Source organism: Vibrio sp. D431a (assembly GCF_030248655.1).
Classification (GTDB): Bacteria; Pseudomonadota; Gammaproteobacteria; order Enterobacterales; family Vibrionaceae; genus Vibrio; species Vibrio alginolyticus.
The window spans coordinates 115,343-171,334 of the sequence record NZ_JAHGAP010000010.1 but is presented as its reverse complement, the minus strand read 5'-3'; the positions used below and the strand labels follow the sequence as shown (position 1 = coordinate 171,334).

Annotated in this window: 53 protein-coding genes (1 of these 53 running past the window's edge); 26 read left to right on the top strand and 27 right to left on the bottom strand. The window is 45.4% G+C overall.

Features of this window, described 5'->3' with window-relative positions:
- Positions 1 to 70 precede the first annotated feature (70 nt).
- A complete protein-coding gene (locus KJB35_RS09180; RefSeq protein ID WP_005373024.1) occupies positions 71 to 541 on the bottom strand; it encodes a zinc ribbon-containing protein in 471 nt (156 codons plus the stop codon).
- 153 nt (positions 542 to 694) lie between these two features.
- On the opposite strand from KJB35_RS09180, the gene leuS reads away from it, so the two are divergent.
- The 12 genes from leuS (at position 695) to lipA (ending at position 13,228) form a co-directional block, all read left to right on the top strand.
- Positions 695 to 3,268: a leucine--tRNA ligase gene (gene leuS / locus KJB35_RS09175; RefSeq protein WP_104975937.1), complete on the top strand. Its 2,574-nt coding sequence runs from the start codon at positions 695 to 697 to the stop codon at positions 3,266 to 3,268.
- A gap of 152 nt (positions 3,269 to 3,420) precedes the next feature.
- On the top strand, positions 3,421 to 3,960 hold the full coding sequence (lptE, locus tag KJB35_RS09170) for an LPS assembly lipoprotein LptE (RefSeq protein ID WP_005384122.1): 540 nt from the start codon (positions 3,421 to 3,423) through the stop codon (positions 3,958 to 3,960).
- A gap of 5 nt (positions 3,961 to 3,965) precedes the next feature.
- Positions 3,966 to 4,985 carry a DNA polymerase III subunit delta gene (gene holA, locus KJB35_RS09165; protein WP_238843133.1) on the top strand — a complete coding sequence of 340 codons (1,020 nt, stop codon included), beginning with the start codon at positions 3,966 to 3,968 and terminating at the stop codon, positions 4,983 to 4,985.
- Between the two features lie 88 nt (positions 4,986 to 5,073).
- Entirely contained in the window at positions 5,074 to 5,391 is a 318-nt protein-coding gene (gene rsfS / locus KJB35_RS09160; protein ID WP_005373015.1) for a ribosome silencing factor, read from the top strand.
- A 4-nt stretch (positions 5,392 to 5,395) separates the two neighbouring features.
- Positions 5,396 to 5,866, top strand: a complete 471-nt coding sequence (rlmH, locus tag KJB35_RS09155) for a 23S rRNA (pseudouridine(1915)-N(3))-methyltransferase RlmH (protein WP_017821762.1) — start codon at positions 5,396 to 5,398, stop codon at positions 5,864 to 5,866.
- Positions 5,867 to 5,895: 29 nt separating this feature from the next.
- Entirely contained in the window at positions 5,896 to 7,812 is a 1,917-nt protein-coding gene (gene mrdA / locus KJB35_RS09150; protein WP_005384126.1) for a penicillin-binding protein 2, read from the top strand.
- Positions 7,812 to 8,933: a rod shape-determining protein RodA gene (gene rodA / locus KJB35_RS09145; RefSeq protein ID WP_005384128.1), complete on the top strand. Its 1,122-nt coding sequence runs from the start codon at positions 7,812 to 7,814 to the stop codon at positions 8,931 to 8,933. The genes mrdA and rodA overlap by 1 nt, the downstream gene beginning before the upstream one ends.
- A 2-nt stretch (positions 8,934 to 8,935) precedes the next feature.
- A complete protein-coding gene (locus KJB35_RS09140) occupies positions 8,936 to 9,739 on the top strand; it encodes a septal ring lytic transglycosylase RlpA family protein (protein ID WP_017635670.1) in 804 nt (267 codons plus the stop codon).
- A gap of 91 nt (positions 9,740 to 9,830) precedes the next feature.
- On the top strand, positions 9,831 to 11,009 hold the full coding sequence (locus tag KJB35_RS09135) for a serine hydrolase (protein ID WP_005384132.1): 1,179 nt from the start codon (positions 9,831 to 9,833) through the stop codon (positions 11,007 to 11,009).
- A gap of 139 nt (positions 11,010 to 11,148) precedes the next feature.
- The gene (ybeD, locus tag KJB35_RS09130) at positions 11,149 to 11,427 is read left to right on the top strand and encodes a DUF493 family protein YbeD (RefSeq protein ID WP_005384135.1); all 279 of its coding nucleotides are present in this window, start codon (positions 11,149 to 11,151) and stop codon (positions 11,425 to 11,427) included.
- 176 nt (positions 11,428 to 11,603) lie between these two features.
- Positions 11,604 to 12,266: a lipoyl(octanoyl) transferase LipB gene (gene lipB / locus KJB35_RS09125; RefSeq protein ID WP_053350277.1), complete on the top strand. Its 663-nt coding sequence runs from the start codon at positions 11,604 to 11,606 to the stop codon at positions 12,264 to 12,266.
- Positions 12,263 to 13,228 (top strand): lipoyl synthase, encoded by a 966-nt coding sequence (lipA, locus tag KJB35_RS09120; protein ID WP_005391329.1) that lies wholly within the window; start codon positions 12,263 to 12,265, stop codon positions 13,226 to 13,228. Before lipB ends, lipA begins: the two co-directional genes overlap by 4 nt.
- Before the next feature lie 446 nt (positions 13,229 to 13,674).
- On the opposite strand, the gene glyA is transcribed toward lipA, so the two are convergent.
- Positions 13,675 to 14,925 (bottom strand): serine hydroxymethyltransferase, encoded by a 1,251-nt coding sequence (gene glyA, locus KJB35_RS09115; RefSeq protein ID WP_005381985.1) that lies wholly within the window; start codon positions 14,923 to 14,925, stop codon positions 13,675 to 13,677.
- A 347-nt stretch (positions 14,926 to 15,272) separates the two neighbouring features.
- Between glyA and KJB35_RS09110 the strand changes: the two genes are divergently transcribed.
- The 3 genes from KJB35_RS09110 to KJB35_RS09100 all read left to right on the top strand — a co-directional run bounded on the left by KJB35_RS09110 (position 15,273) and on the right by KJB35_RS09100 (position 18,517).
- On the top strand, positions 15,273 to 15,875 hold the full coding sequence (locus tag KJB35_RS09110; protein ID WP_017635671.1) for a YitT family protein: 603 nt from the start codon (positions 15,273 to 15,275) through the stop codon (positions 15,873 to 15,875).
- Positions 15,876 to 15,965: 90 nt separating this feature from the next.
- Entirely contained in the window at positions 15,966 to 17,486 is a 1,521-nt protein-coding gene (locus KJB35_RS09105) for a winged helix-turn-helix domain-containing protein (protein WP_054700862.1), read from the top strand.
- 131 nt (positions 17,487 to 17,617) lie between these two features.
- Positions 17,618 to 18,517 carry a hypothetical protein gene (locus KJB35_RS09100; protein WP_005383600.1) on the top strand — a complete coding sequence of 300 codons (900 nt, stop codon included), beginning with the start codon at positions 17,618 to 17,620 and terminating at the stop codon, positions 18,515 to 18,517.
- 99 nt (positions 18,518 to 18,616) lie between these two features.
- On the opposite strand, the gene treC is transcribed toward KJB35_RS09100, so the two are convergent.
- The 4 genes from treC to gmhB all read right to left on the bottom strand — a co-directional run bounded on the left by treC (position 18,617) and on the right by gmhB (position 23,564).
- Entirely contained in the window at positions 18,617 to 20,302 is a 1,686-nt protein-coding gene (treC, locus tag KJB35_RS09095; RefSeq protein ID WP_238843132.1) for an alpha,alpha-phosphotrehalase, read from the bottom strand.
- An 87-nt stretch (positions 20,303 to 20,389) separates the two neighbouring features.
- Positions 20,390 to 21,814, bottom strand: a complete 1,425-nt coding sequence (gene treB / locus KJB35_RS09090) for a PTS trehalose transporter subunit IIBC (RefSeq protein WP_005383602.1) — start codon at positions 21,812 to 21,814, stop codon at positions 20,390 to 20,392.
- 176 nt (positions 21,815 to 21,990) lie between these two features.
- Entirely contained in the window at positions 21,991 to 22,938 is a 948-nt protein-coding gene (gene treR, locus KJB35_RS09085; RefSeq protein WP_238843130.1) for a trehalose operon repressor TreR, read from the bottom strand.
- 74 nt (positions 22,939 to 23,012) lie between these two features.
- The gene (gene gmhB / locus KJB35_RS09080; protein ID WP_005381961.1) at positions 23,013 to 23,564 is read right to left on the bottom strand and encodes a D-glycero-beta-D-manno-heptose 1,7-bisphosphate 7-phosphatase; all 552 of its coding nucleotides are present in this window, start codon (positions 23,562 to 23,564) and stop codon (positions 23,013 to 23,015) included.
- A 341-nt stretch (positions 23,565 to 23,905) separates the two neighbouring features.
- Here gmhB and metN point away from each other — a divergent pair, with 341 nt between their 5' ends.
- Genes metN through KJB35_RS09065 form a run of 3 tightly spaced genes read left to right on the top strand, consistent with a single transcriptional unit; the run spans position 23,906 to position 26,449 of the window.
- Positions 23,906 to 24,940 carry a methionine ABC transporter ATP-binding protein MetN gene (gene metN / locus KJB35_RS09075; protein WP_005381962.1) on the top strand — a complete coding sequence of 345 codons (1,035 nt, stop codon included), beginning with the start codon at positions 23,906 to 23,908 and terminating at the stop codon, positions 24,938 to 24,940.
- On the top strand, positions 24,930 to 25,607 hold the full coding sequence (locus tag KJB35_RS09070; protein WP_005383604.1) for a methionine ABC transporter permease: 678 nt from the start codon (positions 24,930 to 24,932) through the stop codon (positions 25,605 to 25,607). Before metN ends, KJB35_RS09070 begins: the two co-directional genes overlap by 11 nt.
- A gap of 32 nt (positions 25,608 to 25,639) precedes the next feature.
- On the top strand, positions 25,640 to 26,449 hold the full coding sequence (locus KJB35_RS09065; RefSeq protein WP_005381966.1) for a MetQ/NlpA family lipoprotein: 810 nt from the start codon (positions 25,640 to 25,642) through the stop codon (positions 26,447 to 26,449).
- 126 nt (positions 26,450 to 26,575) lie between these two features.
- Here the strand turns inward: KJB35_RS09065 and KJB35_RS09060 are convergent, their stop codons facing one another.
- Positions 26,576 to 27,352 carry a Zn-ribbon-containing protein gene (locus KJB35_RS09060; RefSeq protein WP_005383605.1) on the bottom strand — a complete coding sequence of 259 codons (777 nt, stop codon included), beginning with the start codon at positions 27,350 to 27,352 and terminating at the stop codon, positions 26,576 to 26,578.
- 2 nt (positions 27,353 to 27,354) lie between these two features.
- Positions 27,355 to 27,900: a SecY-interacting protein gene (gene syd, locus KJB35_RS09055; RefSeq protein ID WP_005381970.1), complete on the bottom strand. Its 546-nt coding sequence runs from the start codon at positions 27,898 to 27,900 to the stop codon at positions 27,355 to 27,357.
- 108 nt (positions 27,901 to 28,008) lie between these two features.
- Between syd and queF the strand changes: the two genes are divergently transcribed.
- The 5 genes from queF to xni all read left to right on the top strand — a co-directional run bounded on the left by queF (position 28,009) and on the right by xni (position 35,473).
- Complete coding sequence (gene queF / locus KJB35_RS09050) at positions 28,009 to 28,854, top strand: NADPH-dependent 7-cyano-7-deazaguanine reductase QueF (RefSeq protein ID WP_169628723.1); 846 nt, start codon at positions 28,009 to 28,011, stop codon at positions 28,852 to 28,854.
- Between the two features lie 164 nt (positions 28,855 to 29,018).
- Positions 29,019 to 31,301: a hypothetical protein gene (locus tag KJB35_RS09045; RefSeq protein WP_017635678.1), complete on the top strand. Its 2,283-nt coding sequence runs from the start codon at positions 29,019 to 29,021 to the stop codon at positions 31,299 to 31,301.
- A 98-nt stretch (positions 31,302 to 31,399) separates the two neighbouring features.
- Positions 31,400 to 32,965 carry a diguanylate cyclase gene (locus tag KJB35_RS09040; protein ID WP_213908013.1) on the top strand — a complete coding sequence of 522 codons (1,566 nt, stop codon included), beginning with the start codon at positions 31,400 to 31,402 and terminating at the stop codon, positions 32,963 to 32,965.
- Between the two features lie 291 nt (positions 32,966 to 33,256).
- Positions 33,257 to 34,633 (top strand): nucleotide 5'-monophosphate nucleosidase PpnN, encoded by a 1,377-nt coding sequence (gene ppnN / locus KJB35_RS09035; protein WP_238843129.1) that lies wholly within the window; start codon positions 33,257 to 33,259, stop codon positions 34,631 to 34,633.
- 57 nt (positions 34,634 to 34,690) lie between these two features.
- Positions 34,691 to 35,473, top strand: coding sequence for a flap endonuclease Xni (gene xni, locus KJB35_RS09030; protein ID WP_238843128.1), 783 nt, complete (start codon positions 34,691 to 34,693; stop codon positions 35,471 to 35,473).
- Positions 35,474 to 35,581: 108 nt separating this feature from the next.
- Here xni and rlmM read toward each other — a convergent pair whose 3' ends face one another.
- From rlmM to pomA, 7 genes are all read right to left on the bottom strand, one after another.
- Positions 35,582 to 36,673, bottom strand: coding sequence for a 23S rRNA (cytidine(2498)-2'-O)-methyltransferase RlmM (gene rlmM / locus KJB35_RS09025; protein ID WP_017820611.1), 1,092 nt, complete (start codon positions 36,671 to 36,673; stop codon positions 35,582 to 35,584).
- Entirely contained in the window at positions 36,670 to 37,068 is a 399-nt protein-coding gene (locus KJB35_RS09020; RefSeq protein ID WP_025768894.1) for a DUF423 domain-containing protein, read from the bottom strand. The genes rlmM and KJB35_RS09020 overlap by 4 nt, the downstream gene beginning before the upstream one ends.
- Positions 37,058 to 37,681, bottom strand: a complete 624-nt coding sequence (locus KJB35_RS09015; RefSeq protein WP_005383614.1) for an alpha/beta fold hydrolase — start codon at positions 37,679 to 37,681, stop codon at positions 37,058 to 37,060. The genes KJB35_RS09020 and KJB35_RS09015 overlap by 11 nt, the downstream gene beginning before the upstream one ends.
- Positions 37,662 to 38,582, bottom strand: a complete 921-nt coding sequence (locus tag KJB35_RS09010; RefSeq protein WP_005383616.1) for a transcriptional regulator GcvA — start codon at positions 38,580 to 38,582, stop codon at positions 37,662 to 37,664. The genes KJB35_RS09015 and KJB35_RS09010 overlap by 20 nt, the downstream gene beginning before the upstream one ends.
- Positions 38,583 to 39,092: 510 nt before the next feature.
- Positions 39,093 to 40,541, bottom strand: a complete 1,449-nt coding sequence (gene thiI, locus KJB35_RS09005) for a tRNA uracil 4-sulfurtransferase ThiI (RefSeq protein ID WP_005383617.1) — start codon at positions 40,539 to 40,541, stop codon at positions 39,093 to 39,095.
- Positions 40,542 to 40,752: 211 nt separating this feature from the next.
- Positions 40,753 to 41,700 carry a flagellar motor protein MotB gene (locus KJB35_RS09000; protein WP_042521210.1) on the bottom strand — a complete coding sequence of 316 codons (948 nt, stop codon included), beginning with the start codon at positions 41,698 to 41,700 and terminating at the stop codon, positions 40,753 to 40,755.
- 14 nt (positions 41,701 to 41,714) lie between these two features.
- Positions 41,715 to 42,476, bottom strand: coding sequence for a flagellar motor protein PomA (pomA, locus tag KJB35_RS08995; protein ID WP_005381564.1), 762 nt, complete (start codon positions 42,474 to 42,476; stop codon positions 41,715 to 41,717).
- Positions 42,477 to 42,739: 263 nt separating this feature from the next.
- On the opposite strand from pomA, the gene xseB reads away from it, so the two are divergent.
- From xseB to dxs, 3 genes are read left to right on the top strand one after another with little or no spacing between them, the layout of a single operon-like run.
- Positions 42,740 to 42,982, top strand: coding sequence for an exodeoxyribonuclease VII small subunit (xseB, locus tag KJB35_RS08990; protein ID WP_005381566.1), 243 nt, complete (start codon positions 42,740 to 42,742; stop codon positions 42,980 to 42,982).
- A 21-nt stretch (positions 42,983 to 43,003) separates the two neighbouring features.
- On the top strand, positions 43,004 to 43,888 hold the full coding sequence (gene ispA / locus KJB35_RS08985; protein WP_213908014.1) for a (2E,6E)-farnesyl diphosphate synthase: 885 nt from the start codon (positions 43,004 to 43,006) through the stop codon (positions 43,886 to 43,888).
- Between the two features lie 20 nt (positions 43,889 to 43,908).
- On the top strand, positions 43,909 to 45,774 hold the full coding sequence (gene dxs / locus KJB35_RS08980; protein WP_213908015.1) for a 1-deoxy-D-xylulose-5-phosphate synthase: 1,866 nt from the start codon (positions 43,909 to 43,911) through the stop codon (positions 45,772 to 45,774).
- Between the two features lie 46 nt (positions 45,775 to 45,820).
- On the opposite strand, the gene pgpA is transcribed toward dxs, so the two are convergent.
- The 12 genes from pgpA to frsA form a co-directional block, all read right to left on the bottom strand.
- On the bottom strand, positions 45,821 to 46,327 hold the full coding sequence (pgpA, locus tag KJB35_RS08975) for a phosphatidylglycerophosphatase A (RefSeq protein WP_005381569.1): 507 nt from the start codon (positions 46,325 to 46,327) through the stop codon (positions 45,821 to 45,823).
- A gap of 91 nt (positions 46,328 to 46,418) precedes the next feature.
- The gene (thiL, locus tag KJB35_RS08970) at positions 46,419 to 47,384 is read right to left on the bottom strand and encodes a thiamine-phosphate kinase (protein WP_005381570.1); all 966 of its coding nucleotides are present in this window, start codon (positions 47,382 to 47,384) and stop codon (positions 46,419 to 46,421) included.
- A gap of 78 nt (positions 47,385 to 47,462) precedes the next feature.
- Entirely contained in the window at positions 47,463 to 47,930 is a 468-nt protein-coding gene (gene nusB / locus KJB35_RS08965) for a transcription antitermination factor NusB (protein WP_005381571.1), read from the bottom strand.
- Positions 47,930 to 48,400 (bottom strand): 6,7-dimethyl-8-ribityllumazine synthase, encoded by a 471-nt coding sequence (ribE, locus tag KJB35_RS08960; RefSeq protein ID WP_005381572.1) that lies wholly within the window; start codon positions 48,398 to 48,400, stop codon positions 47,930 to 47,932. Before ribE ends, nusB begins: the two co-directional genes overlap by 1 nt.
- A gap of 169 nt (positions 48,401 to 48,569) precedes the next feature.
- Positions 48,570 to 49,679, bottom strand: coding sequence for a bifunctional 3,4-dihydroxy-2-butanone-4-phosphate synthase/GTP cyclohydrolase II (ribBA, locus tag KJB35_RS08955; RefSeq protein WP_005381573.1), 1,110 nt, complete (start codon positions 49,677 to 49,679; stop codon positions 48,570 to 48,572).
- 173 nt (positions 49,680 to 49,852) lie between these two features.
- The gene (locus tag KJB35_RS08950; protein ID WP_005381574.1) at positions 49,853 to 50,506 is read right to left on the bottom strand and encodes a riboflavin synthase; all 654 of its coding nucleotides are present in this window, start codon (positions 50,504 to 50,506) and stop codon (positions 49,853 to 49,855) included.
- An 8-nt stretch (positions 50,507 to 50,514) separates the two neighbouring features.
- Positions 50,515 to 51,642 (bottom strand): bifunctional diaminohydroxyphosphoribosylaminopyrimidine deaminase/5-amino-6-(5-phosphoribosylamino)uracil reductase RibD, encoded by a 1,128-nt coding sequence (gene ribD, locus KJB35_RS08945; protein WP_213908016.1) that lies wholly within the window; start codon positions 51,640 to 51,642, stop codon positions 50,515 to 50,517.
- Positions 51,643 to 51,649: 7 nt separating this feature from the next.
- Positions 51,650 to 52,099 (bottom strand): transcriptional regulator NrdR, encoded by a 450-nt coding sequence (gene nrdR, locus KJB35_RS08940; RefSeq protein ID WP_005381578.1) that lies wholly within the window; start codon positions 52,097 to 52,099, stop codon positions 51,650 to 51,652.
- A 206-nt stretch (positions 52,100 to 52,305) separates the two neighbouring features.
- On the bottom strand, positions 52,306 to 53,556 hold the full coding sequence (locus KJB35_RS08935) for a glutamate-5-semialdehyde dehydrogenase (protein WP_054579047.1): 1,251 nt from the start codon (positions 53,554 to 53,556) through the stop codon (positions 52,306 to 52,308).
- 17 nt (positions 53,557 to 53,573) lie between these two features.
- Entirely contained in the window at positions 53,574 to 54,713 is a 1,140-nt protein-coding gene (proB, locus tag KJB35_RS08930; protein WP_054579046.1) for a glutamate 5-kinase, read from the bottom strand.
- Between the two features lie 121 nt (positions 54,714 to 54,834).
- Entirely contained in the window at positions 54,835 to 55,224 is a 390-nt protein-coding gene (gene crl, locus KJB35_RS08925) for a sigma factor-binding protein Crl (RefSeq protein ID WP_005381584.1), read from the bottom strand.
- A gap of 115 nt (positions 55,225 to 55,339) precedes the next feature.
- Positions 55,340 to 55,992: the 3' portion of an esterase FrsA gene (gene frsA, locus KJB35_RS08920; RefSeq protein ID WP_213908017.1), read on the bottom strand. The gene runs 595 nt beyond the window's last position; only the last 653 of its 1,248 coding nucleotides appear in the window; its start codon lies off the right edge, out of view; the stop codon is at positions 55,340 to 55,342.

Sequence of the window (55,992 nt, the reverse complement as noted above, 5' to 3'; positions counted from 1 at the left end):
GGCTGAAAACAAAAAAGAGGCGACTAAGCCTCTTTTTTATTCATAGCATTATACTGTCGTTACGCGCCATTTATGGCTTTAATGACTGACGAGTAAAGCCTTTGTGACCACATTTAATACACGGAATGATTACAGTTGGGTGGTTATACGTTGTCTTGTGACCACACTCATCACAGACTAAAGTGCCTAAGCCTATCACCTCTCCTGCTTCATATAGCCCTTGATGCTCTAAGTCATCGAACAACTCAACCCACTCAACTTTAGTTCGGTCAGTAATCTCTAACAGCCCTTGCCATATCGAGTCCGCAATCGTTAAGTAAAACGGGCCGCTTTTGCTATCCTCGTAACTCTCTGAAAACTCTTTTAAGTCTGCTTTAAGGTACGCTTTGATTAAAGCCAATTCATCTTTGGTCAAGTCATTAGCAGCATCCACCACTTTGCCCGACGTCTCAATCGCTTTGTTAACTTCTTCCGGACTGTGCTTCAAGGTTTCAATCACATCCTCGAGCATTTCCTCATAACCTGTTTTACGTTTAGGCATAACTGACCTCCATCTTTCTCCTACCTGCGTCACTTAAGGGCGCATGGGTACAGATTGGCTATTGTTGTGATCCCTAGCTTTAGGTATTCTATGACGATCTATTTAAGTCTGTTCTAACCGAACTCACAAATTCCAAGATAACGGATACCATCGATGCAAGAACAATACAACCCACAAGATATTGAACAAAAAGTTCAAAAGCACTGGGATGACAACAAAACCTTTGTTGTAAGTGAAGACCCAAATAAAGAAAAATTCTACTGTCTGTCCATGTTCCCATACCCAAGTGGTCGACTGCACATGGGTCACGTGCGCAACTACACTATCGGTGATGTAGTATCTCGTTTCCAACGCCTACAAGGCAAAAACGTGATGCAACCAATCGGTTGGGACGCATTCGGTCTACCTGCAGAAAACGCAGCAGTAAAAAACAAAACTGCGCCAGCACCTTGGACTTACGAAAACATCGAATACATGAAGAACCAACTTAAGCTTCTAGGCTTTGGTTACGATTGGAACCGTGAATTCGCAACATGTACACCGGAGTACTACCGCTGGGAACAAGAGTTCTTCACTAAACTTTACGAGAAAGGTTTAGTTTACAAAAAGACTTCTTCTGTTAACTGGTGTCCTAACGACCAAACTGTTCTTGCAAACGAGCAGGTTGAAGACGGTTGTTGCTGGCGTTGTGATACGCCTGTAGAGCAAAAAGAAATCCCTCAATGGTTCATCAAAATCACTGAGTACGCTCAAGAGCTACTAGACGACCTAGATAAGCTTGAAGGTTGGCCTGAAATGGTAAAAACCATGCAGCGCAACTGGATTGGTCGTTCTGAAGGTGTTGAACTGAAGTTTGAAGTTAAGGGTCAACAAGACCTAGAAGTTTACACAACACGTCCAGATACGCTAATGGGTGTGACTTACGTGGGTATCGCAGCCGGCCACCCTCTTGCAGCTCTTGCAGCAGAGAACAATCCAGAGCTTGCAGCGTTTATCGACGAATGTAAGAACAACAAGGTTGCAGAAGCTGAGCTAGCGACAATGGAGAAGAAAGGTATGGCAACTGGCCTTACTGCTATTCATCCATTGAACGGCCGCGAAGTACCAGTATACGTAGCAAACTTCGTACTGATGGACTACGGTACAGGCGCGGTAATGGCTGTACCTGCACACGACCAACGTGACTACGAGTTCGCAACGAAGTACGGTCTAGACATCGTGCCAGTTATCAAGCCTGCTGATGGCAGCGAGCTAGACATCTCTGAAGCGGCATATACAGAGAAAGGTGTACTGTTCGATTCAGGTGAATTCGATGGCCTAGAATTCCAAGCGGCGTTCGATGCAATTGCAGCGAAGCTAGAAGCAGAGGGCAAAGGCACTAAGACTGTAAACTTCCGTCTACGCGACTGGGGTGTATCTCGTCAACGTTACTGGGGCGCACCAATCCCAATGGTAACGACTGAAGACGGTGAAGTTCACCCAGTACCTGCTGACCAACTACCAGTGATTCTTCCAGAAGACGTGGTAATGGACGGCGTCACTAGCCCAATCAAAGCAGACAAAGAGTGGGCGAAGACAACCTTTAACGGCGAACCTGCTCTACGTGAGACAGATACGTTCGATACGTTCATGGAATCTTCTTGGTACTACGCGCGTTACTGTTCACCACAAGCGGACGACATCCTAGACCCAGAAAAAGCAAACTACTGGCTACCAGTAGATCAATACATCGGTGGTATCGAGCACGCTTGTATGCACCTACTGTACTCACGCTTCTTCCACAAACTACTGCGCGATGCGGGTTACGTAACTTCTGACGAACCGTTCAAGCAACTACTGTGTCAAGGCATGGTACTGGCTGATGCGTTCTACTTCGAGAACGAGAAAGGCGGCAAAGAGTGGGTAGCTCCAACAGACGTAGCCGTTGAACGTGATGGTAAAGGCCGCATTACTTCTGCTAAAGACACTGAAGGTCGTGATGTAACGCACTCAGGCATGATCAAGATGTCTAAGTCTAAGAACAACGGTATCGACCCTCAAGAAATGGTAGACAAGTACGGCGCTGACACAGTACGTCTATTCATGATGTTCGCGTCTCCAGCGGACATGACACTTGAATGGCAAGAGTCTGGCGTAGAAGGTGCGAACCGCTTCCTAAAACGTGTTTGGAAACTAGTGAAAGAGCACACAGCGAAAGGTGCAGCAGAAGCAGTAGATACCTCAGCGCTTTCTGGTGATCAAAAAGCACTTCGCCGCGACGTTCACAAGACTATCGCGAAAGTGACGGACGATATCGCTCGTCGTCAAACATTCAACACCGCGATCGCAGCGATCATGGAGCTGATGAACAAACTAGCGAAAGCGCCTCAAGAATCTGCGCAAGATCGTGCAATCCTTGACGAAGCACTGAGAGCTATTGTTGTCATGCTTTACCCTATCACTCCGCATATCTCATACGAGCTATGGGCAGCACTAGGTGAAACAGACATTGATAACGCGGCATGGCCGACGTTTGACGAAAAAGCGCTAGTTGAAGACGAAAAAACTATCGTTGTTCAAGTTAACGGTAAGCTACGTGCGAAGCTAACAGTCCCAGCTGATATCTCTAAAGACGATATCGAACAGCTTGGTCTAAACGACGAAAACGTGGTTAAGTTCACTGATGGCCTGACTATTCGTAAAGTTATTTACGTTCCAGGTAAACTGCTGAACATCGTTGCAAACTAATCGCAGCTGTCAATTTGTCTCTGTTTAGCGAACTTATTTGTTAACCAAGAGTCATTAAACAGGGTAGTTTTCTACCCTGTTTATTTACCTCAAACCATTCACATGAGTGGTTTAAGGTAAATAACCCCTTCAATTTAGGATGAATACAATCAATGCGCTTTTTCTCTTTGATTAAACTACCAGTGGTATTGGTATTAGCGGGGCTTCTTTCTGCCTGTGGTTTTCACCTTCGCGGCGAGTATTCCGTACCGGAAGAGCTGCACACTATGTCTTTCTCCAGCTACGATGAATACAGTGAATTAACTCGCTATGTTCGCTCTCAACTCGAACTGAACAAAGTTGAACTTGTTCAACCATCATCGACGGTACCCAACCTTCATTTGACGGAAGCGACAATCGATGAGCGTACACTATCGCTTTATCAAAATAGCCGTGCAGCAGAAAAAGAGCTGACATACGTAGTAAAATACCGTGTGACAATTCCTGGCTATGGTTCTAAAAACTTTACGACAACAGTAAACCGCAACTACCTAGACAACCCGTTGACCGCACTTGCAAAATCTGTTGAGCGTGACGTAATTGAAGACGAGATGCGCTTGCAAGCTGCAAAACAGATGATGCGCCAGTTGGGCCGTATTCGTGCCGAATATGAAGCAGGACAAATCTCTGAGCCAGCGAACAAAAACTCTTAGTCACTATGCGAATTTATGCCGATAAGCTAACGGATCATTTAACTAAACAAGTTAAACAGGTTTACTTAATCTTTGGTAATGAGCCGTTACTGATTCAAGAAAGCCGCCAAGCAATCCAAAAGGCAGCGTTTCAGCAAGGTTTTGAGGAAAAACACCGTTTTGCGGTGGATGCTAGCATCGACTGGAACCAAGTTTACGACTGTTTCCAAGCGATGAGCCTGTTTTCAAACCGTCAATTGATTGAGCTTGAAATTCCTGAAAGTGGCGTAACAACCGCCGTCAGCAAAGAGCTGCAAACACTGTGTGATATGCTTCATGATGACATCATGCTCGTCATTGTTGGTAGCAAACTGACCAAAGCCCAAGAAAATGCGAAATGGTTCAAAGCATTAAGCTCAAAAGGCGATTGGGTAAGCTGCTTGTCGCCAGACCTTCAACGCCTACCTATGTTCATTCAGACACGTTGCCGCACGTTGGGAATAAAACCCGATCAGCAATCACTGCAAATGTTGGCTCAATGGCATGAAGGTAACCTATTTGCATTGACACAAAGCTTAGAGAAATTGGCCCTACTCTATCCGGATGGTGAGCTGACCATCATACGTTTAGAGGAAGCCCTAAGTCGCCATAATCACTTCACTACCTTTAACTGGATCGACGCCTTACTGGCAGGTAAAGCAAACCGTGCACAACGTATTCTTCGCCAACTTGAGGCGGAAGGGGTTGAGACCGTGATCTTGATTCGAAGTGTACAAAAAGAGTTGAGCCAACTTTTAAATATGCATCAAGACTTAACTCAAATGGGAATGAACCAGGTATTTGAGAAATATCGAGTTTGGCAAAACAAGCGTCCACTCTATAACGCAGCACTGACCCGCTTATCAGCGAGTCGTATTTGTGCATTGCTCTCCTTGTTGGCTCAAGCCGAGATAAAAGCCAAAACTCAGTATGACGAGTCTGTATGGCCAACTATTCATCAGTTGAGCTTAGAAACCTGCTCTCCTGATATTAAGCTGGCAATTTAAAAATCAAAGCGTGATATAGTGCGCGACCTGTTTTGCAAGCAAGAATGTAAAACACTTTAGAGATAAGAGACAAACCGAGGAAAACCGAGTGCTTCGCGAAGAACTGAAAGACTTTTTAGCTGATAAAGCCGACGACATGAAAGCGGAAGACATTATCGTCCTAAATGTGGAAGATAAATCAAGCGTGACAGATTACATGATCATCTGTACTGGTACATCCAAACGCCACGTTTCATCCATCGCTGACCATGTTGCAACAGAAGTGAAAAAAGCCGGTCTTGAGCCACTAGGAATGGAAGGTGAAAACGAAGGTGAATGGGTAGTCCTAGATATGGGCGACGCCATGCTTCACGTGATGCAAGAAGAGCACCGCGAACTCTACCAGCTAGAAAAACTCTGGGGTTAATCTTTTGAAAATTCAACTAATTGCTGTTGGCACAAAAATGCCAAAATGGGTTGAGGAAGGCTTTCAAGAATATCGTCGCCGTTTCCCGCATGATATGCCGTTGGAGTTGATTGAAATCTCTGCTGGTAAGCGTGGTAAGAATGCCGATATCGCTCGCATCCTGCAAAAAGAAGGAGAAGCGATGCTCGCGGCGGTACCAAAAGGCAACCGTATCGTCACGTTAGATATCCCAGGTAAAAAATGGGACACTCCTCAACTCGCTGAGCAGTTAGAAGCTTGGAAATTAGATGGCCGTGATGTATCAATATTAATCGGCGGTCCTGAAGGACTCGCTCCTGCATGCAAAGCTGCAGCAGACCAAAGCTGGTCATTGTCTGCCTTAACGCTACCCCACCCTCTAGTGCGTATCGTAATGGCAGAAAGCTTGTACCGAGCGTGGAGCATCACCGCTAACCACCCTTATCATCGCGAATAATCGTTGTTTAACTTTAGAGCCAAGCGTTAATGATTCGTAAACGACGCAGTCAAATCCGAGATTATCAAGCCGAAGCGCGTCTGTTTGCCAGCCGCGCTATTGTTGCTTTTATCGGCATTGTTGTCTTGATGGGAGCTCTGGTTGCCAACATGTACAACATTCAGGTGAACCAGTTTCAAGACTATCAAACCCGCTCGAACGATAACCGCATCAAAGTAGTGCCTATCGCGCCTAACCGAGGTCTAATTTATGACCGAAATGGCGTTTTACTGGCAGAGAACCGTCCCGTCTTTAACTTAGAACTGACCCCAGAAAAAATTAAAGACATTGATGCAACCATCCAAGAATTACAGACTATTCTGGAAATTACACCAGACCAGATTGAACGTTTCCACCACGAGCGTAAACGGACTCGTCGATTTAAATCGGTCCCACTGCTTACCCAACTGAACGAAAAACAAGTAGCGGTATTCTCCGTCAATCAGTACCGCTTTCCAGGTGTGGAAATAAGTGCGACCTTAAAGCGCTACTACCCTTTCAGCGAAGTCTTAACCCACGTGATTGGGTATGTTTCTCGAATCAATGATCGCGACATGCAGCGCCTGATCCGAGAAGAAAAAGACGCAAACTATCAAGCCACTCGCGACATTGGTAAGCTGGGTATTGAAAAATACTACGAAGACCTCTTACACGGTACAGCCGGATATCAAGAAGTCGAGGTAAACAGCCGCGGCCGAGTAATTCGTACCTTAAAGTACGTTCCACCTGTACCCGGAAAAGACATCGTTTTAAACCTTGATATCAACTTGCAGTTGTACGTACACCAATTATTGGACGGCCGCCGAGGCAGTGCTGTAGTAATCGATCCTAGAGACAACGGCGTACTGGCTATGGTTTCGAGCCCTAGCTACGATCCTAACTCGTTCGTGCACGGAATCTCAGGTAAAGACTATCGCGCCCTTTTGAACGATAAAAACCGTCCTTTGGTCAACCGCACTACACTTGGCATTTACCCTCCTGCGTCTACCATCAAACCATTTATGGCGGTAGCCGCGCTGCAAGAAGGTGTCGTCACACCTAACACCACACGAAATGACCCTGGTTATTGGCGCATACCAAACTCCAACACACGCCCGTTTCGTGACTGGTTGCGTTGGGGGCACGGGCGCGTCGATATCATTAAGTCGATCGAAGAGTCTGTTGATACCTTCTACTATCAAATCGCTTATGACATGGGTATTGACCGTATTTCGAATTGGATGATGATGTTCGGTTTTGGTGATTACACTGGCATTGATATCTACGAAGAAAGTAAGGCGAATATGCCGACTCGTGACTGGAAAATGTCTCGCCATAAAACCCCATGGTATAAAGGTGATACGATCCCTGTGGGTATCGGCCAAGGATATTGGACAGCAACACCAATGCAAATCGCCAAAGCAACCTCCGTATTAGTAAACGAGGGAGAAGTGATCGCACCTCACTTGCTCAAAGCGACGATAGAAAATGGTAACGACTTCGAAGAGCAGCAAACGACAGAATACGTGACTTACCCACCAATCAAGAATGTGCCTAAAAAGTACTGGGATATGGCGAAAGAAGGCATGCGTCGGGTAAACCATGGCACGCGCGGAACAGCTCGTCGCTCATTCTACAAAATGAATTATGAAACAGCGGGTAAATCAGGTACTGCACAGGTCTTCGGTCTGGGTGAAAACGAAGAGTACAACGCCGATGAGATCGCCGAGCACTTACGTGACCATGCGTTATTTACTGGCTTTGCACCATTTGATGATCCTAAAGTGGTCGTCACTGTAGTACTAGAAAATGCCGGTGGTGGTTCTAGTAACGGTGCCCCAGTAGTAAGGAAAATTTTTGACCGAGTCGTTCTTGGTCCAGAAGAAATTGAGCCTGAAAACAATGCGAAGAAAGAGGTAAAACAGTAATGAAGATGGATCCCTCTACAGGTAAAAATCGCGCCCTGTTTGAACGCTTCCATATCGACTTACCACTCCTACTTGGCATACTGGCCCTGATGGGGTTTGGCCTGGTGATCATGTACAGCGCCAGTGGCCAAAGTTTACTGATGATGGATCGCCAAGCCATGCGAATGGTGCTTTCACTCGTTGTGATGCTCGTCCTTGCACAGCTTTCTCCACGAACTTACGAAAGCTTGGCACCTTTGATGTTCGTTGGTGGCGTTATACTGCTTTTCGGCGTGCTGTTTTTCGGTGAAGCATCGAAAGGCGCGCAGCGTTGGCTTAACCTCGGTTTTGTGCGCTTTCAACCGTCAGAGCTATTGAAGCTCGCGGTGCCATTAATGGTAGCTCGCTATGTTGGTAGACAGCCCCTCCCACCAACGCTAAGAACACTCATTGTTGCACTGATTATGGTCTGCTTACCAACCATTCTCATTGCAAAACAGCCTGACTTAGGTACCTCAATCCTGATCGCGGCTTCCGGTATTTTTGTTATCTTCCTCGCAGGCATTAGCTGGAAAATAATTGCTGGTGCTGCGATTGCATTAGGTGGTTTCATTCCAATTCTGTGGTTTTTCTTGATGCGAGAGTATCAAAAAGTGCGAGTTCGTACTCTATTTAACCCGGAGTCTGATCCGCTAGGAGCGGGCTACCACATTATTCAGAGTAAAATTGCGATTGGCTCCGGCGGTATTTCCGGCAAAGGTTGGTTGCAAGGTACGCAGTCACAACTAGAATTTCTTCCTGAACGACACACTGACTTTATCTTTGCAGTAATTGCTGAAGAATGGGGTATGATTGGCTTCCTTTGCCTTTTAGCCATCTATCTATTTATTATTGGACGAGGTTTATATCTCGCCAGCCAAGCGCAAACCGCATTTGGACGAATGATGGCAGGCAGTATTGTACTCAGCTTCTTCGTGTATATTTTTGTAAATATTGGCATGGTAAGTGGCATCCTACCTGTAGTAGGTGTACCGTTGCCACTCATCAGTTATGGCGGCACATCAATGGTAACCTTGATGGCTGGTTTTGGTATTCTGATGTCGATTCATACGCACCGAAAAGCATTCTCTAAGGCGACCTAGACATGCAAAAACGCGCTTTATATTCCTTGGTTTTCTCTGCTCTTATTTTGGCAGGCTGTTCATCAACTAGCCAAAAAGAACAAGAAGGCCGTTACGAACTCGAATCCGATGTTGCACCGGATACACCGCTTTCAGTCGAACACATCGAGGATGCGCATCCTAAATATGAACCGTACAGCCTAGGTGGGAACAAAGATTACCACTTACGTGGCAAAGACTACAAAATAGTTCGCAATGCGAAAGGCTTTAAAGAAAAAGGCCGAGCATCTTGGTATGGGAAAAAATTCCAAGGTCATTTGACTTCTAATGGCGAAATCTATGACATGTACTCAATGACGGCAGCGCATAAAACGCTACCGTTACCAAGTTACGTAAAAGTTACCAATACTGACAACGGCAAAACCACCATAGTACGAGTTAATGACCGAGGTCCTTTTCACGATGGCCGTATCATTGATTTAAGCTATGCCGCCGCGCACAAGTTAGATGTCATAAAAACAGGCACCGCGAACGTGGAAATTGAAGTGATCAGTATCAATCAGCCCACGGATAAAAAGTCATTAGAAGCGCACCCTAGGTACGTTATTCAAGTGGCATCATCAAAAAATGAAGAACGCGCGCGAACTTTAGGTACCGAGCTTGGTCAAAAATTGGATACAGAAACTTTCCTAGAGAGTGCGAAAGAGTCTTATCGCTTGTTGTTAGGGCCATTTACTGACTATTCCCTGACGCAAGCCACATTAGATAAAGTAAAGTTGCTCGGCTATTCGTCTGCATTTATTAAAAAACACAACACTGCCAAATGACCTCGTGTCATGAATTTCTCTTTGATCCCCCTCTTACATAACTAGGGATTCTGATAAGATGTCTGCAGTTAACCCAAAAATTTGAATTACCATGAATAAAAATAAGTTTGTGAAATCTATTCTCGTTTCTTCGGTTGCCCTTTCTGCAACTTTCGCTCAATCTGCTCTTGCATCACCTATCGTTGTTCCAGATGCCCCTCAAATCGCGGCGAAGGGCTACGTGCTGATGGATTACCATTCAGGTAAAGTACTGGCAGAGAAAGAGATGAACACAAAATTGTCTCCAGCTAGTCTGACTAAGATGATGACCAGCTATGTAATCGGCCAAGAGCTAGCGCGTGGTAATATCTCAGAAGATGATGATGTCACCATCAGTAAAAATGCGTGGGCGAAAAACTTCCCTGATTCATCAAAGATGTTCATTGAAGTAGGCACAACAGTTAAAGTACGTGACCTGAACCGAGGTATCATCGTCCAGTCAGGTAACGATGCCTGTGTTGCGATGGCAGAACATATTGCAGGTTCAGAAGATGCATTTGTTGACCTAATGAACGCTTGGGCCAACACATTGGGTATGACTAACTCGCACTTTGCCAATGTTCATGGCTTAGATAACGCAGAATTGTACTCAACACCATACGACATGGCACTGCTAGGTAAAGCACTTATCCGTGACGTACCAAATGAGTACCGAGTGTACTCAGAGAAGAAATTTACTTACAACGGCATCACCCAATACAACCGTAACGGTCTACTTTGGGATAAGAGCATGAACGTTGACGGCATCAAAACGGGTCACACAAGTAATGCGGGTTACAGCCTAGTAAGTTCAGCAACTGAAGGTCAAATGCGCTTGGTTGCGGTCGTTATGGGTACTAAAGATGCCAATGCTCGTAAGTCAGAAAGCAAAAAGCTGCTAAGCTACGGCTTCCGTTTCTTCGAAACAGTGGCACCGCACAAAGCAGGTGAAACGTTCGTAGAAGAAAAAGTGTGGATGGGTAACAAAGACACCGTAGCACTGGGTCTTGACCAAGATACTTACGTAACACTACCGCGTGGTGAAGCGAAAAACCTAAAAGCAAGCTTCGTCCTTGAAAAAGAGCTAGAAGCCCCAATTAATAAAGGTGATGTAGTTGGTAAGCTATACTATCAGATCGATGGTGAAGATATTGCCGAGTACCCACTAATGGCACTAGAAACCGTAGAGCAAGGTAGTCTATTTAGCCGCATGTGGGATTACATCGTATTGTTATTCAAGAGCTTCTTCTAAAAAGAACGTTAGAGTAGCAAACTTATTCGCAAAGCCGCCTGAATGGGCGGCTTTTTAAGTTTGAGCTCCTCGTCTTGAGTTCCCCCTAATTTGACTGTACTATTTCGCACCGCAACGAATATCTACTGGAGTTATCGATATGCTAACCATCAACTCTGATGCAAAATTAAAAGACCTGCTTGAGTTCCCTTGTTCATTTACTTACAAGGTAATGGGTCATGCAAAGCCTGAACTTCCAGAGCTTGTTCTTGAAGTTATTCAGCGCCATGCTCCAGGTGACTACAGCCCGACCGTTAAACCAAGTGCTAAGGGCAACTACCACTCTGTGTCAATCAACATTACTGCAACCTCTATCGAGCAGGTTGAGACACTGTACAAAGAGTTAGGTGAAATTGACATCGTACGCATGGTTCTATAATTTTTTGATAGATTAAATTTTTTTTGAAAGCAGCTTTGGCTGCTTTCTTTTTATTTATCAAAGAGATAACGAGGCTTTACATCGCTTTCAGTTAAAAATCTGTTACGCAGCGGTAGAGCATCAGGGTTATCCGGTTTATAATCCAAAAACTTTATATATTAGCAACAGGAATTCCCATGCAACACCAACTTGTTGTAAAACGACTTGGCCGCCAAGACTATGAGCCTGTATGGAAGGCGATGCATGAGTTCACCGACCAACGCACAGAAGAAACCCGTGATGAAGTCTGGTTGGTAGAACATAACCCAGTATTTACGCAAGGACAGGCAGGTAAAGCTGAGCACTTGATTAACACTGGCGATATTCCTGTTGTACAAAGTGATCGCGGAGGTCAGGTTACGTATCATGGCCCTGGTCAGTTGGTCGCCTACTTCTTGATCAACCTACGCCGCAAAAAATTAGGTGTACGAGATCTCGTTACCACAATCGAGAACCTCGTGATCAACACGCTAAAAGCATACAATATTGGCTCAGCCGCGCGACCTGACGCACCAGGTGTCTACGTTGCCGGTAAGAAAATATGCTCTCTCGGTTTACGCATTCGTAAAGGATGCTCGTTTCATGGTTTAGCCTTGAACGTAAATATGGATTTAACACCGTTTCTGCGTATTAACCCTTGTGGTTATGAAGGTATGGAAATGGTTCAGGTCAGCCAATTTGGCGGCCCAGACAATGTAGAAGCCGTAGAAAAACAATTAATAGAAGAACTCGTTACTTTGCTCGATTATGAGCAAGTAGAATTCAGCACAGAAGCACCTTCTCAAGGTAATAAAGCATGAGCAAACCAATCCAGATGGAAAAAGGCGTTAAATATCGTGACGCCGATAAAATGGCATTGATTCCCGTAAAGAACATGCCTACAGAGCAGAAAGAAGTGCTACGTAAGCCTGATTGGATGAAGATCAAGCTACCAGCCGACAGCCAACGAATTCAAGACATCAAAGCGGCGATGCGTAAGAATAAACTTCACTCCGTATGTGAAGAAGCATCTTGCCCGAACCTAGCGGAATGTTTTAACCACGGTACAGCAACCTTCATGATCTTAGGTGCTATTTGTACTCGTCGTTGTCCTTTCTGTGACGTTGCTCATGGCCGCCCATTACCACCGGAAGCAGAAGAGCCTCAAAAACTGGCGAAAACCATTGCCGATATGAAGCTGAAATACGTAGTAATCACTTCTGTTGACCGTGACGATCTGCGTGACGGCGGTGCACAACACTTTGCCGATTGTAACCGCGAGATCCGTGCGTTAAACCCGCATATTAAGATTGAAACACTGGTTCCTGACTTCCGTGGTCGCATGGATGTAGCGCTTGATCTAATGAAAGACAATCCGCCAGATGTCTTCAACCACAACTTAGAAACAGCGCCACGTCTTTACCGTAAAGCTCGCCCAGGTGCGAACTATAAATGGTCACTTGAGCTTCTTAAGAAGTTCAAAGAGCAGCATCCCGATGTACCGACCAAGTCTGGTTTGATGATGGGCCTTGGTGAAACCAAAGAAGAAATCATCGAAGTACTGAAAGATCTACGCGCACACGGCGTAACGATGCTGACTCTAGGCCAGTACCTAGCGCCAAGCCGTCACCACTTGCCAGTAGAACGTTACGTTCCACCATCAGAGTTTGACGAGCTAAAAGAAGTTGCACTAGAACTTGGCTTCACGCATGCAGCGTGTGGTCCATTTGTGCGCTCTTCTTACCATGCCGATATGCAAGCTCAAGGTATCGAGATTAAATAAGCTCTCGCTTGTTTTGAAAAGAAAGGTTGGCTCAGTGCCAACCTTTTTTGTATCTGGAAAATGATGATAAAAAGCCATTCTACCACTGTCATTCTGAACAGCGAGGAACGAGCGTGATTCAGAATCAGTTTTCAGAGTACTGATGATTTTTAGGGAAACTCTGAGTAAAAGAGTGTGCCTTAACAAGATTCCTGATCTCGCCTAGGCTCGTCGGAATGACGTGGTTTCGATATATTGAAAAGGGACAGTGTTGGTAGCCATCCCCTTATCACACACTCTCGCTATATCTCATTCCAAACGCCAGACAAACAAAAAGGCCCTCAATTGAGGACCTTTAGTATATCAACGTTCAAAATAGATGAGTCGAGTTCTAGAAGAACACACGGAGTTTGCGCGAGCAAATGAGTATGTTCGACACCGAAATCGACTCATTCTATGAAGAACAGTTATGCGTAAACTGGTAGACGCTTACAAATTTCTAGCACTTTCTGTTTAGTCGCTTCGATAACTTCTTCGTTGCCGATGTTATCTAGAACGTCACACATCCAGTTTGCTAGCTCTTTTGCATCTTCTTCAGTGAAGCCACGGCGAGTGATCGCTGGCGTACCTACACGGATACCAGACGTTACGAATGGGCTGCGTGGGTCATTTGGTACTGAGTTCTTGTTTACAGTGATGTTTGCTGCACCTAGTGCCGCGTCTGCGTCTTTACCAGTGATATCTTTGTCGATTAGGTCAACAAGGAACAAGTGGTTTTCTGTACCGTTAGATACGATTTTGTAGCCACGCTCTTGGAACTGACCAACCATTGCTTTTGCGTTTTTCACTACGCGAGCTTGATAAGCTTTGAACTCTGGCTCCATCGCTTCTTTGAACGCTACTGCTTTACCAGCGATAACGTGCATTAGAGGACCACCTTGACCACCAGGGAACACTGCTGAGTTCAATTTCTTGTACATATCTTCGCCAGCATTTGACAAGATAAGACCACCGCGAGGACCTGCTAGTGTTTTGTGCGTCGTTGTTGTTACCACGTGAGCATGCGGTACTGGTGTTGGGTATTCACCGGCAGCGATAAGACCAGCTACGTGCGCCATATCAACAAATAAGTAAGCACCTGCTTTGTCAGCGATTTCACGCATGCGTTTCCAATCAACGATTTGCGAGTAAGCAGAGAAACCACCGATGATCATCTTAGGTTTGTGTTCAAGTGCTAGCTGTTCCATCTCGTCGTAGTTGATTTGACCAGCTTCATCGATACCGTAAGGGATAACGTTGTAGTGCTTACCCGAGAAGTTTACTGGTGAACCGTGAGTTAGGTGACCACCGTGCGCTAGGCTCATGCCTAAAACTGTATCGCCAGGGTTAAGAAGCGCCATGTAAACTGCGCTGTTTGCTTGAGAACCTGAGTGAGGCTGTACGTTAGCGTACTCACAACCAAATAGTTGGCATGCACGCTCAATTGCTAGTGCTTCAGCTTTATCTACGTACTCACAACCGCCGTAGTAACGCTTACCTGGGTAGCCTTCAGCGTATTTGTTCGTTAGCTGAGAACCTTGCGCTTCCATTACACGTGGGCTTGTGTAGTTTTCAGAAGCGATAAGTTCAATGTGTTCTTCCTGGCGAAGAGTTTCTTCCTGGATAGCTGCGAACAGTTCCGCATCGTAATCTGCGATGTTCATATCACGCTTAAGCATCTGTATCTCCTGACTCAGATTAGTACTGAAAGTTGCAAAAAAACTGTTGAATGACCCGACGCAAACGTTTTCGTCACCCTAATGGCGCGCATTCTACATAATTTGATTTAGGTCATAAAGAGAAATTTACAATTTTTCTCATGCAGTTTTTTCATGATGACAAGCAATGTTTATCATGCCAGCATTGCAATCGCATAACGACAATCTATTGCCTGTCAAATTTGTGCTTTACACCCTGTAAAACAGCAATTACATAGGTTTACCGTAAATTTTACCCTCTAGCTACCGAAAAGATCATCTTTTTACTACTATGCACGCCTTATTTATCACTAATGACTGCAATATTGATGGAAAAACACTCATTAAAAGAAGACTGGATAGCGATTCTCACGGGTACCTTTTTAGTAGCTCAAGGCGTTTTCTTTCTCCAATCCGCGAACCTTCTAACGGGAGGCACGACTGGATTGGCTCTGCTTATTAGCCAATTTACACCTTTTACCTTTGGTGTGCTGTACTTTTTAGCAAACAGTCCTTTTTACTTACTAGCATGGAAACGCTTCGGCCGTCATTTCGCCATTAATAGTGCCATTTCTGGCGCGTTGGTTTCTATCTTTGCCGATCATCTTTATTTGCTAATCTCGCTCGAATCGGTAAATGAAGTTTATTGCGCCGTCGCAGGCGGGCTTTTAATGGGGCTCGGTATGCTGATCCTATTCCGACATCGCTCCAGCTTGGGTGGCTTTAACGTGCTGTGTTTGTTTATCCAAGACAAATTTGGCATTTCAGTTGGCAAAAGCCAAATGGCAATCGATGCATGTATCCTGTTTGCTTCATTCTTCTTTGTCACACCAGAAGTGATTGGCCTTTCAATTTTGGGGGCGTTTGCACTCAATCTCGTGTTAGCGATGAACCACAAACCGCACCGCTATTCCGTGACCTACGGTTCATAAATTTTTGATAATGATTGAAGCGCGATTTATAAGATTTCGCGCTCCAATCGCTATATAATACTTCGCGATTTCCAAATAGATCGGTACGGTATGCGCGACTTTCTGCAACAAGCTAAACAGACTCACAGTTGTATTGCGATTGGAGAGCTGATCTATAACCCGAAGACACAGACCCTTCATCAAGATGTTATCGCGATTGATCTTGAACCTCGCACCATTGAATTATTAGAACTGCTGTTAACAAGCGTTGGCCACCCACTCTCTGCTGACACCATTATTGAAACCATTTGGCAGAGCAAGTTCATCTCTAAGAATGTGCTCACGAACCGCATTAGCACCTTACGTGCCCTGCTACAGCAGTACTTACCCGAATACGATGCCGCTAAGCTTTTAGTCACTTACCCCCGCAAAGGCTACTTTCTTAACCCTGCCAATATTCGTTTGGTGCCACCAGCGAAAAGCCATCGACGCGTTATCCCAACTCAGGTTGCGAGGAATAAGAACTTCAAGCTGATTTTTGCTTATAGCTTGTGTGCCATACTTGCAGTTTGTAGCGTGACGCTCGCAAGCTTGTTATGGCAACGCCAAGAAATCTCAACACAACAAACACGTCATCAACTACTGATTCCCAAAGTCGAGCTACTACTCAACCGTGTCGATTCAATCGGCTCTCAGGCGCGAAAATACCGCATACTGGTCAAAGCCATCTTGCTGCAACAACAGGTCGAATATCCATACACCGACATCGCCAACCAAGATGCTCCCAGTTACTTTCTTGATCCTATCGGTCATGCGCCATATTTCCCTGGCGCACGAAACATGCAGACCAGCGACTACGAGCTCAATATCGAGTTAAAAGACGGCACAAAACAGGGCATCTTGAAAGCGCAGATGAACCTTATTTATCCTGCGACGGGCAAGCTAGCGTTTCGCAATGAGTACACACTGCGTTTATCTGACTTACAATCGGATATTTTCCAAATGCACTCGGATGTCGCGCAATACTTCAATCTGCCTGCACCTTCGGCAAGTACGTGGCAGCTTTCGGATATTCACAAAAAAATGTTATTCGAGAATGCCTTTTCTAGCCAACCTCTCCGACAATCTGATGAGTTTGCGGCTATAACAACGGCAAGACATCTCGCCTTATACGAGCACGAACATCAAAAGCTGGAAGCGTATTTAACTCAAGTACAATCGTCGTTTGATGTTTTGCCAGATGAGCTGAGCCTCTGGTTAGGTCTATTGCATTTCAAATTAGGTAACTTAGACAGGGCAAAAGCTCTGTTAACGACACCAGATGGCGACTCACGCATCCAAAACGCACTGATTTATACCTTTGTGTCTCACATTGCTTACAAGCAGAACAAACTTGAACAGTTCCGTCTCAACTACATGGAATCACTGGTGGCGCTGCTGCGCGTTTTACCTTCCGAAACCTTGTTTGAGCGTCTTTCTCAATCTGAATCCAAAGAGACTTGCCTCCAACCGTGGAAAACGTTGCATGTTAGTGTGACCGATCAAGAAATCATAAGCCGATGGAAAGCGCTCATTAACGAGTATTGCACTAATGTAGCCAACGAAATAAATCCAAATAAAACAAAGACCTAAATATAAAATTAAGCTTTCATTAACCCCTGTTATCTTTTGTTTTTTGCCCTTTTTCTCTCGCTGAACTTAGCATGCTCGCATTCAAGCAACGGCCCAACATGAAGCGGCCTTATCAATCAGGAATGTAAACCATGCTAAACAAAATGACGCTTATCGCAGCAGCAACTCTGGCTCTTTACGGCTGTGGCGGAGGTTCGTCTTCTGGCAGTGCGAATCCAAACAAAGTGCCTCAAGAAAGTTTCGACGTCTCGATTCACAACTCCATTTTCGCTCCTGTACCAAACACACAATTGAGCTATTCGTTTAGCTTGGATGGCCAACCAGAGGGCGACATGAAACTGAGCTTCCAAGCGATGGATAGCGAGCAAATATTGGCAGCATTGGCACAAATCCCAAACAGCGAGGCAATGGTCCAGTTGGTTAATGACTTGATGAACTACGGCGCCGAACAGTTCTACTATTCAGACGAGCAGTACAACGACGACGAAGAGAGCAATACGCTTTACTTTGCAGGATCAGATGGTGCACTCCATGAAATCACTGACGCTTATTTCATTGGTCATCAGTTTATTGCCATGCTTATGCACAGCGGTCCGATTTTCCGCCTAAACGGTGACAACGTAAAAGAGAAAAGCCCGAATATTGACATCGGTGAAGAAACTATGTCTCTGCAAACCACTCTTACAGGCTACTCAGTTCACAACCTACTAGACCGTTTTGAAGAGCATGAGTGGGTACAAAACCTTCCTATGACAGCATCTTGCCAAGTGGTTTGGCAACAGCAAATCCGAGAAACTGGCGTGCGTAAAGCGTTCTCGATCTCAGGCAAGAAAATTGAAGCGGCATACCTGATGGAAGAGAACATCTACAACCTAAACTGTGATGATATGGACTCAATGGAGTTCGCCACTTCGGCAGAACGTTGGTTTAATCCGAGCTTAGGTCTGATTGAACAAATTGAACTGCTGAAAGTACAACAAGTACAAATCAACGAAGAGAAAGTGCAGCTAACAGCGATTGAAACAAAATAAGCTCGCATTTTTTAGAGATATCTCAATAAAAGAAGGCTTTGGGGAGCACACCAAAGCCTTCATCTCGAACATCAATCTTAGGGGTGATGACACCCGAGTTTATTCTTCTATCAATAAAATACGAGTTTCGTAAGGTCGTAACACTTGATGGTTTGACGCGACTGCGCTCGCTGAGTTTTGATAGTTAGATAGCAAGTTTTTCGCTTTACTCATATCAAAACGTTCTGGCAGAACGCATTCCACCTCTTCTGCGTAGTAGTTATTGATACACAGCAGCGTTTGCTTATCGTTCTGACGAGCGTAAGCGAAAATACGTTTGTGCTCTGGCAGCAGGTCCTCGTAACGGCCATCGGTGATGACTGGAACCTGTTTACGCAGTTCAATCAGACGCTTGTAAAAGTAGAACACCGAGTTCAAATCGGCAACCGCAGCTTCAGCATTGATTTCAGAGTAATTCTGCGCCACTTCAAGCCACGGCGTGCCCTCAGTAAAGCCCGCGTGTTTTGCACTGTTCCATTGCATTGGTGTACGTGAGTTATCACGCGACTTCTGTGCCAAGATCGCCATCATATCGTCATGAGATACACCATCACGGTTGACCATGATGTCGTACATGTTAGTACTTTCAACATCACGATATTGGCTGATTTCGGTATAACCCGGGTTGGTCATGCCGATCTCTTCCCCCTGGTAAACATAAGGTGTGCCTTGCATCATGTGCACTGATGCCGCAAGCATCTTGGCAGATTCAACACGGTATTGCTCGTCGTTACCTAATCGGCTCACAACGCGTGGCTGGTCGTGGTTACACCAGAACAGCGCCCCCCACCCTTTGCCATTTAAGCCCGTTTGCCAATGATTGAAGATCTGTTTTAACTGAATGAAATCAAACGGCGCTTTGGTCCATTTTTCACCATTTGGATAATCGACTTTCAGATGATGGAAGTTGAACACCATGGATAGCTCTTTGCCGTCTAGCGAAGAATATTGCTGGCAGTGCTCTAGCGTAGTGGAAGACATTTCACCCACCGTCACGCTACCGTATTTTTGAAACACAGATTCGCTAATCTCTTGAAGGTATTCGTGCACACGTGGACCATCCGTGTAGAAACGACGACCATCACCAATATCGTCACTTGGAAAATCTTGCTGCTTGGAAATCAGGTTGATAACGTCGAGACGGAAACCATCGACACCTTTGTCTGCCCAGAAGCTGATGACTTCTTTCACTTCTTCACGCACTACTGGGTTTTCCCAGTTTAAGTCCGCTTGCTCTTTAGCAAAAAGGTGCAAATAGTACTGGCCTGTTTTTTCATCCAGCGCCCAAGCGTTGCCACCAAACTTTGATTGCCAGTTGTTTGGTTCAGCACCATCTACCGGATCTTTCCAGATGTAGTAATCACGGTATGGGCTGTTTTTATCACCCAGTGCGGATTGGAACCACTTGTGTTCTGTCGACGTGTGGTTCACTACAATGTCCATGATGATACGAATACCCAACTGATGCGCTTCTGCTAGCAAAGTATCGAAATCTTCCATAGTGCCGAACTGTGGGTTAATCGAGTAGTAATCGGATATGTCATAACCGTTGTCGATCATTGGCGATTGGTAAACCGGCGTCAGCCAAATCGCATCCACACCAAGATGCTTAAGATAATCCAGCTTAGAAATGATCCCTTTGATGTCGCCCGTGCCTTTACTGCCACTGTCACAAAAGCTTTTTGGGTAAATTTGATAGATGGTTGCGGTTTTCCACCAGCTCTCATCATGCTTGGTCATAGCCATTTCTAACACTCACTTACCAGTAATCGGAAACTTAAAATTTGAAAAGAAAAATAGGAGGAGGCAGCCAAGTCACTGCCTCAAATAGAATTACGCGTTTGCAGGCTCAAGCTCACCTTTGGCTTGTGCACGCTTATAAAGAATTAACGTTAATGCAGCAGGTACTAGCATTGCGACTAACATAGCCAAAGCAAAAATGCCCCAGAACTGCGGTTGGATAGACAAGATGCCCGGCAAACCGCCCACACCGATACCGTTCGCCATTACGCCCGCACTACCACAAATAGCAGCAGCACACGCACTACCGATCATCGCGCTCAGCATTGGGAACTTGTATTTCAAGTTGATACCGTACATCGCCGGCTCGGTCACACCAAGGTAAGCAGAGATAGCCGCAGGCACCGAGATATCACGCTCGCCATGTTTTTTACTGATGATAATGATGCCGACGACCGCAGACGCTTGAGCAATATTTGAAAGCGCAATCAGAGGCCAAATTGGCGTGCCGCCTAGCTCTTGCATTAATTGAAGGTCAACCGCGTTGGTGGTGTGGTGAATACCAGTAATGACCAATGGCGCGTATAGGAAGCCGAAGATGGTTGAGCCAATCATTGCGAAGTCACCTGTCATGGCTGCTTTTGCTGCGAAAGCAACACCATCACCCAACATACGACCGAATGGGCCAATGATAGAGTGCGCAAGAATCACAGACACGATGATAGAGACAAACGGCACAACCACTAGGTAAAGGTAAGACGGAATGATGCGTTTTAAGTTGGTTTCAATAAACGCCAGTGCCATACCAGCGAGCATTGCCGGAATCACTTGCGCTTGGTAGCCCACTTTCTCGATGGCAAATAAGCCAAAGTCCCATACTTCAGGCACTTGCTTACCAATTAGGTAGGCGTTCATTAACTGTGGCGAAACCAGCGTGACACCAAGCGTGATACCCAAAATCGGAGTACCGCCGAGTTTTTTCACTGTCGACCAACACACGCCAACTGGTAGGAAGAAGAAGATTGCTTCACCAATTAGCCATAGGAAAGAGTGTACCGTTGCCCAAAACTGGCTGATTTCCGTTAGCGTTTGACCATCAAACATCTTGATGTCGCCAATCACGTTACGGAAGCCAAGAATCAGACCACCGGTGATGATCGCTGGTAGCAGTGGTACAAAGATTTCTGCAAGGTGGGAAATACCACGCTCAACGATATTCATGTTTTGACGAGCAGCGTTCTTCGCTTCGTCTTTGCTGGCTTCACTTTTACCCGTCAGTCCGATCAGTACCTTGTAAACTTCATCCACTTCAGTACCGATAACCACTTGGAACTGGCCTGCGTTGGTAAAACAGCCCTTCACCATCGGTAATGTTTCTAACTGTTTCGTATCTGCTTTGTCCGTATCATTTAGAACAAAACGCAAGCGAGTTAAACAGTGACTTACACTGGCAATATTGTCCGGCCCCCCGACCAGCTCAATAAGACGCTCCACGTCTTTACGCGCAATCTTACTCATAACTTTGTCCACCCTGTATTGGATACATTCGATTCATCATTTTGTTTTTATAAATGGGAACATTCCCATTTCTTAATTTTAATATTGCCATTCGAAGACAAAAAAGAAAATGGGAACAGTCCCATTAATTGAGAATGATCACAGTATAATTTTAGAGCAGATCGTTTTAGTGTGGGTCAATAAACGATAGGCTGTTGAGTAAAGTGAACCACTTCCTCATCGCCATTTAATTGATTGATCAGCATGTTAGCGGACTTCTCACCTGCAAGGGTATAACCTGGGTCGACACTAAATACTTTAGGGAAAAGGAAAGAGAGCAATTCATTACCACCAACACCTGTCACAACCACGTCTTCACGTCCTAACTCTTGAAGACGCTTAATCACGCCCAACGCGATAGTGTCACTGGCGCACACGATGGCCTGAGTATCAGATTGAAGGACTTTGTCTACCAACTGATAAGCACTTTCATGGCTCAACTTACCCGTTTGGAAACAAGGTGCAATTTGCTTGCGTTGACACCAAGCTTTATAAGCATTTAGACGAGCTAAGCCAGTGGTTTTGTCTTCAGGATCAACACCAATATAAGCAATGCGAGATAAAGATTGCTGCTCAAGGTGAGACAAAGCCATGTCTATCACACCTTGGTTATCGTAGTTGATCGAGGAAACCATTTGCGTGTCCATCGCGATCACGACGATACGACTCCCCCACTCCGCCAATGCTCGCTCATCACATCCAGTAAAGCCAAACACGATCACCCCATCGACGTTGCGACGTTTAAGCACATCCAAATGCTCATTGGTTTTATCGCGATCGAATTGGCTCTCCATGATCACCGCATCATAACCAGCGGAATACAAAGCATTGAGCATTGTACCAACGGCGCGATTTTCTGATGGTGAATCTAAACGGGAGATGATAACCCCAATAACCTTTTGACTGCCACCACGCATCGACTGCGCCGACTTTGATGGGACGTAGCCTGATTCACGAATGATTTGCTCTACCTTCTCACGCGTTTGCGGTTTTACCTTGGGATCATTGGTAAGCACACGGCTGACCGTCGATTTGCCCACGCCAGCCAATTTCGCGATATCAAGAATGGTGAGTTTTTTGCTCATAAGTGTTCAGACTAAAAGAAGGAATCAAACAAAAGGGAAGCAGTGGCTTCCCTTATCTCAGTCAGTAATTAAGATTACTTGTTTAAGTACGCAGGCACATCTGCAATGCTATCTAATACTACCGTTGCAATAGCTTCGCCCTGTTCCGTTACTGGCTTACCAGTGCGAACCAAAATCTTAGTGCCAACGCCTGCCGCTTCTGCTGCCATCATGTCTTCAGCTTTATCGCCGATCATCACAGATTTCTCCATGTCGATCTTCAAGAAGTCACGCGCAGAAATGAACATGCCTGGTTTTGGCTTACGGCACTCACAATCTTGCTTGTACTCGCCAATGCCATGTTCTGGATGATGTGGACAGTAATAGATACCATCGAACTCAACACCATTATCAGCAAAGTTCCAATCCATCCATTGAGTCAGAGACAAGAAACGGTCTTCACTGAATTTACCGCGTGCGATGCCCGATTGATTCGTCACTAACACTAGAAGGTAGCCTTTATCTTTTAGCGCTTTCGTCGCTTCAAAAACACCATCAATGTACTCAAAATCATGTTCGTCATGAACGTAGCCGTGGTCAACGTTTATCACGCCATCACGATCGATAAAAACAGCAGGTTTTGCCAAAACGTATTTCTCTATTAACTCGGTTTAATCAGATTATTACATACCTTATAAACTTCAACACTATCTAATTCATTCTTGGCCTCGACAAAACGGTTGATTTGTTGGGCAAGAATCGGTAAATCTGAGGGTGCCCTGCCGTCTACCTCCTGCTTGTTATCTATACATCTTCGTTTCAAAACAGAACATCCATACATTTAGACGTCTAGACGTAAAAATATCTATTGACTTCATTCTGCTTAACCCATAGCATCAACTGAAAATTGAGATAAAGCTCAACATTAAGTTCTGTCAAAGGCCGTTTTTGACAGCGAAGTTCCCCGTATCTTTGGGCAGGTTGAAACATGATAGAAATAAAAAACGTCAATAAAGTGTTCTACCAAGGCAGTAAGGAAATCCTTGCCCTGAAAGACATTAACTTACACATCGACAAAGGCACCATCTTTGGTGTTATCGGTTCATCAGGTGCTGGTAAAAGTACGCTGATCCGCTGTGTCAACATGCTAGAAGCGCCGACCTCTGGTTCCATCATCGTTGATGGTGTGGATCTAACCAAACTCAGCAAAAAACAACTAGTCGAAACACGCCGTAACATTGGCATGATCTTCCAGCACTTTAACCTGCTTTCGTCTCGTACTGTGTTTGATAATGTGGCATTACCCCTAGAACTGGCAGGTAAAGACAAATCGCAAATCACAACAAAAGTAACTGAGTTGCTAAAGCTTGTAGGCTTAGCCGACAAACACGAGAGCTACCCATCTAACTTAAGTGGCGGACAAAAACAGCGTGTGGCAATTGCTCGTGCATTGGCATCCGATCCTAGCGTGCTGCTTTGTGATGAGGCCACTAGCGCACTAGATCCAGCAACAACTCAATCTATCCTTGAGTTATTGAAAGAGATCAACCGCAAACTCAACATCACGATTTTACTTATCACTCACGAAATGGAAGTCGTAAAAAGCATCTGTCACGAAGTAGCAATCATCGGTGGTGGTGAGCTGGTGGAAAAAGGCACCGTTGGCGATATTTTTGCGCACCCTAAGACAGAGCTGGCACACCAATTCATTCGCTCAACGCTGGATCTTTCCATTCCTGAAGATTACCAAGCACGTCTGCAAGCAGAGCGTGTTGATGGCAGCTATCCGTTGGTTCGCTTAGAGTTTACTGGCGCAACCGTCGATGCACCGTTAATGTCGCAAATTTCTCGTAAATACAATATTGATGTGAGTATTTTGAGTTCCGACCTTGATTACGCTGGTGGCGTGAAATTCGGCATGATGGTCGCAGAGCTATTTGGTAACGAAGAAGATGACAACGCAGCTCTTGAATACCTGCGTAAGCACAACGTAAAAGTAGAGGTACTTGGTTATGTCCTTTAATACGATTTCTGAATGGCTGAGTTTAAACAGCAAACTACTTTTAGGTGCAACGTGGGAAACACTTTACATGGTTGCGGTTGCCGGATTAGTCGGCTTTGCTGTGGGTATTCCATTAGGCGTAATCCTCCATATTACTAAGAAAGGCGGCCTACTTGAAAACACCAAACTAAATAGCGGCTTAGGCGCTATCGTTAACATTGGTCGCTCAGTGCCATTCCTCGTACTGATGGTTGCGATTATTCCAGTGACAAAAATGCTGGTTGGAACCTTTATCGGTACAACCGCAGCAATCGTCCCACTGACCATTGGCGCCATTCCTTTTGTCGCTCGTCTTATTGAAGGTGCTTTATTAGAAGTACCGACAGGCTTGGTGGAAGCAGCGCAGTCAATGGGGGCGACACCAACACAGATCATCACAAAAGTTCTACTACCTGAAGCAATGCCGACTATTGTTAACTCAGTAACGATTACCTTGGTCACTCTCGTTAGCTACTCAGCTATGGCGGGTACGGTAGGCGGCGGCGGCCTAGGTGACGTAGCTATTCGTTACGGTTTCCACCGCTACGATGTAACTATCATGGCCGTGACTGTCGTGATGTTGATTGTTCTAGTACAGATTATTCAGTCTATCGGCGACGCAGTGGTGCGCCGTGTAGACCACAGATAAGCATCAAAAATACAAATTATAAGGAGATAAAGATGAAATTTAGCCTTAAAGGTCTTTTGACTGTAGCAACGGCCGCCTCTGCTCTTGCTCTAGCGGGTTGCGGCGACAAAGAAGTAGACGTAAACAAAGTAAAAGTTGGCGTTATTGCTGGTGCTGAAGCACAAGTAGCCGAAGTTGCCGCTAAAGTAGCAAAAGAGAAATACAACCTAGACGTTGAGCTAGTAACATTTACCGATTACGTAACACCAAACGCCGCTCTGGATGATGGTTCAGTAGACGCGAATGCGTTCCAGCACAAACCATACCTAGACCAACAAGTGAAAGACCGCGGCTACAAACTGGCTATCGCGGGTAACTCATTCGTTTACCCTATTGCTGGTTACTCAAAGCAAGTAAAATCAATTGATGAAATTCAAGATGGCGCACGCATCGCAGTACCAAACGACCCAACTAACCTAGGTCGCTCACTACTGCTTCTTGAGCAACAAGGTTTGATTACGCTACGTGATGGCGTTGGTCTACTCGCTACAGTACGTGACATCGTAGGCAACCCTAAAAATATCGAAATCATTGAACTAGAAGCCCCACAGCTTCCACGTTCACTGGATGACGTAACGCTATCTATCATCAACACCACTTACGCAAGCTCTATCGACCTATCGCCAGAGCGTGACGGCGTGTTCGTTGAAGATAAAGACTCACCATACGTAAACCTAATTGTCGCTCGCGAAGAAAATGTTAATGCGCAAAACGTACAAAACTTCGTAAAAGCTTACCAAACGGAAGAAGTTTACGAAGCGGCAAAAGAGCTGTTCAAAGGTGGTGTTGTGAAAGGTTGGTAATCCCACTTTTCAAAACATGACCGAAAACAACGTTCTAAACATAAACGTTCTAAACCTAAAAGGGCTGATGTGAAAACATCAGCCCTTTCTATTTGTCTATCCGCCCATTTAAGTAACTTCAATTCGCTACTTAAGGTGGTCCCAAGAGATGTTGGAAACGATTCGGCAGTCATCACACTTAAAATGAAATATGTCATGTAGTGGCTCATCGAGTAGCCACTCGCCATCGCATTTTGGACACTTGCGCGCTTTCTCGCTCTCCAGCGACTGACCACCGACACGATACTGGTAATAGTACGTAGGGATCTTCGTGATGTATTCGATACGGCCACGTAAGTCCCAACCTCGGCGAAACAGCACACTATCCACATCGCAAATTTCGTGCAGCGCCGCATGTTCCGCTCGGCAACCCCCTGCCATTTGGATTTCATCACACGCTTGCCACTCAGTCTGCCACTTAATGACGGCTTTATGGTCTCCATTAAGTGTTGGCTCATTACGATACAAAGGAATTGGCAACAGGGTTTCACCACTTCGCAAAGGCGAACACGTATGAACATAAGTCGTGTACAACACTTGCCAGCTAGGTGTCTCTTCTTCGGCTGCTTGTTCTGAATTCAAATCACGCCCCAGCATGCGCATTTTCGGTGCAAGCAAAGACGCATCCGACAAACGGTTCATGCACACTTTGACGAAATCTGAGTGATAACGTGGATGCAAGCTGTCTTGTTCTGGGCAAACAACACGAACGAAAAATTCACCTTCTCCCATCACTATTGGGAATTCACGACCTAATACTTGGCCGTTGTAACGCAGAGCATCCATCAAGCCATTAATGGCTTTGTCTACCGCGCTGACGGTGGTGTTATCAAAACACTCAAACTGCAACTCAACAACATACATACTTAGACGGCAGCCTCTAACTTATTCAAGAACTCAACCAATGAATCTGCCAATACATCACGTTTAGAGGTGCCCAAACGCTCTAGAATCACATTGCCAGTGAGGTTACAAATAGAAATCACATCCATTTCCTCATCTGTCGCTGCTATAAATACTGTTGGTTTAAGTTTCAAGCGGCGCTGCGTCACCAAATGACCAAGAATATTTTCTTGTAGACGCACGAAATCGTCATCGCTCCACACTTGCAGCAGCGTCAACGAATTACCTTGCCAAGTTGCCTCCATATCAGCGCAGTATTGAGAACCATAAAAGGCTTTAACATCATCTTGCAGTGACAACTCAATCGCATTTTCCACATTGGTGAAATCGGCCATTTCATCACGTGCGACCGCTTTCCAAAGCACCTTTCCATCACGCTTCTCTTCGACACAAGGAGAAACAAGCTCTGCAAGCTCTTCACTGCTTGGCAACTCATTGTGCTTAGCTTGCCAAGCTTGTTGGTAGCGCAGGCTGAACTCTTGTAGCGCCTGAGTAACGTTTTGGGTCATGAAGGTCTCCTCATTCCTTATTTATCAGATAGCCGTACTTGCCGGATGGCAATTGACCAGCGGATTCAGTAAAATTCTCGCCATTCTAATCGAAAACGACCACAAAGTATGAGCAAATATTCTGACGCTAAAGAGCTTGCTGGCTTAACACTAGGTAAAACGACCGAGTATGCGAACCAGTATGACCCAAGCTTGCTGCAACCAGTCCCTCGCAGCCTGAACCGAGATGACCTCCAGTTAGGCGATACTCTGCCTTTCATGGGGCACGACATTTGGACGCTGTACGAACTGTCTTGGTTAAATAGTAAAGGTTTACCACAAGTGGCCGTTGGCGAAATATACATTCCAGCCACCAGCGCAAACTTGATTGAATCGAAGTCTTTCAAACTGTACTTAAACAGCTATAACCAAACCCGCTTTGCAAGCTGGGAAGAAGTGACTGAGCGTTTAACACAAGACCTTTCTGAATGCGCAGGTGAAAAGGTGCTGGTTGAGGTGAATCCAGTGACCCACTATACCAATCAACCTATCGTGACAATGGACGGTGAATGTATAGATGACCAAGACATTAACATCACCAGTTACGATTTCGATGCCGATTTGCTTGAAGGTGCAGCAGGTGAAGTACAAGTTGAAGAGGTGCTACATAGCCACCTATTGAAATCAAACTGTTTGATCACTAACCAACCCGACTGGGGCAGTGTAGAAATTCGCTACCAAGGCGCAAAAATAGATCGTGAGAAGCTGTTACGTTACTTAGTGTCTTTCCGCGAGCACAATGAGTTCCACGAACAGTGTGTAGAGCGTATTTTTACGGATCTAATGAAATACTGCCAACCAAGCAAACTGACCGTATTTGCCCGCTATACGCGCCGTGGAGGCTTGGATATCAACCCTTACCGCTCAACGGAACAAGATAAGCCAGCTCACAATCACCGTATGGCTCGTCAGTAAGCGCATAGGCAACAGAAATAAGTTCGGCAATCTAAAGGGTTGCCGGACGTTTTTATTGTCCAAGCATGTTACTATATCAAATGGCTTCAACCCGCATTTAAACGGCTAATTGAGGCTTTTCGCCGTTATCGCCATATCTAAAAACAGTTCGAGGGAACGAAAGGATGTTTTGGGACAGTTCGCGTCTATTCAAATTGATTGGCTTTCTTTGCTTGCTGTTTGTACAGCCACTTCATGCAACCATTTTATCGTCCGCGTTACTCAACGAAGCACAACAATTGGCGGAAATAGAGCCATCACAAGCAAAACAAGCGGCAACCAACTATTTGTCACAGCGTGAGCTAACAGAACGCAAAGAAAGTGACAGCCCTTCAGCCATGTCTCGCGACGAAACAGATCGTAGCGTTCGCACACCAAGCAGCACCATCGAAGCGCACAAGATTATCGCTCAGGCAGATTACGCCATGGGTAATGTTCGTTCGGCTATCGAGCACCTAAATAAAGCGGAACGCTTAGCGCAAGAATATCAATTGCCGTACATGGACTTAGATCTCCAGCTGATGCGCAACCAAATGATTTGGATGTACGACGAAAACTACTCAAAAGCGGAAGACACGCTTAACCAAATTGAACAACAGCTCGATGAAGCCGATGCCGTATTACAACGCACCGACAGCGTTCGCTACCGACTAGTGATGCAAAGAGCACTCCTCGCGTCACATAGTGGCGATATCATTAAAGCGGAAAACTTGTACTCTGAAGCAAAGACCATGCTTGACGATAGCCGCTCTGAGTTAGCCTTGATCGACTACTACACTGCCGTCGGCGAGTTTTACCTCAATAGCAAGAAGTACAATTTGGCTTTGTCAGAACTGCTATATGGTTATTGGCAATCTATTGAAAGTAACAGTGGTGCAAGATTAGCAAAAGTGAATCGCCTTTTGGCTAGGCTCTTCCAGGAACGACGAGTGTACGACAAAGCGATCGAATACTTATCCCAAGCCGCAGATTTTTATGACTCTTACCCTAGCTCTCCGATCCTAGCGGACGTCCTAGAGCAAATGGGCGACATCTACTTTTATCAGGGTAAGTTTAACCTTGCGTTAGTGCATTACTTCAACGTGCTTGACCATGAAAGTACCAGTAAGAACATCAATAGAATCATTAAAATTCGCTTAAGCTTGGCGGCTACCTACCTACAACTCTATAACTACGCGCTAGCAGAGCAGTACTTAGACCGCTCTAAAGAGCTTTTAGAATACACCAATATTCCTAAGCTTGAAGCAAAGGCTGCCCTGCTTCAGTCAGGTCTGGCTTATCATCAAAATGACAGTAAAGACGTCATTACTAATGCTAAGCTGGCGTTAGCGCTTGCTGAAAAGTCACCTGAAAATAACAACTTCATTAAGCAGCAGTCATACCGTTTACTTGGGTTGGGTTACGAGCAGGCAGGCGAATACAAACTTTCTCTGCAAGCTTATAAAAAATACACCAACCTCGTTCGTCTAGAACAAAAGCAGCTTAACCAAATCAGTGAGGATGCGTTCCGTCAGCAAAAAGAATTTGCCGAACAAACCATCCATTACATCGGTCAATCAGAACGCTTAGAGCAAGTGGAAAGAGAGCATCGTAAATTCCAGAAAATCTCATTTGCATTGTTTATTACTGTCTTGGTCATGTTTTTGTTCATTATGCGCCGTGGTGTCATCATGCAGCGCCAAGCAAGTGAAATCGAAAAACTGCGTAACGACCTCTTCACCCACTCTCGCTCTCGTTTACGTAACTTGCGTATGCTGAATGTTAAGCTTTCTCGCTCATTGAAAAAGTCGAGCGAAACTTTCGAGCAATGGCAAATGGGTGAATTGATCCACGAACCACTTAATGATCGCCTACGCTTTGTTATGATCGATTTGCCATTCTTACGAAGCATGTACGTCCATAACGGCTATAAGGCAGGTCTAGAACTAGAACGGGCATTTGGCGACTTCCTTGCGGAAAAAATAGAAAAACCGTCGCGTCTTTACCATTTCTCAGATGCGAACTTACTCTACATAGAACCGAACGCTGACCGTGATGCTTCTGCCGAAGTCATGTTCGAAAAATTCCAGACTTGGGTGGATGAGTTCGCACAGCAGCACAACGTCAATCGTATTATTCGTATGGGCATCAGTGATTATCCGTTCTTACCCCGAGCCTACACTGCAATTAACGATGAGGAATTACTCGATCTGTTGTTGCTTGCGACTCACATCGCACGAGAAGTCAGCTTGAAGGATAAGCAAAGCCACTGGGTGTTCTTAAAAGCCATCGATAATGCGCCTGCTGCTAGCTTTGCAACAGGTAACATAAGAACTGCCTGTCAACATGCCATTAGCCAAGGCCTGATCAAGATCCATTCGTCCTACAAGAATGAGGACGACATCAAGAAAATATTAAAAAATGGATAATTAAACGCCTGTTGAACGTAATAACTAATGACGCTATAGAGTTTTTTGTTATTATCAGATAATTGTCAGTAGTACATGGACTTAACCGTAGTCACTTCATGGGAATCTTGGAATCCGATATTCAGTCGCAGCTGCATCAGCTGAGTTGTCAACTTGACCAACTCAGACTGACTCATCGTGATACTTCACTCAAATTCAAACGTGAACAACAAGTTCTTAAACGCGTTGTGGCATCATTGTCTTCAGCTTGCCAGGGTTCGAATACTCAGGTATCCAACTACCTATTTGAAATCCAACAAGAGCTGCAACATCAAAAAGATATCAGCACTCTTATCCCGCGTTTAGCGGTATTAGAGAGGATGCTCAAACAGCAGTCGAAGACGATGGATAAACAGAACGGTTACCTTGACGAACAAATCAAGCACAGTGGTGAAACACTGCAACGTGTCACTGGCTTACCTGCGCAGTTAAAACGTGAACTACGGAACCTGATGAGTTTCTCTGAAGTTCACGCCAGCAATAAAGCTGATCAAGCCACTAAGCTACTGAGTATTTACGAACGCGCTCTGAAAATCATCACGTCTAATTCACGTCTACATCTTAGTGAATTTGAAAGCAATCCCGACAGATCTCAGCTTGAGTGCTTAGCCAGCGACCTCCAACATACTATTACAGAGCTGGATTTCGAGGGAGAATCAGGCGATAGATTGCTGGATATTCGCGCTAAGTTGCTCCTTGGCGTGAGTGCCGAGTCTCTCATTGAGCTTACGCTCTCAACGCTGAAATTGGTTGTCGAAGCAACAAAGTTCGAGCGCGAGGCGTCTAGCCAATTCCTTGATCAGCTGAACACTTCTCTCGCAAGTAACCTAAAAACCGTTCATCAGAACGTCGACCAGCATCATACCTACTTTGAACACCGCCAAGAGCTCAACACAGAAATGAACAGCTTGGTTGAATTAAGCCAAAAGTCACTTAATCAAGCTCAAGATATCGCGGTTGTGAAAAAAGAAATCACGCCTCTTCTCGAAAAAATGGCGTCGCTGACAGAGCGACTGAAAATGACGGAAGAGCGAGAGCAAGCGCTGCAAGAGCGGTTAAGTTACAGTAAGAACCAACTCGAAGCGGTATTTGAAACTACGCAAGATTATCGTCGACGCTTAGATGACCAAGCTCAGCGTATGTTGCTCGACCCGCTGACTAAAGTTTATAACCGCACTGCATTTAACGATCGACTAGAGCTAGAGTATCGCCGTTGGATTCGCTCTCAGCAAAACCTTCGTGTTGTGCTGTTTGATGTAGACAATTTCAAAGCGGTGAATGATAGCTATGGTTATACGGCTGGCGATAAAGCGCTGAAGATCATCGCTCGTACTATTAACAAGCGCGTATCAGAAACGGAAACAGTAGCTCGCTTTGGTGGCGAGGAGTTTATTCTACTCGTCCCGGAACAATCTGAAGAATACACACTGGATCTGATTAAGCATATCCAGCGTGATATTAGCCAATTACCCTTTAAGTTCCGTGAGCAAAATATCATGATTACCTTAGCTGCTGTATCGACGTCTTTCAAAGAGTCCGATACGCCAGAGTATGTGCTCGATCGTCTTGGCAAGATGCTTGCGGACGCTAAAAAACGTGGAACAAACCAGCTTAACTGGAGCTAAGATTCGTACAAAAAGCGAGCAAACAAACCAAATTTGGTGCAATCTACGCTTTATAACCACCCATTTTCAACGAGTTATCACATTTCTTCCCTTTTAGTCTGCTAAGCTGTAAAAACCCAAGTCACTTCAAGATGATGTATTTATAAAAGGCAAATGTATCATCTTGAGGTTGCTTGGGAGTTGATAACCATAAAACCAAATCGGCCAACTACCTTTCATCAAACCATACGTATAACACCAAAAAGGTAAGTTGGTACTTTCCCTAAAATTAATGCAACACAAGGAGGCGTTATGATTACCCATATAAGCCCCGCTGGTAGCATGGACTTGCTATCTCAACTAGAAGTAGAGCGCTTAAAGAACACAGCCTCGAGTGAACTTTATCAGCTGTATCGTAATTGCACGTTAGCGGTGTTGAACTCCGGTAGCCATACCGATAACTCGAAAGAACTGCTCGATAAATACCAATCGTTTGATGTCAACGTCGTGCGTCGTGAGCGTGGTATTAAGCTTGAGCTGACTAATCCGCCAGAGCACGCTTTTGTTGACGGCGAAATAATTAAAGGTATCCAAGAGCATCTGTTCTCCGTATTGCGTGACATCGTTTACGTAAACATGCATTTGGCAGACGCCCAGCGGCTCAACCTTACTAACCCAATTCACATTACGAACCTCGTGTTCGGCATTCTTCGTAATGCCAGAGCATTAACTCCAGGTATCGCACCGAATCTTGTCGTATGTTGGGGTGGTCACTCTATCAATGGAGTGGAGTATCAGTACACACGTGAAGTGGGTAACGAACTGGGCCTGCGTGAACTTAACATCTGCACAGGTTGCGGCCCTGGTGCAATGGAAGGGCCGATGAAAGGTGCAGCAATTGGGCACGCAAAGCAACGTTATACTCAGCAACGTTATCTTGGTTTAACCGAACCCTCGATTATTGCTGCCGAGCCACCAAACCCAATAGTAAATGAACTGGTCATCATGCCCGACATCGAAAAGCGCTTGGAAGCTTTCGTCCGTATGGCTCATGGTATCGTTATTTTCCCAGGAGGCCCGGGCACAGCGGAAGAGCTACTGTACATTCTTGGCATCATGATGCACCCGGATAACGCCGATCAACCAATGCCTATCGTATTAACAGGACCAAAAGAGAGTGAAGAGTACTTCCGCTCTATTGATGAGTTCATTCGCGACACACTTGGTGAGGAAGGGCAAAAGCACTACGAGATCATCATTGACGACCCGGCAGAAGTCGCTCGTATTATGAAACGCTCCATGGACTCGGTACGCCTTCACCGAAAAGAGAAAGGCGATGCGTACAGCTTTAACTGGTCATTGAAAATTGAGCCAAACTTCCAACTGCCATTCGAGCCTACTCATGAGTCGATGGAACAATTGGATTTAAGCCTAGATCAAGAACCGCAAGTTTTAGCGGCCAACTTGCGTCAAGCCTTCTCTGGCATAGTGGCAGGTAACGTAAAGGCTGAAGGCATTCGAGAAATAGAACGTAGAGGGCCTTTCACCATTCATGGCGACGCAGTCCCCATGAAAAAACTCGATAAGTTGCTAAAAGACTTTGTCGAACAGCACCGAATGAAATTACCTGGCGGTTCAGACTACGAACCGTGTTATCGAATCGCTCACCCGGAAATTGGTGGTCGATAGTCAGGCTAGCATTCGTTACACTAGGGGCATTACGCCCCTTTTTATTGCTAAGTCATTATGTCTATTCATCTTGTTATCATTGATGCCCTAAACCTGATCCGCCGAGTGCACTCAGCACAACCAGATCCAACCGACATAGCAAGAACCATAACCACAACGCAAAGAACCCTCACTCGCATTCTGTCAGAGGCCAACCCGACACACATCATCGCGGTTTTTGATCACCACGAACAAGACAGAGGTTGGCGCGCTGAAATTCTCCCTGACTATAAGCAAAACCGAAAACCAATGCCTCAGCCACTACTGCAAGGGTTAGATGCGATTCAACAAGCGTGGTGGGAGCAAGGTATTGATTCATTGCTTTCTGAAGGCGATGAAGCAGATGATTTGGTTGCTACACTCGCAACGAAAGTGGCCAGCCATGGTGAAAAAGTCACCATCGTTTCCACAGACAAAGGTTACTGCCAGCTACTTTCCCCTACCCTACAAATCCGTGATTATTTCCAACATCGTTGGTTAGATGAACCATTTATCGAAAAAGAGTTCGGCGTAAAACCAAATCAACTAGCGGATTACTGGGGATTAACAGGGATAAGCTCTAGCCAGGTTCCGGGCGTACCTGGAATTGGCCCGAAAACAGCGAAAGAGATTCTCACTCAGTTTGAGAGTCTTGAAGCTGCCTACGCTAGTGAAGATCTCGTACCGAAATACCGTATAAAATTGGATGAGCACATTGAGTCTGCTCGTTTATGTAAACGCGTCGCCGCTTTAAAGTGCGACATCGAACTAGGCTTTAACTTGCAAGATATTCGCTTTTTAGGGCCAAACAAAGCGGAGTAGTGTCCGATGGTAGTTTCACACCATGAAACCCTCAGATATTAAAAAAGCGCCATTTGAAGGCGCTTTTTCTATTCTAATCACTATTCCCAAAAGACTCGGGGAATAAAGTTAGTAAGGTGAAATATTCGACAGACATTGGATATGAATCGTGATTTCTTCACGATCATGATACAAATGTTTAGCTTGTAGCTTGAACTTTACCTTATTATCAATGAGGAACTGCTTCAGATTTTCAAGGTCTTGCAGCACTTCGTCATAACGCCCTTTCATTGGCAGCTTAAGGTTAAAGATGGCCTCTTTTGCCCAACCTTTTAACAGCCACTGTCCCATCAGGTGAGCAACACGAGCTGGCTTTTCCACCATGTCACAAACAATCCATGTTACGTTCTTGCGGTCTGGTTCGAACTTAAAACCATCCACCATATGGTGCTTGATCTGGCCAGTTTCCATCAAACTGTCTGCCATCATGCCGTTATCAACGCAGTGAACGAACATTGAGCGCTTCACTAATTGGTACGTCCAACCGCCTGGACATGCACCTAAATCCACACCCCACATACCTGGTGCCAAACGCTCATCCCACTCTTCACGTGGAATAAAGACATGAAATGCTTCTTCCAGTTTAAGTGTTGAACGACTTGGGGCGTCTGCTGGGAATTTAAGGCGAGGGATACCCATGAAGAACTGTGAGTTGTTGTCAGTGTAAGAGTAACCAACGTAACAGTGGCCAGGCTCAACAAAGCAAATGTGCAGTACTGGTTTTTTCGCGTTATCTTTGTTCAGCATTAAGCCTTTACCGCGCAACGCTTGACGCATTGGGACGGTAAACTTACGGCAGAATTTCAGTAGCTCTTTCGCTTCATTTGTATCTGGCGTTTCAATTCTCAAATCACCACAACGAGGGAATGCTTCGATGTCTGCTAGTTCATTCAGAATTGGACTAATTCGGTCATCACTTGGCAACGATTGAAACTCAGCTGCTACCGCAAACATTTGTCGAGCAAAAATTAAAGACTTAAAGTCTAAACCTCTCGCAAGTTTGTCGGCATCTCCATCTTGGTAGCACTCGAAGACAACATAACCTGAGTTTCTCTTCACACGAGGGAAGCCATACACTTCCAACTGTGTCGCTTTGTCCTGAATTTCACCAGCACACTCTTTCTCAAAGCCAGAACGGCAATAGAGCATTAGTTGTTTCACTTGGAGACCTCTTTGATATTGAACGCAGCAAAAAAGAACAGACACCAACCAATCATGAACAGTAATCCTCCCACAGGAGTAATTGGCCCAAACCACTTAATGCCCGTCAGCGCCAGCGCGTAAAGACTGCCGCTAAAACAAAAGATGCCGATAATAAAGCAAATCGCCGCAATGAAAAAATATTTTTGTGCTTTTTGTCCCAAATTGAGCAGAAGCAGAATGGCACAAAACACAATCGCCAACGTGTGAATAAATTGATACAGAACTCCGGTCTCAAATACACCGAGCAAATAAGGGGCCAGTGTCGCTTTTAGCCCATGAGCAGCAAATGCTCCAAGAGCGACCGAAATCAGCCCAGACAATCCAGAGAATGAGAGTAACCACTTACTTTTCACTGTACACCTCTTTTATAAACGCCGCTAACTGCTCTATCGCGAGTGCAATGTTACCCACTTCAGTATGACCTGAGATCTTGCGCGGTTTGAAGCTGTGGTCACCATCAGGTAAAAAGCTCACCGTTACTTGTGACGAAAGGACGAAATCATCGAATTCCTCACGCTTACCAAAGGTGTCTCGTTCCCCTTGCAGAATCAGCGTAGGTTTCTCAATGGTTGCTAAGTGCTCGCCTTTGTATTTCTCTGGCTTTCCTGGTGGGTGAAATGGAAACCCTAAACAGGCAATGCCCGCCACCAGCTCATTTTCAGCCAACAAGCTCGACATACGACCGCCCATTGACTTACCACCAATAACCACGGGAGAAGAAGTAAAGTGAGCGATCACTTCGCTGTATGCTTCGAGCAACTTTGGCGCGCGATCGGGCGGACGCTTTTTGCCATCTTCCGAACGTTTCACCATGTAAGGGAAATTAAAACGCACTACACGAATACCTTGCTCCACTAATCCTTTGGCGACAGCTGTCATGAAGTCATGCTCCATCCCCGCACCTGCGCCGTGAGCAAAAATAAACAGCGGTCCGTTTTCAGGCCCCTCAGCTATCCAGTGATTCATCCAATACTTCCTCTTGTTCTTTTCTCGCGGTTGCTAACATCCAGTCTCTAAACGTTGCGATTCGGCCCATATCTGCCTGCTGTTCATGACACACCACATAGAATGCATTCTTAGATATCAACACCTCGTCGAATGGTGCAATGAGTCGTCCGGCTTCCATTTCAGGTTTGGCGAGTACGTTGTTACCGAGCGCGACCCCCTGACCGTGCGCAGCAGCCTGTAGCACCATCGTTGAGTGACTAAAAATAGGACCGTGGTTTACGTTGATGCCTTCAATGTTGTAATGACGAGCAAACTGCTTCCAGTCTTTACGCGAAGTATCGTGTAACAAAGTATGTAATTTGAGGTCACTTAAAGATTCTAATGGTTTGTTACCCAAAAGTAATGAAGGTGAACAAAGTGGGATCAAAAACTCTTGGTACAATTTATCTGCTCGCAAACCTGGCCAGTTCCCACGGCCATAGTAGATCGCCACATCAACATCATCAGTCAGTGAGCCTTCATCCATATCTACGGCTTTAATACGTACATCGATATCGGGCTCTTGAGCATTAAAATCGGCCAAACGAGGTACAAGCCATTGGATAGCAAAACTCGGCGGTAGGCTAATCGTCAATGCCCCTTTTTCGCTACGTTCCAACACCTTATCTGTCGCTTCCGCAATCGAGGTGAAAATATCTTTGATATCGAGAAAGTAACTTTGGCCTTCTTCTGTTAACAACAAAGAACGATTACGTCGACGGAAGAGCTTCAATGATAAGAACTCTTCAAGCGCTTTAATCTGGTGACTGACCGCGGCTTGAGTAACAAATAACTCTTCTGCTGCTCGTGTAAAACTGAGATGACGAGCAGCCGCTTCGAAGACTCGAAGCGAATTTAATGGAGGCAATCTGCGAGACATATGGGACCTCTAATAGGATTAGTTTTTTTAATCTGAAACATTATAAAATGTCCGTTGTCGAACAGCCAGATAAATTCTATATTTCACCCCGCAACACGGGCCTGAACGGCTTGATTTCTTTGGAAATCAATTGGCTTCGTTGTTGCGATGTTGTGTTTGCAAACTCGTATTTCGAGTTAGGTAGATTTCTACCATAATGTTTTGTCCACACTCCCTGTGACAAAACATATACTTCCTGTATTTATTTTTGACCTGTCTGTCAAATTTGTTACACCGCCTAAATTAGGCGGTGTTTTTTTATCTATCAAAAATCTCATCCGCATATCTGGCAGCAATATCACTTTATTACTCTTCTTTCGGATTAATTATCGTTATATCAACACAAAGTGTATGGCTTTGCGATAAGCCTCAACATTATGCTAAGTAATGGTTGTCTGTAACGCGATCAAAAACAAAAAAGGCGCAAATTGATGTCTCAATTTGCGCCTTTTAACGTATTTTATCAGTCAGCTATGGACGGTAAACTTTTACGTTGCTGAAGCCTTGCTCTTGCAAGTAAAGCGCTTGCAGACGGCTCATCACACCGCGGTCACAGTAAAGTAAGTATGTCTTAGACTGGTCTAAGTCACCAAACTGTGTACCCAGCTTGTAGAAAGGGATATGTTTCACATCCACACCTTCGATTTCAAGTGGGTTATCGTCTTCCTCTTCAGGACTACGAATATCTAGCACAACCGCGTGCTCTTCTACCGCTTGAACTTGCTCTACTTCTGGTGCGGCTTGCTCAGACTCTTTCGCGATATCACGAATGTCCATCATGCGAGCTTCTTGAACCACTTGCTCAAGGATACTAAAGTCGAATTTCTCTTCTTCAGCTTCTAGCTTGCCTTTCACCGCTTTCACGGTTGGCTTCTTAGAGATAACACCACAGTATTCTGGCATTGTCTTGGCGAAATCTTCTGTGCCGATTTCACGTGCTAGATTGATGATGTCTTCTTTATCCCAGTTGATAAGTGGACGCAGAATCAGCGTGTCAGTTACGTTATCGATGTGGCGTAGATTGGTTAGCGTTTGGCTCGATACTTGACCTAGTGCTTCACCTGTTACCAATGCTTCGATCTTCATCTTCTGAGCGATCATGCCTGCTGCACGCATAAACATACGCTTCAAGATCACGCCCATTTGGCCGTCATCGACTTTCTCTAGGATTTCCGCAACCACAGGCTCGAAATCAACTGAGATAAAACGTACTTTTGCTGAAGAACCGTATTTGTTCCATAGGTAGTGAGAAACCTGCTTAACGCCGATTTCGTGTGCTGGACCACCTAAGTTAAAGAAGCAGTAATGTACTTTTGAACCACGCTTGATATGAAGATAGCTTGAAACACCAGAATCGAAACCACCCGAGATCAGGCTTAACACGTCTTCTTGCGTACCCAGAGGGAAACCACCTAGGCCTTTATGACGAGACAATACTTGGTTTAGCTTGTCGTTCGAGACTTCTACCTTGATCGTCACGTCTGGGTTTCGTAGCTTAACACTAGCGCTTTCAATCGCTTGATTTAAACCACCGCCTACATAACGCTCTAGTTCAATGGAGGTAAAGTCATGCTTGCCACGACGCTTCGCACGTACAACAAAGGTTTTATTTTCGAGTGCAGCACGGTTGAGTTCTAGCACTTGCTCGAAGATATCGTGCAAGTCTTTAAATTCAGTTTGCTTCACTTCCAGTACGTGGTGAATGCCTGGTGTATGAGTCAAAACCTCAAGAACTTCAGCGTGGAATTCGTTACTCTCAGAGGTCACTTCAATGTGATCACGACGGTTAAATACCGCGACAGACTCCGTGCGGCTCTTAATGATGTTACGAATGTTGCACTCTAAAATCTTTGTGAAGCGCTTACGCACAGATTCACTTTTTACAAAAATTTCTGGATGGGGCTTTACAATAAATTTCATAGTCTAATTCGCAGGTTAGTTTCGCAATCAACAAAGAGTGACACTCAACTTCAATACTTCATACGCAGTAAAACCGCGTTTCAGTCACAAAAAGTAGTCTGAGCTCACTTTTAAGGCGCAAGATTATACACCCAAGCGGATTGGAAAAACAAAAAAAGCGAGCAATCTGCTCGCTTTCTTATCTCTTTACTGACTTAAAACTAAAGCCTAGTTATTGAATTACTGGCACTTCTTCACTGTAGAGAGGCTCACCTTGCATAATGCTGATTTCAACCCGTCGGTTAAGCGCACGATTTTCATCAGAATCATTCGGTAACAAGGGCTCCGTATCCGCCATACCCCGCACTCTCAAACGTTGATGAGAGAAGCCTCTCACTTTCTCCATCTCTTGCGCGACTGATACTGCACGCTGAGAAGAGAGATCCCAGTTAGAACGATAAAGTTCCGAGTCTAGCGGTCGATTGTCTGTATGGCCAGATACTCGAACAATGCCTGGCACGTCTTTTACTAGCTCTGCAATCTGACGAACTAAAGGACGAAACTTAGGCTGCAAGAAGGCCGAACCTTCTGGGAATGCACCTTTTTCACGCATACGTATAACAATCTGCTGACCGAGGTTTTCAACTTCAATGGCGCCTTGTTCAATCTCTCGCTCTAAGGCTTTCTTGATGCTTTCCATCAAGGTTTCCATCTCTTGCGACATCTCTTTAGATTGCTGTTGCTGCATGTCCGCTTCGGCAGATTCATTGTTTTGAGTTGACGTTTCTGGCGATTGCCCACCCGTTAACTTGCCTTCATCACGTTTTGTGCCACCAGCTCGATCAGACTCCCCTTCATGAAATTCGAGCGTCTGCTGAGTGATGTCCATGGTTTGCTGCATGATGACATCAATCGGAGTTGGCTCCGGCCGACCCGGTCGAAACTCTTGGGCAATAATGCTAGTACCTTTGGGAATGTCTTTCACTTCAAGCTGATTTTGCACACCGAAGGCAAATTTCATTGATCCTGCAATTTGTTTGAACTTCAGTACATCCATCTCAGAAAACGAGAGCAGAAGAACAAAGAAACACATCAGTAGCGACATCAAATCTGCAAATGTCCCCATCCATAACGGGAGGCCAGGTGGCGGACAATCGCATTTGTTATCTTCATCATCCATCACGACTCTCCAAGTTACTCGTCAATCTCAAGGGCACGTTTACCTTCATTGAGGTAGTTCTTCAAGTAACTATCGATCACTCGCGGGTTTTGGCCATCTTGAATCGCTAATACGCCATCCATGATCAAACGGCGATTTAGCGTTTCTTGGTCACGGCGAAGAGAAAGCTTATCCGCAATAGGGAAAAACACCATATTGGACAGGATCGCGCCATACAATGTGGTCAAGAGTGCAACGGCCATTGCTGGTCCAATCGCTTTAGGGTCATCCATGTTTGAAAGCATCGCAACAAGACCAACCAAGGTGCCAATCATTCCCATCGCAGGAGCAACGTCGCCAAAGGCGCGAAATACACCAGTACCTTGCGTATGTCGTTCATCCGTAAGCGCGATGTCTTTTTTGAGTGCCGCTCTCACAACGTCGGCATCATGGCCATCAACCAGTAGATCAATGCCTTTCTGCATGAATGTGTTGTTTATTTCCATCTCTTCAAGAGCAAGAAAACCACCTTTACGCGCCGCATCGGCCATTTCCACAATTTTTGCGATCAGGTCTTCGGGTTCATCCGCTTTAAACATGAAGGCTTTGCCAGCAATCTTTGTCGCACCAAAAAACTGTCCCATTGTGAACTTCATCAACACGACGAATATTGAGCCACCAACGACAATAAGGATCGACGTGACATCGACAAACATGCCGATGCTGCCACCAAGCACCATCGCCATAATGACGAATGCAAAACCACCAATCAAACCTAATAGGGTTGCTAAATCCACAAAGCACTCCTCACGCTATACTCAAATACTGCCATTGGGCGGATTATTACCTGTATCGACAACTCGCGCAGAATTTTTAGAAAAATCTTAGCTAATGGATCACAAATTACACCTAACAACCTCAACCAAAATATGGGGTTTCACCGCTTAGACTCGTTGAACGCTAATTTTGTGACAATTATATAAGGTTAAATTTGACCAAGTTACTAGGCTAAGGTAACTTTCGTGCATCTTACCCGAGGCTTGATTAAGGCAGAAAAAAGATGGCGGTCAAGAAACCAGAAAACATGACCTTTGAAGCAACCATTGAAGAGCTTGATAGCTTGGTTGATCAATTAGAAAATGGCGATCTTGCTCTAGATGATGCCCTGCGTAAGTTTGAACGAGGCATTGCCTTAGCTCGTGCAGGCCAAACTAAATTAAGCGACGCCGAACAGCGCGTGAGCATTCTTCTTAGTGAAGATGATGAAGCACCACTGAGTGACTTCAAACCAGATTCAGAATAACAATCAGTAGTGAGCAATGTGATGCAACAGACATTGACGTCTTTTCAACAAAGAAACAATCAGCAATTGAATTTGTGGCTCGATCAGCTTCCATATCAAGAGCAGCCATTGATTCAAGCAATGAAATACGGCCTTTTGCTAGGTGGAAAACGCGTTCGCCCTTTTCTTGTTTACATCACAGGTCAAATGCTCGGCTGTAAACCTGAAGACTTAGACACCCCCGCCGCTGCTATCGAATGTATACATGCCTACTCACTCATTCATGATGATCTGCCAGCCATGGACGATGATGAACTGCGTCGAGGTCAACCAACTTGTCATATTAAGTTTGATGAAGCAACCGCAATACTGACAGGTGATGCACTACAAACTCTTGCCTTCACTATTATTGCTGATGGTCAATTAAGCTCGGCGGCAGAAGCTCAACGCATCAATATGATCAAAGCCTTAGCGCATTCCTCTGGTGCCAGCGGCATGTGTGTAGGGCAAGCCTTAGATTTAGGCGCGGAAAATCGCCTAGTTTCTCTTGAAGAAATGGAAGAGATACACCGTAAAAAAACCGGAGCTCTGATTGATTGTGCGGTAAAATTAGGTGCATTAGCTGCTGGTGAGAAAGGTATCGAGGTTCTACCTCACTTGGAGCGCTACTCAAAAGCAATTGGTTTGGCATTTCAGGTTCAAGACGATATTCTTGATATCATCAGTGACACAGAAACACTGGGTAAGCCTCAAGGTTCCGACCAAGGTCTGAATAAGAGCACTTATCCTTCCCTGCTGGGTTTAGAGGGAGCCATAGAGAAAGCTCACACTCTGTTACAGGAAGCACTTCAAGCATTGGAAGCTATCCCATACAATACTCAGTTACTCGAAGAGTTCGCCCGATATGTCATCGAGCGCAAAAATTAACACTATAAGCGCGCATTTATATGACTCTTGATATTTCAAAGTACCCAACACTGGCGTTAGCAAATACACCGGAAGAATTACGTCTTCTTCCGAAAGAAACATTACCAAATCTGTGTGATGAACTGCGAACGTATCTGCTAAATTCAGTGAGCCAATCTAGCGGACACTTAGCGTCTGGCTTAGGCACCGTAGAGCTAACTGTCGCTCTGCATTATGTTTACAACACCCCTATCGACAAATTGATCTGGGATGTTGGTCATCAGGCTTACCCGCACAAAATCCTCACCGGACGTCGCGATAAAATGCCAACAATTCGCCAAAAGGATGGTCTACACCCTTTCCCTTGGCGTGAAGAAAGTGAATATGACACGTTGTCTGTCGGTCACTCTTCGACATCTATAAGTGCAGGTCTTGGCTTGGCCATCAGCGCACAAAAAGAAGGCAAAGGCCGTAAAATTGTCAGTGTGATTGGCGATGGCGCAATTACAGCAGGCATGGCATTCGAAGCCATGAACCACGCTGGCGACGTTCATCCTGATATGTTGGTGATTTTGAACGACAACGAAATGTCGATTTCAGAAAACGTCGGCGCCCTGAATAACCACCTTGCGAAGGTACTTTCTGGTAGCTTGTACACTTCTATCCGTGAAGGCGGTAAGAAAGTGCTGTCTGGTGTTCCACCTATTAAAGAATTGGTTCGCCGTACGGAAGAGCACCTAAAAGGCATGGTAGTGCCTGGTACTCTGTTCGAAGAGTTCGGCTTTAATTACATTGGCCCGATTGATGGGCACGACGTCAATGAACTCGTCAAAACGCTGAAAAATATGCGTGAGCTCAAAGGCCCTCAATTCCTGCACATCATGACCAAGAAAGGCAAAGGTTATGAGCCTGCCGAGAAAGATCCTATCGGCTACCATGCAGTGCCGAAGTTCGCACCGGCAAACAATAGCTTACCGAAGAGCAGTGGCGGTAAGCCAACTTACTCAAAGATCTTCGGTGACTTTTTATGTGACATGGCGGCCCAAGATCCTAAGCTAATGGCAATTACGCCAGCAATGCGCGAAGGATCAGGTATGGTGCGTTTCTCAAAAGAGTACCCAGACCAATACTTTGATGTGGCGATTGCTGAGCAGCACGCAGTGACACTGGCAACAGGCATGGCAATTGCGGGCGATCATCCAATCGTTGCTATCTATTCGACTTTCTTGCAACGTGGTTATGACCAATTGATCCACGACATCGCGATCATGGACTTACCAGTGATGTTTGCGATCGACCGCGCAGGTCTCGTTGGCGCAGATGGTCAAACTCACCAAGGTGCGTTCGATTTGAGCTTTATGCGCTGTATTCCGAACATGGTGATCATGGCGCCAAGCGACGAAAACGAGTGCCGACAAATGCTTTACACTGGCCATAATCATTCTGGCCCGAGTGCGGTTCGATACCCTCGTGGTAGCGGCATGGGCGTAGAAATCGAAACTGAGTTTACGGCGTTAGAAATCGGTAAAGGGCGCATGGTTCGCCAAGGTGAAAAAGTTGCTATTCTGAACTTTGGTACTTTCTTGGGTAACGCGCTAGAAGCGGCAGAATACCTTAACGCCACTGTTGCTGATATGCGCTTTGTGAAGCCGCTCGATGAAGCATTAATTCGTCAATTAGCCGCAGATCATGACGTGCTCGTGACGTTAGAAGAAAATGTTATCGCAGGTGGTGCTGGTGCTGGTGTCGTTGAGTTCATGATGAAAGATAAAATCATTAAACCTGTGTTGAACCTAGGTTTACCAGATGAGTTTATTCATCAGGGAACACAAGATGAACTGCATGAAGAGCTTGGTCTCGATGCAAAAGGAGTTGAAAAATCCATCTTGGATTATTTAGCAAAATAGAATGTAAAAAGGGATGCTCATAGCATCCCTTTTTTACGGTCAACGTTTAATTCATCCAGCCCGCATATTTTGCGACTAGAAACAGGGCAACACCAGCCATAATTCCCGCCACGATATCATCAACCATAATACCCAGCCCACCATGAACTCGCTTATCTAGCCACCCAATTGGCCAAGGTTTTACCATATCGAAAAAACGAAATAAGATGAAGCCAGTGATCAACCACTTCCATTCAGTGAGTGGAATATTCAGTGCAGGCACAATGCTCATCGTAATCCAAAAGCCTGCAAACTCATCCCATACGATTGAACCATGATCATGAACTTTCATGTCTGCAGAGGTCACTTGGCATATTTGAATGCCGATCACACACGAAATCAGAACAACAATGACATACGCCGTAAATGGTAATTGTGCCAACAACAAAAAGAAAGGCACGGCCGCCAGTGTGCCCATTGTTCCAGGGATAAACGGGGATAATCCACTGCCAAAACCCGTCGCCAATAGATGCCACGGGTTCTTTAATGAAATCAGAGAAAGAGGGTTGGTCATATCCTTAAACCTATACTGCTAGTTTGGTTTCAATCGTCATGCCTGTGAGTTGCTCAATAGTAACAGGCTCTTGGCTAGAGCTTAGCTCAGATCATTTAAAGTGGTCGAAGCCACTTAAGTCCCAATCAAGTGGTTGATTGTTATCATGCAGCTCGAAGGTTCCATTTGGTCGGATTTGACCAATACATGTGACCTTACAGCCAGTATGAGATAAAGCGCTTTGTAACGAGCCTCGATTTTGCTCCGGCACGGTAAAACACAACTCGTATTCTTCGCCACTTGCTAAAGCATACTGCTGCGCGCTGATCTTATCATCTAAAAACTGGACTAATTCTGAAGAGATCGGTAGCTGAGAGACATCAATACTCACCCCAACCTGAGATCGCTGTAAAATGTGCTTAATATCAGAGATTAAACCATCTGAAATATCTATCGCCGAAGAGGCTAGGCCAACCAGAGCCTGACCAGCGAGCACACGAGGAGAACTAAGGTAATGAGCTCGCTCTAGTGCTTCCGCGCCGGCTCTACTGCGCAGAGAGTCATCTAGAATCACATCCAAGCCAGCTTTTGCATCGCCAAGGTTTCCCGTTACGTATACCCAATCCCCAGGCTTGGCGCCGGATCGCGTGAGCGCTTTGTCTTCAGGTACAAAACCTTGCACCGTCAGTGTCAGACACAATGGGCCTTTGGTGGTATCACCGCCTATTAACTGAATACCATAGTAATCAGCCAGTTCGAAAAATGCATCACAGAAAGGTGCAAGCCATTCTTCATCTGGCTCAGGCATCGTTAATGCAAAGCTCACCCACGCAGGCGTTGCGCCCATCGCCGCCAAATCACTGATGTTAGAAGCCAATGCTTTGTGTGCGACCCATGCTGGGTTCGCGTCGGCTAAGAAATGCGTTCCAGCTACCAATGTATCCGTGCTAATCGCAATCTGAACATTAGCTGGCGCTTTGACCAAAGCGCAATCATCACCAGCGGCTAGATGGACATCTTTACGTTGGCTCTGACGACCGACGAAGTATTTGTCTATCAGATTAAATTCACCAGACATAATTCACTTACTTTTTGATGTAAAAGCTTTTGATACAAAAAAGGTCAGCATGTGCTGACCTTTTCATTGAAGAAATCGTTATTTCTTACGAATGTGAGGTGCTGCTTTATCAAGTACACCATTCACAAACTTGTGGCTATCTTCTGCTGCGAAAACTTTTGCAAGTTCAATCGCTTCATTGATAACAACTTTGTAAGGAACATCTTCGCGACGAGTCATCTCGTACATAGCAAGGCGAAGAAGAGCAAGTTCCATCATATCTAAATCCTGCATAGGACGAGAGATGTATGGACGAATTTTGCTATCTAGCTCAGCGTGGCTAAGTACAACACCGCTTAATAGTTCACGGAAGTAAGCTACGTCTGTCTCTGGAGCAGCAAGCGCTGGCTCAGATGCATGAAGTTCTTCTTCATCGTATTTGTCGCCAGACAAAAACTGTTCTTCAATCTTGGCAACATTCTCTTTAGTAATTTGCCATGAGTAGATCGCCTGTAGAGCGAATTGACGTGCGTTACGACGTGCGGCTGGTTTCACACTGGCCCCCATTAGGAATCAATTTCAGATAGTACATTAATCATTTCAAGTGCGCTTAGTGCAGCCTCTGCACCTTTATTACCAGCCTTGGTTCCTGCGCGTTCAATCGCTTGATCGATCGTATCAACAGTCAAAACACCAAATGCTACTGGAATGCTGAATTCCATAGACACTTGTGCTAGACCTTTGTTCATTTCACTACAAACATAGTCAAAGTGAGGCGTTCCACCGCGAATAACAGACCCTAGAGAAACAATAGCGTCGAATTTGCCAGTTTTAGCAACACGCTGAGCTACTAGAGGTAGTTCTACGGCACCTGGACAACGCACAACCGTGATGTTGTCTTCGCTTACTTGTCCGTGACGCTTTAGTGTATCGATCGCACCAGAAAGTAGGCTTTCGTTAATAAAACTGTTGAAACGAGAAATAACGATAGCAATTTTTGCATTTGGCGCTGGGAAGCCACCCTCGATCACTTTCATAAGCTTTCCTTTAACTCTATTTATAAGTGAAATATGTTCATCAAGTGAGAATCGCCGGATTCTAGCACAAATTTGTGAGCAATATCTAATGGAAATTGGAGGCAAATCACTGGTTCCTAGCCATTGACGAGTTAAGCACGTCAAAGACTAGGAACTTATTGTTCGGTTGTTACTCGCAGACGTACTCAACAACGTTCAGACCAAAACCACCTAACGCGTGGTACTTTTTGTTGGTCGATGACAGAAGACGCATATCATGTACACCGAGATCCGCAAGAATCTGTGAACCAACGCCAACACGGCGAGACGTGCCTTGTTTTTTAGCAAGCGTTGGTGCTTCACCTTTGTCTTGCGCTTCGAACATCTTCACGCGATGAATAAGTAGATCGGTCGATTCTTCATGGCCAAGAACAACCAGTACACCGCCCTCTTCACCAATGCGTTTCATTGCCTTATCTAGTGTCCAGCTGCGCTCTGCATTACGATCGCTACGTAGTAAGTCGGTAAAAACGTCTTGAAGATGAACGCGAACCAGTGGCGCTTTTTCTTTCAAATCGCCCTTGCACATTGCGTAGTGCACTTGGTTATCAATGGTGTCTTTGTACGTGACTAACGTGAACTCGCCAAACTCTGTCGGTAACTTGCACTCTGCCACACGTTCAATCGTTGTCTCAGTGTTATTGCGGTACTCAATTAGGTCGGCAATAGTGCCCAATTTAATACCGTGCTTCTCTGCAAAGATCTCTAGATCTGGGCGACGAGCCATGGTGCCGTCGTCATTTAAGATCTCAACAATCACCGATGCTGGCTCTAAACCAGCAAGACGAGCCAAATCACAGCCAGCTTCAGTGTGACCTGCGCGAGTCAGTACACCGCCGTCTTGAGCTGCGAGAGGGAAGATGTGACCAGGCTGCACCAAATCCGCAGCTTTAGCGTTTGGCGCGACTGCTGCTTGAACGGTACGTGCGCGATCTGCGGCTGAAATACCCGTCGTTACCCCTTCTGCTGCCTCAATCGAAACAGTAAAGTTGGTGGTGTATTGCGCATTATTGTCTTGCACCATTGGTGGCAGACCTAGACTTTCGCAACGATCTTTGGTCATGGTTAAACAAATCAGGCCACGGCCATAGGTTGCCATAAAGTTGATGGCTTCCGGCGTAATATGCTCGGCAGCCATGATCAAGTCACCTTCATTCTCGCGGTCTTCATCATCCATTAGGATGACCATTTTGCCTGCGCGAATATCATCAATAATTTCTTGTGGCGTACTGATTGGCATAGTCTGTTATCCCGTTATTCTAAATTTGTTATTGCGACAGCAATGAAAAATTACGTTGCAGTGAATGCTAGTTAGGTCAATAGTTTGAGCTTTGCATTAAGCAAGTCAATGAATCTCGCGGTGTTCTGTGAGTCTGCTCTTTATCGCATGCCTCACGCAGCCACTCCCAAGACTTATGCAAAACCGTTTTGCTGTAAAAAGTCCATCGTGATACGAGACTCGGCCTTATCTTCTTGTTGTCCTTGCAGTAAACGCTCCATATAACGCGCAAGTACATCAACTTCCAAGTTGACTTTGCGCCCCACTTGAAACTGGTCAATCGTAGTTTCTTCACTCGTATGAGGAACGATCGTCAGCTTAAAAGCATTTTTACGTAAGTCGTTGACGGTTAGGCTAATACCATCAACAGTAATCGAGCCTTTCTCTGCAACGTACTTGCTAATTTCCGCAGGCATTGCAACCCAAAACTCTATCGCACGGCCAACTGAATTGCGTTCGACAATTTCACCAACCCCATCGACATGGCCAGAAACGATATGTCCACCCAATCGCGTTGTTGGCAACATGGCTTTTTCTAGATTCACCTTATCGCCTACTTGGTATTCAGCAAACCCCGTTTTCTTCAAGGTTTCTAATGACAGATCAGCACTGTAATAGTGGCTTCCGAAGTCAACTACCGTTAAGCAAACACCATTGGTCGCAATGCTATCGCCTAACTTAACGTCTGACATATCAAGCGTACCCGTTTCAACCGTGACGGTGATGTCTTCGCCCTTCGGCGTAATCGCAGCTAACTTGCCAACTGCTTCTACTATTCCTGTAAACATACTATTTCTTATCTAATTTCATTACGTTTTATGGTGGCGGTGATGCGAATGTCTACCCCAACCATACGAACGTCTGTAATGTTTAAATCTATGACGTCAGCCATAGCGCTTAACCCTAAAGCACCGATAAGCCCCCGACCATCGCTGCCCATGAGTTTTGGCGCAAGGTAAACAATGAGCTCATCTACAAGATTAGCCTTTATCATCGCACTCGCTAGCGTAGCTCCAGCTTCAACCCATAAGTGATTGATATGGTGCTCATCAGAGATACGTTTTAATGTCGTTGATAAGTCAATTTGGTCAGCGCTGTCCAATAGAGGGATACAGTCTCCATCAGAGCGAACAATAACTCGCTCTCCATCGGTATGGAACAGCTTGAGCGCATCAGTTAAACGGTTCTGACGATCTAAGATTACACGTACTGGTTGACGAAGCTCTTCTTGTAAATACTGCGCTTGAACACTATTAGGTAAGTCATCCCAGCGCACGTTGAGTGATGCATTATCATCAATCACCGTTTTGCTAGTAGAAAGAATGCCACCACTCATTGCTCGATAACGCTGCACATCTTGGCGGGCCGTTGGGGAGGTGATCCATTGGCTCTGACCATTATTGAGTGCGCTTTGCCCATCCAAACTGGCCGCCATTTTTAATTGAACAAACGGCATGCCTGTACGCATGTACTTTATAAAACCAGGGTTAAGGGCAAGGGCATCTTGCTCTAACAAGCCGATTTGAACTTCAATTCCGGCATCACGTAACATCTGGATGCCGCGACCTGCAACTTTCGGGTTTGGGTCTACCATGGCGCAAACCACACGTGCCACTTTGGCTTTAATCAGCCCTTTGGCACATGGCGGTGTACGGCCGTAATGAGAGCAAGGTTCTAGCGTCACATAAGCGGTTGCACCAACTGCTTTTTCACCCGCCATGCGCATCGCGTGCACTTCGGCATGCGGCTCACCAGCACGATGGTGATAGCCTTCACCGACAATTTCTTCATCACGAACGATGACACACCCTACATTTGGATTAGGGGCGGTGGTAAAAATGCCACGTTTCGCTAACTTAATAGCTCGTGACATCATGGCGAAATCTAAATCAGAAAACGCTCTTTCAGGAGTGTGTTGAGTCATGAGCTACTCAGTCTTCTAGGCGGGCAATCTCTTCGCCAAACTCGCGAATATCTTCAAAGCTGCGGTAAACGGAAGCGAAACGAATGTAAGCCACCTTATCGAGCTCTTTGAGCTGGTCCATGACTAAATTACCAATCATTTCACTCGGAACCTCTCGCTCACCCGTCGCACGCAGCTGTGATTTGATCATACTGATCGCTAACTCTATAGAATCGGCACTCACTGGGCGTTTCTCTAAAGCGCGTTGAATACCGCCAACCATTTTATCTTCGTCAAATGGTTCACGGTTGCCATTCGATTTGATCACTTTAGGCATCACTAACTCTGCGCTTTCAAACGTAGTGAAACGCTCGCTACACGCCAAGCACTGACGGCGACGTCGAACTTGATGGCCATCAGCCACTAAGCGGGAATCAATAACTTTGGTATCGTTCTCGGAACAAAAAGGACAATGCATATCACCTCCATATCTATACCAAAATAACCTCATGAGCAATCACGGATAACCACGCGTTCATGGTTATACGGACTCTATTAAAGCTATTTGGGTATAACGCTTTCAAACCGAAATAAAAGCTCATGTAGTGTAGCGGAATTGGTATGTTAGACAAAACAAAAAGGGGCGCAAAAGCCCCTTTTTCACTCAAGATCTCGTCGAATGTGTTAACTGCGTGCTAAGTAGTTCGCTTTACCAACCCACTTGTAGCTAGTTAGCTCTTCTAAGCCCATCGGACCGCGTGCATGTAGCTTTTGCGTAGATACTGCGACTTCTGCGCCAAGGCCAAATTGCGCACCGTCTGTAAAGCGTGTTGAAGCATTCACATAAACCGCCGCCGAACCGACAGAATTGATGAACAGCTCTGAGTTTTCCAAGCTATTGGTCATGATCGCATCTGAGTGGCTCGCGTTATGGACACGCATATGATCAATGGCATCTTTCACATCAGACACAACTTTTACACCAAGAGTGTAGCTCAACCATTCCGTATCAAAGTCACCTTCAACAGCATCGCGAATTTGTGTTGCTTGAGCCATCAGTGCTTTTGCCTTAGGCTCTGTCACGAAGGTCACTTTATCGTTCATGCGCTCTACGATCATTGGTAGGAATTGCGCTGCAATTTTTTCATGCACGAGCAGCGTATCTAATGAGTTACACGCAGATGGACGTTGAACTTTAGAGTTCTCAACCACATTCAGGGATTTCTTTAGATCAGCGGATTCGTCGACAAAGATATGGCTGATACCAAAGCCACCAATAATCACCGGAATCGTGCTGTTTTCTTTACACATTTTGTGTAGGCCAGCACCACCGCGTGGAATGATCATGTCGACGTAATCGTCCAACTTAAGCAATTGAGAAACAAGCTCACGATCTGGTTTTTCAATGTACTGCACAGAAGCGGCTGGAAGGTTCGCCTTTGCGAGCGCAGACTGAATAACCTTCACTAATTCCATATTCGAGAAAAATGTCTCTTTGCCACCACGTAAAATACTTGCGTTGCCGGTTTTCAAGCACAACGCTGCAATATCAATGGTTACGTTTGGACGCGCTTCATAAATTACGCCCACGACACCAAGCGGCACACGACGACGAGACAGTGACATCCCATTTTCCAGTACCTTACTGTCTATTTCGCTGCCTACAGGATCGTTCAAGCTAATGACGTTGCGAACATCATTCGCAATTGCAGTCAATCGTTCTTCATTAAGCAAAAGGCGATCGAGCAGCGCATCGGTTAAACCCGCTTCACGGCCAAGTTCGATGTCTTTAGCGTTTGCCGCCAAAATAGCAGCAGAGTTTGCTTCTAGCTCATCAGCAATGATGGCTAATGCTTGGTTCTTTTGCGCAGTTGACGCTGTCGCTAATTCGAAAGCTGCATCTTTAGCAGCTTTACCCATATTCGTTAAATCCACTTTGCTTCCCTCTAATTCTATTCCTGAATGACGACCAAATCATCGCGGTGAATCACCTCAGAGCCATAATCATGCCCCAAAATAGAGATGATATCTTTACTGTGTTTACCCGTAATTTTAGTTAGGTCATCACTTGAGTAGGCGCTGATGCCACGAGCCACCAACTTACCGTGAGCGTTTGTTACACGCGCCACTTCGCCTCGTGCGAAGTCACCACTAACTTTGATGACCCCTTTAGCAAGTAGGCTACTGCCCTTGCCGACCACAGCATTGACTGCACCATCATCAATAACGATGTCGCCCGATGCCGCAGGTCCCGCTAGAATCCAGCGTTTACGGTTCTCTAAGGCTTCAGCGCAAGGTAGGAAGCGCGTGCCCTGAGGTTCAGCACTTAAAGAGTCAAAGATAACATTCGACGCACTACCAGCAGCAATAATAACCTCGATACCTGCGCGGCGAGCGATGTCTGCGGCTTGCAGCTTCGTTGCCATACCACCAGTACCCAATGTTGTACCGCTTCCACCTGCGATTTTACGCAGCGTATCGTCGATGGTTTTTACTTCCTTGATAAGCTCTGCGTTCGGATCTCTACGAGGGTCAGCAGTAAACAGACCTTTTTGGTCCGTTAAAAGCAAGAGCTTATCTGCACCACATAAAATGCCTACCAAAGCGGAAAGGTTGTCGTTATCGCCAACTTTAATCTCGCTAGTCGCAACGGCATCATTTTCGTTTACGATAGGAACAATATCGTTCGCAACGAGCGCATTAATAGTGTCACGCGCGTTAAGGAATCGCTCACGATCTTCTAAATCGGCACGGGTTAGTAGCATTTGGCCGATCTTGATACCATAAATACCAAACAAAGACTCCCATGTTTGAATCAAGCGACTCTGCCCCACCGCGGCAAGTAACTGCTTACTCGCCATCTCGTTGGGCAATGCGGGGTAACCAAGATGCTCACGGCCTGCTGCAATCGCACCAGACGAAACCATTACGATTGAATGGCCTTGTTTTTTAAGCTCAGCACACTGGCGTGCTAACTCAACCATGTGTGCACGGTCGAGTGCCAGAGTGCCGCCTGTCAGCACACTTGTACCCAGTTTCACAACGACAGTTTGTGGTTGTGAAACAACTGCATTTTGTTGATTCGTTGTCATGATGTCTTCTGAAGTGAAAAACAAATAAAGAGAGGATGTTTTAACAATCAAATAGGGAATTAACAAGAGAAAAGGTGCGTTTTCGCACCTTTTTGTTTGGTATTAAATGAAAACAACCAAATTAAGCGAAATCGAAAGACTCCGTGTGATATTCGACTTCTAATTTGAAGTGTTCTTCTAAAGTATCAACCAGCTTTTGATGGAATGTGCTCTGCGTGAGATACACTTCCTCTACCACTTTTTTGGGAAGGGCTTCAGATACCCATTGCCCTTCTTTGTTGTACTTGCCAATATGATATTTAGCAGTAAAGCCTCCCTCGATGGATTCCAAATCCATCCACCAGCCCCAAAATTCACGCTTCTCAGGCGATTTTTTGTCGTCTACACATACAGATAAACAATCAAAATAATAGCGCCCTTCTTGCGATTGTGGTTCGCGCAGGTAAGGCCCTATCGCCTTCAACTTTGACATCAAGCGAAAGTGAGTCGGGCCCTGAGTCGTCTCTGACATATGAATCTCCGTTTTCATAGTTAAAAGTAAACACCCAAGAATGATTATTATTTTTAATTATCATGAGCTTATTTTTTGCTCAGATATATCACTCTTAACTAATTTAGGAGAATTGTCACCCTAATAATTCATCTTCTAGCCACTTTATGGCTAAATCGAGGGATTGCTCATATCCTTTTGTAATTGTTTTGGAACTGATTTTTTTCGCTCTACCATACTGGCTAAATAGAGCAACAAGTTGATTATCACTGTGTGGCGACACTGGATCGCCTTCAAGACTCAAAGCCAAAATAGGCACTTTGGTTTTTCGACTGCTCAGGAAGCCCTGAATCTTCAATGACCACGCCATCATCTGACCAGCCATGCTATTAATATCAACCGCATTTTTCCCCAAACGGGAAGCCAAAAGGTCTAAATACATCTTCGGCATTTTTTGTAACTTCTGAGGGGAAGTAAAAATATCATGTACGGGTGCGCCTAGAGCGACACAAGCTTTGATCTTTTCCTGCTCGACAAAAGAGAGTCTGATCATGGCATTACCACCAAAACGAAACCCAACTAACCCCACTTTGTGATGATCAACCCAAGGTAGCGAGTAAAGCTCATTCAATACCGCTTGATGTAGGCAACTTGAATTCTCGGTCAAGGGCCAATGAGAGCTATGCCCTACCGAAGGCATGTCCACGGTTAACATCGCAATATCTCGCGGTGCAAGACGATTACGGAACAAACGCCACATGTCGGTTTGTAGAGTATCCAAACCAGCGC

What these genes read in the sequence shown, in the direction of transcription:
- treC (WP_238843132.1), bottom strand. Translation starts at nt 20,302, where the DNA reads ATGGCTATGACCAAGCATGATGAGAGCTGGTGGAAAACCGCAACCATC.
- KJB35_RS09045 (WP_017635678.1), top strand. Translation starts at nt 29,019, where the DNA reads ATGTTTTGGGACAGTTCGCGTCTATTCAAATTGATTGGCTTTCTTTGC.
- rodA (WP_005384128.1), top strand. Translation starts at nt 7,812, where the DNA reads ATGAAGATGGATCCCTCTACAGGTAAAAATCGCGCCCTGTTTGAACGC.
- ppnN (WP_238843129.1), top strand. Translation starts at nt 33,257, where the DNA reads ATGATTACCCATATAAGCCCCGCTGGTAGCATGGACTTGCTATCTCAA.
- KJB35_RS08950 (WP_005381574.1), bottom strand. Translation starts at nt 50,506, where the DNA reads ATGTTTACAGGAATAGTAGAAGCAGTTGGCAAGTTAGCTGCGATTACG.
- syd (WP_005381970.1), bottom strand. Translation starts at nt 27,900, where the DNA reads ATGACCCAAAACGTTACTCAGGCGCTACAAGAGTTCAGCCTGCGCTAC.
- holA (WP_238843133.1), top strand. Translation starts at nt 3,966, where the DNA reads ATGCGAATTTATGCCGATAAGCTAACGGATCATTTAACTAAACAAGTT.
- ribE (WP_005381572.1), bottom strand. Translation starts at nt 48,400, where the DNA reads ATGAAAGTGATCGAGGGTGGCTTCCCAGCGCCAAATGCAAAAATTGCT.
- ribD (WP_213908016.1), bottom strand. Translation starts at nt 51,642, where the DNA reads ATGACTCAACACACTCCTGAAAGAGCGTTTTCTGATTTAGATTTCGCC.
- ybeD (WP_005384135.1), top strand. Translation starts at nt 11,149, where the DNA reads ATGCTAACCATCAACTCTGATGCAAAATTAAAAGACCTGCTTGAGTTC.
- KJB35_RS09010 (WP_005383616.1), bottom strand. Translation starts at nt 38,582, where the DNA reads ATGTCTCGCAGATTGCCTCCATTAAATTCGCTTCGAGTCTTCGAAGCG.
- KJB35_RS09070 (WP_005383604.1), top strand. Translation starts at nt 24,930, where the DNA reads ATGTCCTTTAATACGATTTCTGAATGGCTGAGTTTAAACAGCAAACTA.
- KJB35_RS09060 (WP_005383605.1), bottom strand. Translation starts at nt 27,352, where the DNA reads ATGTATGTTGTTGAGTTGCAGTTTGAGTGTTTTGATAACACCACCGTC.
- KJB35_RS09105 (WP_054700862.1), top strand. Translation starts at nt 15,966, where the DNA reads ATGCGCGACTTTCTGCAACAAGCTAAACAGACTCACAGTTGTATTGCG.
- pgpA (WP_005381569.1), bottom strand. Translation starts at nt 46,327, where the DNA reads ATGACCAACCCTCTTTCTCTGATTTCATTAAAGAACCCGTGGCATCTA.
- metN (WP_005381962.1), top strand. Translation starts at nt 23,906, where the DNA reads ATGATAGAAATAAAAAACGTCAATAAAGTGTTCTACCAAGGCAGTAAG.
- ispA (WP_213908014.1), top strand. Translation starts at nt 43,004, where the DNA reads ATGCAACAGACATTGACGTCTTTTCAACAAAGAAACAATCAGCAATTG.
- queF (WP_169628723.1), top strand. Translation starts at nt 28,009, where the DNA reads ATGAGCAAATATTCTGACGCTAAAGAGCTTGCTGGCTTAACACTAGGT.
- KJB35_RS09180 (WP_005373024.1), bottom strand. Translation starts at nt 541, where the DNA reads ATGCCTAAACGTAAAACAGGTTATGAGGAAATGCTCGAGGATGTGATT.
- KJB35_RS09100 (WP_005383600.1), top strand. Translation starts at nt 17,618, where the DNA reads ATGCTAAACAAAATGACGCTTATCGCAGCAGCAACTCTGGCTCTTTAC.
- treB (WP_005383602.1), bottom strand. Translation starts at nt 21,814, where the DNA reads ATGAGTAAGATTGCGCGTAAAGACGTGGAGCGTCTTATTGAGCTGGTC.
- lipA (WP_005391329.1), top strand. Translation starts at nt 12,263, where the DNA reads ATGAGCAAACCAATCCAGATGGAAAAAGGCGTTAAATATCGTGACGCC.
- nrdR (WP_005381578.1), bottom strand. Translation starts at nt 52,099, where the DNA reads ATGCATTGTCCTTTTTGTTCCGAGAACGATACCAAAGTTATTGATTCC.
- lptE (WP_005384122.1), top strand. Translation starts at nt 3,421, where the DNA reads ATGCGCTTTTTCTCTTTGATTAAACTACCAGTGGTATTGGTATTAGCG.
- mrdA (WP_005384126.1), top strand. Translation starts at nt 5,896, where the DNA reads ATGATTCGTAAACGACGCAGTCAAATCCGAGATTATCAAGCCGAAGCG.
- KJB35_RS09040 (WP_213908013.1), top strand. Translation starts at nt 31,400, where the DNA reads ATGGGAATCTTGGAATCCGATATTCAGTCGCAGCTGCATCAGCTGAGT.
- glyA (WP_005381985.1), bottom strand. Translation starts at nt 14,925, where the DNA reads ATGCTTAAGCGTGATATGAACATCGCAGATTACGATGCGGAACTGTTC.
- xni (WP_238843128.1), top strand. Translation starts at nt 34,691, where the DNA reads ATGTCTATTCATCTTGTTATCATTGATGCCCTAAACCTGATCCGCCGA.
- KJB35_RS09065 (WP_005381966.1), top strand. Translation starts at nt 25,640, where the DNA reads ATGAAATTTAGCCTTAAAGGTCTTTTGACTGTAGCAACGGCCGCCTCT.
- leuS (WP_104975937.1), top strand. Translation starts at nt 695, where the DNA reads ATGCAAGAACAATACAACCCACAAGATATTGAACAAAAAGTTCAAAAG.
- KJB35_RS09015 (WP_005383614.1), bottom strand. Translation starts at nt 37,681, where the DNA reads ATGAATCACTGGATAGCTGAGGGGCCTGAAAACGGACCGCTGTTTATT.
- proB (WP_054579046.1), bottom strand. Translation starts at nt 54,713, where the DNA reads ATGACAACGAATCAACAAAATGCAGTTGTTTCACAACCACAAACTGTC.
- KJB35_RS09000 (WP_042521210.1), bottom strand. Translation starts at nt 41,700, where the DNA reads ATGGATGATGAAGATAACAAATGCGATTGTCCGCCACCTGGCCTCCCG.
- KJB35_RS09140 (WP_017635670.1), top strand. Translation starts at nt 8,936, where the DNA reads ATGCAAAAACGCGCTTTATATTCCTTGGTTTTCTCTGCTCTTATTTTG.
- KJB35_RS09135 (WP_005384132.1), top strand. Translation starts at nt 9,831, where the DNA reads ATGAATAAAAATAAGTTTGTGAAATCTATTCTCGTTTCTTCGGTTGCC.
- xseB (WP_005381566.1), top strand. Translation starts at nt 42,740, where the DNA reads ATGGCGGTCAAGAAACCAGAAAACATGACCTTTGAAGCAACCATTGAA.
- nusB (WP_005381571.1), bottom strand. Translation starts at nt 47,930, where the DNA reads ATGGGGGCCAGTGTGAAACCAGCCGCACGTCGTAACGCACGTCAATTC.
- dxs (WP_213908015.1), top strand. Translation starts at nt 43,909, where the DNA reads ATGACTCTTGATATTTCAAAGTACCCAACACTGGCGTTAGCAAATACA.
- ribBA (WP_005381573.1), bottom strand. Translation starts at nt 49,679, where the DNA reads ATGCCAATCAGTACGCCACAAGAAATTATTGATGATATTCGCGCAGGC.
- crl (WP_005381584.1), bottom strand. Translation starts at nt 55,224, where the DNA reads ATGTCAGAGACGACTCAGGGCCCGACTCACTTTCGCTTGATGTCAAAG.
- thiL (WP_005381570.1), bottom strand. Translation starts at nt 47,384, where the DNA reads ATGTCTGGTGAATTTAATCTGATAGACAAATACTTCGTCGGTCGTCAG.
- treR (WP_238843130.1), bottom strand. Translation starts at nt 22,938, where the DNA reads ATGAGCAAAAAACTCACCATTCTTGATATCGCGAAATTGGCTGGCGTG.
- thiI (WP_005383617.1), bottom strand. Translation starts at nt 40,541, where the DNA reads ATGAAATTTATTGTAAAGCCCCATCCAGAAATTTTTGTAAAAAGTGAA.
- lipB (WP_053350277.1), top strand. Translation starts at nt 11,604, where the DNA reads ATGCAACACCAACTTGTTGTAAAACGACTTGGCCGCCAAGACTATGAG.
- KJB35_RS09110 (WP_017635671.1), top strand. Translation starts at nt 15,273, where the DNA reads ATGGAAAAACACTCATTAAAAGAAGACTGGATAGCGATTCTCACGGGT.